At 75.5% G+C, this 56702-nt stretch carries 45 protein-coding genes and 1 pseudogene (2 of these 46 only partly in view); 20 read left to right on the top strand and 26 right to left on the bottom strand.

Translation table 11 applies throughout. The annotated features are described in order from the left end of the window. The 5 genes in view from ACFU9E_RS19030 to ACFU9E_RS19010 are tightly spaced (at most 32 nt apart) and all read right to left on the bottom strand, a layout consistent with a single transcriptional unit that may run on beyond the window. A protein-coding gene (locus tag ACFU9E_RS19030) for an MbtH family protein (RefSeq protein ID WP_380686190.1) crosses the window boundary here: on the bottom strand, positions 1-83 show its 5' portion. Its footprint begins 136 nt before the window's first position; 83 of the gene's 219 nt are visible here — the first part of the coding sequence; the start codon lies at positions 81-83; its stop codon lies off the left edge, out of view. Positions 84-115: 32 nt separating this feature from the next. Continuing rightward, the gene (locus ACFU9E_RS19025; RefSeq protein ID WP_380686188.1) at positions 116-3199 is read right to left on the bottom strand and encodes an amino acid adenylation domain-containing protein; all 3084 of its coding nucleotides are present in this window, start codon (positions 3197-3199) and stop codon (positions 116-118) included. Further along, positions 3196-4725 (bottom strand): class I adenylate-forming enzyme family protein, encoded by a 1530-nt coding sequence (locus ACFU9E_RS19020; RefSeq protein WP_380715171.1) that lies wholly within the window; start codon positions 4723-4725, stop codon positions 3196-3198. Before ACFU9E_RS19020 ends, ACFU9E_RS19025 begins: the two co-directional genes overlap by 4 nt. Further along, positions 4722-10292: an amino acid adenylation domain-containing protein gene (locus tag ACFU9E_RS19015; RefSeq protein WP_380681736.1), complete on the bottom strand. Its 5571-nt coding sequence runs from the start codon at positions 10290-10292 to the stop codon at positions 4722-4724. Before ACFU9E_RS19015 ends, ACFU9E_RS19020 begins: the two co-directional genes overlap by 4 nt. After that, a complete protein-coding gene (locus ACFU9E_RS19010) occupies positions 10289-13591 on the bottom strand; it encodes an amino acid adenylation domain-containing protein (RefSeq protein WP_380715169.1) in 3303 nt (1100 codons plus the stop codon). Before ACFU9E_RS19010 ends, ACFU9E_RS19015 begins: the two co-directional genes overlap by 4 nt. A 434-nt stretch (positions 13592-14025) precedes the next feature. Here ACFU9E_RS19010 and ACFU9E_RS19005 point away from each other — a divergent pair, with 434 nt between their 5' ends. Continuing rightward, complete coding sequence (locus ACFU9E_RS19005) at positions 14026-16611, top strand: ABC transporter permease (protein WP_380681740.1); 2586 nt, start codon at positions 14026-14028, stop codon at positions 16609-16611. A gap of 79 nt (positions 16612-16690) precedes the next feature. Here ACFU9E_RS19005 and ACFU9E_RS19000 read toward each other — a convergent pair whose 3' ends face one another. Further along, the gene (locus tag ACFU9E_RS19000; RefSeq protein ID WP_380681742.1) at positions 16691-16906 is read right to left on the bottom strand and encodes a hypothetical protein; all 216 of its coding nucleotides are present in this window, start codon (positions 16904-16906) and stop codon (positions 16691-16693) included. A 50-nt stretch (positions 16907-16956) separates the two neighbouring features. On the opposite strand from ACFU9E_RS19000, the gene ACFU9E_RS18995 reads away from it, so the two are divergent. Beyond that, positions 16957-17220 (top strand): hypothetical protein, encoded by a 264-nt coding sequence (locus tag ACFU9E_RS18995; protein WP_380681744.1) that lies wholly within the window; start codon positions 16957-16959, stop codon positions 17218-17220. Positions 17221-17282: 62 nt separating this feature from the next. Here ACFU9E_RS18995 and ACFU9E_RS18990 read toward each other — a convergent pair whose 3' ends face one another. Then, the gene (locus ACFU9E_RS18990) at positions 17283-21515 is read right to left on the bottom strand and encodes a CHAT domain-containing protein (protein WP_380681746.1); all 4233 of its coding nucleotides are present in this window, start codon (positions 21513-21515) and stop codon (positions 17283-17285) included. Positions 21516-21667: 152 nt separating this feature from the next. Between ACFU9E_RS18990 and ACFU9E_RS18985 the strand changes: the two genes are divergently transcribed. The 3 genes from ACFU9E_RS18985 (at position 21668) to ACFU9E_RS18975 (ending at position 24748) form a co-directional block, all read left to right on the top strand. After that, positions 21668-22234, top strand: a complete 567-nt coding sequence (locus ACFU9E_RS18985) for a hypothetical protein (protein WP_380681748.1) — start codon at positions 21668-21670, stop codon at positions 22232-22234. Positions 22235-22422: 188 nt separating this feature from the next. Next, positions 22423-23619 (top strand): serine hydrolase domain-containing protein, encoded by a 1197-nt coding sequence (locus ACFU9E_RS18980; RefSeq protein WP_380681750.1) that lies wholly within the window; start codon positions 22423-22425, stop codon positions 23617-23619. Between the two features lie 145 nt (positions 23620-23764). Further along, positions 23765-24748, top strand: a complete 984-nt coding sequence (locus tag ACFU9E_RS18975; RefSeq protein ID WP_380681752.1) for an alpha/beta hydrolase — start codon at positions 23765-23767, stop codon at positions 24746-24748. 18 nt (positions 24749-24766) lie between these two features. Here the strand turns inward: ACFU9E_RS18975 and ACFU9E_RS18970 are convergent, their stop codons facing one another. Next, entirely contained in the window at positions 24767-25195 is a 429-nt protein-coding gene (locus ACFU9E_RS18970; RefSeq protein WP_380681754.1) for a nuclear transport factor 2 family protein, read from the bottom strand. Positions 25196-25330: 135 nt separating this feature from the next. On the opposite strand from ACFU9E_RS18970, the gene ACFU9E_RS18965 reads away from it, so the two are divergent. Further along, complete coding sequence (locus tag ACFU9E_RS18965) at positions 25331-25903, top strand: TetR/AcrR family transcriptional regulator (protein WP_380681756.1); 573 nt, start codon at positions 25331-25333, stop codon at positions 25901-25903. A 184-nt stretch (positions 25904-26087) separates the two neighbouring features. On the opposite strand, the gene ACFU9E_RS18960 is transcribed toward ACFU9E_RS18965, so the two are convergent. Both ACFU9E_RS18960 and ACFU9E_RS18955 read right to left on the bottom strand, forming a co-directional pair. Then, positions 26088-29228, bottom strand: a complete 3141-nt coding sequence (locus tag ACFU9E_RS18960) for a hypothetical protein (RefSeq protein ID WP_380681758.1) — start codon at positions 29226-29228, stop codon at positions 26088-26090. A 29-nt stretch (positions 29229-29257) separates the two neighbouring features. Further along, a complete protein-coding gene (locus ACFU9E_RS18955) occupies positions 29258-29593 on the bottom strand; it encodes an FHA domain-containing protein (RefSeq protein WP_380681760.1) in 336 nt (111 codons plus the stop codon). 139 nt (positions 29594-29732) lie between these two features. On the opposite strand from ACFU9E_RS18955, the gene ACFU9E_RS18950 reads away from it, so the two are divergent. Further along, the gene (locus ACFU9E_RS18950) at positions 29733-29882 is read left to right on the top strand and encodes a hypothetical protein (protein WP_380681762.1); all 150 of its coding nucleotides are present in this window, start codon (positions 29733-29735) and stop codon (positions 29880-29882) included. Between the two features lies 1 nt (position 29883). Here ACFU9E_RS18950 and ACFU9E_RS18945 read toward each other — a convergent pair whose 3' ends face one another. Genes ACFU9E_RS18945 through ACFU9E_RS18935 form a run of 3 tightly spaced genes read right to left on the bottom strand, consistent with a single transcriptional unit; the run spans position 29884 to position 34239 of the window. Then, positions 29884-30591 carry a 4Fe-4S cluster-binding domain-containing protein gene (locus ACFU9E_RS18945; protein WP_380681764.1) on the bottom strand — a complete coding sequence of 236 codons (708 nt, stop codon included), beginning with the start codon at positions 30589-30591 and terminating at the stop codon, positions 29884-29886. Continuing rightward, positions 30579-32783, bottom strand: coding sequence for an AAA family ATPase (locus ACFU9E_RS18940; protein WP_380681766.1), 2205 nt, complete (start codon positions 32781-32783; stop codon positions 30579-30581). The genes ACFU9E_RS18945 and ACFU9E_RS18940 overlap by 13 nt, the downstream gene beginning before the upstream one ends. Beyond that, positions 32773-34239: a hypothetical protein gene (locus tag ACFU9E_RS18935; protein WP_380681768.1), complete on the bottom strand. Its 1467-nt coding sequence runs from the start codon at positions 34237-34239 to the stop codon at positions 32773-32775. The genes ACFU9E_RS18940 and ACFU9E_RS18935 overlap by 11 nt, the downstream gene beginning before the upstream one ends. A 281-nt stretch (positions 34240-34520) precedes the next feature. On the opposite strand from ACFU9E_RS18935, the gene ACFU9E_RS18930 reads away from it, so the two are divergent. Together ACFU9E_RS18930 and ACFU9E_RS18925 are read left to right on the top strand one after the other, a co-directional pair. Further along, positions 34521-35165 carry a hypothetical protein gene (locus ACFU9E_RS18930; protein ID WP_380681770.1) on the top strand — a complete coding sequence of 215 codons (645 nt, stop codon included), beginning with the start codon at positions 34521-34523 and terminating at the stop codon, positions 35163-35165. Between the two features lie 4 nt (positions 35166-35169). Further along, entirely contained in the window at positions 35170-35835 is a 666-nt protein-coding gene (locus tag ACFU9E_RS18925; RefSeq protein WP_380715167.1) for an RES family NAD+ phosphorylase, read from the top strand. 53 nt (positions 35836-35888) lie between these two features. On the opposite strand, the gene ACFU9E_RS18920 is transcribed toward ACFU9E_RS18925, so the two are convergent. Together ACFU9E_RS18920 and ACFU9E_RS18915 are read right to left on the bottom strand one after the other, a co-directional pair. Further along, a complete protein-coding gene (locus tag ACFU9E_RS18920; RefSeq protein WP_380689997.1) occupies positions 35889-36434 on the bottom strand; it encodes a hypothetical protein in 546 nt (181 codons plus the stop codon). 142 nt (positions 36435-36576) lie between these two features. Continuing rightward, entirely contained in the window at positions 36577-37377 is an 801-nt protein-coding gene (locus ACFU9E_RS18915) for a siderophore-interacting protein (RefSeq protein ID WP_380689995.1), read from the bottom strand. A 217-nt stretch (positions 37378-37594) separates the two neighbouring features. Between ACFU9E_RS18915 and ACFU9E_RS18910 the strand changes: the two genes are divergently transcribed. Further along, positions 37595-37963, top strand: coding sequence for an ASCH domain-containing protein (locus ACFU9E_RS18910; RefSeq protein WP_380689993.1), 369 nt, complete (start codon positions 37595-37597; stop codon positions 37961-37963). 353 nt (positions 37964-38316) lie between these two features. Here the strand turns inward: ACFU9E_RS18910 and ACFU9E_RS18905 are convergent, their stop codons facing one another. Together ACFU9E_RS18905 and ACFU9E_RS18900 are read right to left on the bottom strand one after the other, a co-directional pair. Next, positions 38317-38754, bottom strand: a complete 438-nt coding sequence (locus ACFU9E_RS18905) for a hypothetical protein (RefSeq protein ID WP_380689559.1) — start codon at positions 38752-38754, stop codon at positions 38317-38319. Between the two features lie 36 nt (positions 38755-38790). Then, positions 38791-39816 carry an erythromycin esterase family protein gene (locus tag ACFU9E_RS18900; RefSeq protein WP_380689561.1) on the bottom strand — a complete coding sequence of 342 codons (1026 nt, stop codon included), beginning with the start codon at positions 39814-39816 and terminating at the stop codon, positions 38791-38793. 79 nt (positions 39817-39895) lie between these two features. Here ACFU9E_RS18900 and ACFU9E_RS18895 point away from each other — a divergent pair, with 79 nt between their 5' ends. Both ACFU9E_RS18895 and ACFU9E_RS18890 read left to right on the top strand, forming a co-directional pair. Further along, the gene (locus ACFU9E_RS18895; protein ID WP_380689563.1) at positions 39896-40645 is read left to right on the top strand and encodes a TioE family transcriptional regulator; all 750 of its coding nucleotides are present in this window, start codon (positions 39896-39898) and stop codon (positions 40643-40645) included. A 261-nt stretch (positions 40646-40906) separates the two neighbouring features. Continuing rightward, the gene (locus ACFU9E_RS18890) at positions 40907-41680 is read left to right on the top strand and encodes an ATP-grasp domain-containing protein (RefSeq protein WP_380715165.1); all 774 of its coding nucleotides are present in this window, start codon (positions 40907-40909) and stop codon (positions 41678-41680) included. 163 nt (positions 41681-41843) lie between these two features. Here the strand turns inward: ACFU9E_RS18890 and ACFU9E_RS18885 are convergent, their stop codons facing one another. Genes ACFU9E_RS18885 through ACFU9E_RS18875 form a run of 3 tightly spaced genes read right to left on the bottom strand, consistent with a single transcriptional unit; the run spans position 41844 to position 43786 of the window. After that, entirely contained in the window at positions 41844-42659 is an 816-nt protein-coding gene (locus tag ACFU9E_RS18885) for a class I SAM-dependent methyltransferase (protein ID WP_380682404.1), read from the bottom strand. Positions 42660-42702: 43 nt separating this feature from the next. Beyond that, a complete protein-coding gene (locus ACFU9E_RS18880; RefSeq protein WP_380682403.1) occupies positions 42703-43443 on the bottom strand; it encodes a hypothetical protein in 741 nt (246 codons plus the stop codon). 4 nt (positions 43444-43447) lie between these two features. After that, positions 43448-43786 carry a putative quinol monooxygenase gene (locus ACFU9E_RS18875; protein WP_380682402.1) on the bottom strand — a complete coding sequence of 113 codons (339 nt, stop codon included), beginning with the start codon at positions 43784-43786 and terminating at the stop codon, positions 43448-43450. Between the two features lie 99 nt (positions 43787-43885). Between ACFU9E_RS18875 and ACFU9E_RS18870 the strand changes: the two genes are divergently transcribed. Beyond that, positions 43886-44212 (top strand): helix-turn-helix domain-containing protein, encoded by a 327-nt coding sequence (locus ACFU9E_RS18870; RefSeq protein ID WP_355363030.1) that lies wholly within the window; start codon positions 43886-43888, stop codon positions 44210-44212. Positions 44213-44234: 22 nt separating this feature from the next. Here the strand turns inward: ACFU9E_RS18870 and ACFU9E_RS18865 are convergent. The 3 genes and pseudogenes from ACFU9E_RS18865 to ACFU9E_RS18855 all read right to left on the bottom strand — a co-directional run. Next, positions 44235-44480, bottom strand: a pseudogene (locus ACFU9E_RS18865) (GNAT family N-acetyltransferase); the annotation flags it as partial. Between the two features lie 65 nt (positions 44481-44545). Continuing rightward, on the bottom strand, positions 44546-45121 hold the full coding sequence (locus tag ACFU9E_RS18860; protein ID WP_380682401.1) for an SDR family NAD(P)-dependent oxidoreductase: 576 nt from the start codon (positions 45119-45121) through the stop codon (positions 44546-44548). A 95-nt stretch (positions 45122-45216) separates the two neighbouring features. Further along, positions 45217-45879 (bottom strand): zinc ribbon domain-containing protein, encoded by a 663-nt coding sequence (locus tag ACFU9E_RS18855; protein ID WP_380682400.1) that lies wholly within the window; start codon positions 45877-45879, stop codon positions 45217-45219. A gap of 255 nt (positions 45880-46134) precedes the next feature. On the opposite strand from ACFU9E_RS18855, the gene ACFU9E_RS18850 reads away from it, so the two are divergent. Genes ACFU9E_RS18850 through ACFU9E_RS18840 form a run of 3 tightly spaced genes read left to right on the top strand, consistent with a single transcriptional unit; the run spans position 46135 to position 47732 of the window. Continuing rightward, a complete protein-coding gene (locus ACFU9E_RS18850; protein WP_380682399.1) occupies positions 46135-46353 on the top strand; it encodes a hypothetical protein in 219 nt (72 codons plus the stop codon). Positions 46354-46377: 24 nt separating this feature from the next. Beyond that, positions 46378-46905, top strand: coding sequence for a MarR family winged helix-turn-helix transcriptional regulator (locus ACFU9E_RS18845; protein ID WP_380682398.1), 528 nt, complete (start codon positions 46378-46380; stop codon positions 46903-46905). Then, positions 46902-47732 carry an alpha/beta fold hydrolase gene (locus tag ACFU9E_RS18840; protein ID WP_380682397.1) on the top strand — a complete coding sequence of 277 codons (831 nt, stop codon included), beginning with the start codon at positions 46902-46904 and terminating at the stop codon, positions 47730-47732. Before ACFU9E_RS18845 ends, ACFU9E_RS18840 begins: the two co-directional genes overlap by 4 nt. Before the next feature lie 6 nt (positions 47733-47738). Here the strand turns inward: ACFU9E_RS18840 and ACFU9E_RS18835 are convergent, their stop codons facing one another. Further along, positions 47739-47912 carry a hypothetical protein gene (locus ACFU9E_RS18835; protein ID WP_380682396.1) on the bottom strand — a complete coding sequence of 58 codons (174 nt, stop codon included), beginning with the start codon at positions 47910-47912 and terminating at the stop codon, positions 47739-47741. Between the two features lie 151 nt (positions 47913-48063). Next, on the bottom strand, positions 48064-49482 hold the full coding sequence (locus ACFU9E_RS18830; protein WP_380682394.1) for a helix-turn-helix domain-containing protein: 1419 nt from the start codon (positions 49480-49482) through the stop codon (positions 48064-48066). Between the two features lie 456 nt (positions 49483-49938). Between ACFU9E_RS18830 and ACFU9E_RS18825 the strand changes: the two genes are divergently transcribed. The 4 genes from ACFU9E_RS18825 to ACFU9E_RS18810 all read left to right on the top strand — a co-directional run bounded on the left by ACFU9E_RS18825 (position 49939) and on the right by ACFU9E_RS18810 (position 56082). Continuing rightward, positions 49939-53127, top strand: a complete 3189-nt coding sequence (locus ACFU9E_RS18825) for a M28 family peptidase (protein WP_380682393.1) — start codon at positions 49939-49941, stop codon at positions 53125-53127. 172 nt (positions 53128-53299) lie between these two features. Further along, positions 53300-54616 (top strand): cytochrome P450, encoded by a 1317-nt coding sequence (locus tag ACFU9E_RS18820; RefSeq protein ID WP_380682392.1) that lies wholly within the window; start codon positions 53300-53302, stop codon positions 54614-54616. 210 nt (positions 54617-54826) lie between these two features. Further along, positions 54827-55447, top strand: coding sequence for a DJ-1/PfpI family protein (locus ACFU9E_RS18815; RefSeq protein ID WP_380682391.1), 621 nt, complete (start codon positions 54827-54829; stop codon positions 55445-55447). Positions 55448-55638: 191 nt separating this feature from the next. Next, entirely contained in the window at positions 55639-56082 is a 444-nt protein-coding gene (locus ACFU9E_RS18810; protein WP_380682390.1) for a hypothetical protein, read from the top strand. Between the two features lie 119 nt (positions 56083-56201). Here the strand turns inward: ACFU9E_RS18810 and ACFU9E_RS18805 are convergent, their stop codons facing one another. Continuing rightward, positions 56202-56702, bottom strand: the 3' portion of a protein-coding gene (locus ACFU9E_RS18805; RefSeq protein WP_380682389.1) for a response regulator. Its footprint extends 174 nt past the window's final position; the window shows 501 of its 675 coding nt (coding positions 175-675); the start codon falls outside the window, past its right edge — the gene reads right to left on this strand; the stop codon is at positions 56202-56204.

Genomic DNA, 56702 nt, shown 5'->3' with positions numbered 1-56702 from the left:
GGCAGCGGGGCGGCGGCGGGCCAGAGGGCGTGCTGCTCCTCGTCGTTGACGACCACCCGGTACGGGGCTTCGGTGCTGCTCACGGGGTTCACGGGGTTCACAGGACTCATGGGGTTCACTCCTGACGCAGGTCGGTGACGGCAGCGGCGACGCCGCGCGCGGTGGGGGTGTCGAAGAAGACGTCCAACGGCACGGCCACGCCGAGCTGTTGGCGGATCCGGGCGGCGATCGCGGTGATCAGCAGCGAGTGGCCGCCGAGGTCGAAGAAGTCCTCGTCGGGACCGAGGTCGTCCAGCCGCAGCACCTCGCGCCAGATGGCGAGCACGGCGACGGTGTCCGGGCCGGCGTCCGGCTCCTCCCCCGTTCCGCCCGGGTCCGCCGGCCCGCCGCGCTCGACGGCGCGTTCGACGGCGGGCTCGGGCAGCGCGGCACGGTCCAGCTTGCCGTTGGGGGTGAGCGGGAACGCGTCGAGCACGGTGTACGTGCCCGGCAGGACGGCGGTCGGCAGGGTGGCCGCGAGGTGCGCACGCAGTTCCTCGGCGCTGGGCGCCGCGGGCCCGGCGGGGACGACGTAGGCGGCGAGGCGGCGGTCCCCGTCGGGGCCGTGCAGGGTGGCGGCGGCCTGGGCGACGGCCGGGTGGTCGGCTAACCGGGCCTCGATCTCGCCGAGTTCGATCCGGTGGCCGCGCAGCTTGACCTGGGTGTCGGCGCGGCCGACGAACTCCAGTCCGCCGCCCGGGTGGCGCCGGACGAGGTCGCCGGTGCGGTAGATCCGGGCGCCGGGCGGGCCGTAGGGGTCGGGCAGGAAACGGCGGGCGGTCAGCCCGGGGCGGCCCCGGTAGCCGTGCGCGACGCCCGCGCCGCCGAGGTACAGCTCGCCGGGCAGCCCGTACGGGACGGGTCGCAGCCGCTCGTCGAGGACGTAGGCACGGGTGTTGGCGAGCGGTGCGCCGATGCTCACCCGGCCGTCGGGGGCGGCGGGTTCGGCCAGGGTGGACCAGACGGTGGTCTCGGTGGGGCCGTAGACGTTGACCAGCCGGGCGGTGGCGGCGGCGAGGTCGGCGGCGAGCGGGGCGGGCAGGGCCTCGCCGCCGGTGAGTGCGGTCAGGCCGTCGGAGCACGCGCCCGCGAGGCCCGCCTCCAGCAGGACCCGCCAGCCGCTGGGCGTGGCCTGGACGTGGCTCACCCCCTCGCGCGCGATCAGGTCGAGGAGTGCGGGCCCGTCGCGGTGGGCGCCCTCGGGGGCCAGGACGACGCGGCCGCCGGTGACGAGCGGCAGCAGCAGTTCGACGGTGGAGATGTCGAAGGAGAGCGAGGTCAGGCCGAGCCAGCGGTCCTCGGGGCGGGCGCCGAGGTGGTCGCGCAGGCTGCCGAGCAGGTTGGCGAGCGCGCCGTGCGGCACCTCGACGCCCTTGGGGGTGCCGGTGGAGCCGGAGGTGTAGAGGACGTAGGCGGGATGCTCGGGCGGAGGGCCGGTGGGCAGGTCGACGTCGGTGTCGGCGGCCGCATCGGTGGGCGCGAGGTCGCCCGGGGCGAGGTCGCCGGGAGCCGACGGCTCGCGGGTGATACGCAGGTTGAGGCCGGAGTCGGCGCGCAGGAAGGCGAGCCGGTCGGCGGGGTACTCCGGGTCGAGCGGAAGATAGGCCGCACCGGCCGCCAGCACACCGAGCACGGCGACGAGTTGGTCCCGGCAGCGCGGCAGTGCGATGCCGACCAGGGTGCCGGGCCCGGCGCCGTGCCGGGTGAGCGCGGCGGCGGCGTGCGCCACCAGCCGGGCGAGTTCCCGGTAGCGGTACGCGGTGCCGTCGGCGACCAGGGCGACGGCCTCCGGGGCGGCGGCGGCGCGGGCGGCGAACAGCGCCGGGACGGTCGCCCGGGCGAGCCCGGGTTCCGTCGCGGGCGCGGCGAGTTGGGCGGCCAGCTCGTCGGCGCCGAGCAGCGGCAGATCGCCGACCGGGGTGGCGGGGTCGGCGAGCGCGCCGTCCAGCAGGGTGGCGAGGTGGCCCGCGATCCGCTCGGCCGCGCCGGGCCCGAAGGCCTCCGTCCGGTACTGCAGGCTGACGTCCAAGGAGCCTTCGGAGTCGACGAGTTGCAGGTGGGCGAGGTTGCGGGCGGTGCCCGCGAAGCCGATCCAGCGGACGGTGGCGGCGACGCCGGGGCCGAAGTCGGGCCGCGGCGTGCCGGCGGGGCGGCGGCGGTAGCTGACGGACAGCGGGGTGATCGCGGTGCGCGGGGCGAGTCCGCGCACCGCCCGCCCGAGCGGGACGTCCCGGTGCGGGTAGAGCTCCCGCAGCCCGGCCCGCACCGAGCGGGCGAACTCGGCGAACGACGCGTCCGCCGACGGGGCGGTGAACAGCGGCAGTTCGTTGACGGCCAGGCCCACCGCGACCGGCTCGCCGGGGCGGCGGACGGACAGCTCGACGGCGGTGGCCGGCACCGGGTTGCCGTAGCGCAGCAGCAGCGCGTGCCAGGCGGCGGTCAGGAGTTCGAAGCGGGTGACGCCCAGGCGCTCGGCGGTGGCGACGAGCGCGGTGTGCCGGGCACCGTCGAGCCGGAACCCGGTGGCGGCCCCGGGCCCGGGCAGGGTGCCGGGGGCGGTGCCCGGGTCGGTGACGGGCCGCAGCCCGGGCAGGACCGGCAGGCCGGGCTCGCGCCACCGCTCGGCCCAGTACCCGGCGGCGGCTTCGGGGGACGGCCCGGCGGCTTCGGCGGACGGCCCGCCGTCCGCCACCGCGACGACGGGCGGGGCGGCGAGCGGCTCGCCCCGGTGGGCAGCGGTGAGGTCGGCGACCAGCCGGTCCTTGGACTCGCCATCGAAGGCCAGGTGGTGGGCGGTGACCAGCAGCACGTGCCGCTCGGCGGCCGTCCGGTACAGGGTGAACCGGGCGAGCGGGCCGGCCGCCAGGTCGAAGCGGGCGGCGCCCTCGTCGGCGAGCAGCTTCTCCAGGTCCTCGGCCGGGCAGTCGACGGTCCGCAGCCCGGGCGCGGGCCCGGGCCGCACGGCGGGGCCGTCGGGGTCGATCCGCCCGGCGAGCACCGGGTGCTGCCGGACCACCCGGGCGCAGGCCCCGGCGAGGGCCGCGGTGTCGAGCGGGCCGGTCAACTCCACGGTGACGGCGAGGTGGTAGGCGGCACCGGCGTCGAGGGTCTGCTCGGTGAGCCAGATGCCGTGCTGGGCGGGACTGAGCGGGGTGGTCATCGGTTGGCCTCGCTGGTGGTCGGGGTCTGGCCGGCGGTGGGGGGCTCGACGGGGCCGTCACCGGCCACCAGTCGGCGCAGCTCGCGCTTGAGCACCTTGCCGCCCTCGTTGCGCGGCAGCGCCTCGCGGAACAGCACGGTGGCCGGCAGCTCGTGCGCGGCGAGGTGGCCGAGCAGGAAGGTCCGCAGCTCGGCGGCGGTCGGCGGCTCGGCGCCCGGTGCGGGCACCAGCACGGCGGCGACCACCGCGCCGAGCACGGGGTGCGGGACGCCGAACGCGGCGGCGTCGGCGATCTGCGGGTGGGCGTGCAGGGCGTTCTCGACCTGGAGCGTGGAGACCTTGTGGGCACCGGACTTGACGACGTCCTTCTCCCGGTCGAGCAGGTGCAGGAAGCCGTCGGCGTCGATCCGGCCGAGGTCGCCCATCCGCACCCACCGGCCCTGGAACACCGCGCCGTCGCGCTCGCCGAGGTAGCCGCGCGGCGCCGTGGGCGAGCGCAGCCACAGCTCGCCCGCCTCGCCGGGCGGCAGCGGCCGGCCGTCGGCGTCGGTGATCCGCAGGTCGGCGAGCGAGGCGGGCTGCCCGGGCGAGTCCGGGTGCTCGGGGTCGAACAGCAGGGTGATCTGGGCGGGGGCGGCCTCGGTGGAGGTGTAGTAGTTGGCGATCTGGGCGCGCGGGAAGGCCTTGCTGAGCGCCAGCGCGACCGGCTGGGGCAGCGCGGCGGCCGTGGAGCCGACCAGCCGCACGCCGCTCGGGTCGGCCTTGGCCAGGGCCGCCGAGGCGAGCAGTTCGATCGCCATGGCGGGGACCAGGAAGACGCTGCCGATGCCGTGTTCGGCGATCAGCCGGACGAACCGCAGCGGGGTGAACTGCGGGGCGGCGACGCAGGTGGCGTGCGCGTTGAGCGCGTTGACCAGCATGGTCTGCCCGGCGTTGGTGCCGACCGGGAAGGCGTGCAGGAAGGCCCGGGAGTGGCGCAGCGGGCGGCGGCGCTCGTCGAGGGTGCAGCCGTACGCCAGGTTGGCGTGGGTGGCGGTGACGCCCTTGGGGGTGCCGGTGGTGCCGGAGGTGTAGAGGATCTGGGCGGGCGCGCCCGGGTCGACGAGCGGCAGGTCCGGCTCGGTGGGGTGGCCGGCGGCGTCGGCCTCGGTCAGGGTGCGCACCCCGGCGACGTCCGGGGTGCTTCCGGTGTGCAGCAGCAGCGCCGCGCCCGAGTCGGCGAGGGCGTGCGCGGTGACGGCGGGCGCGAGCCGGTCGGAGAGCGGGACGGCGACGCCGCCGGCCCGCAGCACGGCGAGGTGGGCGACGGCGTAGGCCGCCCAGTCGGCGGTGCCGTGGCGCAGGCCGACCCGGTCGCCGGGGCGCAGTCCGGCGGCGCACAGGGCGGCGGCCAGGGCGCCGGAGCGGGCCTGCCAGGCGCCGAAGTCGAGCCGGTCGGCGCCGTTGACGACGGCGGTCCGCTCGGGGTGGGCGGCGGCCCGGTGGGCGAGCAGCTGGGGCAGGCCGGTGGGGACGGCGCGGTTCACGCGGCCTCCCGGGTGGCGTCCGAGGTCCTGCGGGCGGCGGCGCGGGCGGCGGCCACGCGGGCGCGTTCGCGCAGGCCGACCAGGTCGTCCGGCTCGGCGTCCGGCACCTCGCGGTCGAAGCGGGCGAGGGCGGGCAGCCGTAGGCCGACGGCGACCAGGACGAGCATGGCGAGCCCGAACAGCACGTACATCAGGGCGATGCCGCGCCCGGGTCCGGTGCCGATCAGCGGGCCGAAGACCGGGGCGAGCGCGCCGTCCGGCTCCATCAGCGGGCCGAACACGGCCGAACCGAGCGGGGCGATCACGCCGTGGCCGAGCGGCAGGGTGGACCAGGCGACCAGGGTGTTCAGCGCGAAGACCCGGCCGTGGAACCGCTGCGGCACCTTGACCTGGACGATCGTCGAGTAGACGCCGTTGACCAGGGAGAGCGCGAAGGACATCCCGAACGCGCCGGCGGCGATCACCCAGAGTCCGGCGTGCAGGCCGGTGACGGCGCCGGCCAGGGCGAGGACGGCGGCCAGGCCGAGCATGCCGCGCAGCCGGTGGCGGCGCGGTCCGCCCCAGAAGCCCATGGCGATGCCGCCGAGCAGGGCCCCGGCGCCGCCGGCGACGGCGACCCGGGCGGCGCCGTTCAGGTCGGAGAAGGCGAGCACCATCGGGGTGGTGAGCAGGAACAGCGGGGAGAGGAAGACGTTCAGTCCGGCGAACCAGAGCAGCATGGAGCGGAAGCCGCGCTGGCGCCAGGAGTAGCCGAAGCCCTGCTTGATCTCCTCCACCAGCGGTTCGCGCCTGGTCCACGGCAGGGTGCGCGGGAAGCGCACCGCCAGCAGGATGCCCACGGCGATGGTGTAGCTGGCCACGTCGATGATCAGGATGCCGCGCAGGCCGATCGCGGCGAGCAGCGCGACGGCGACCAGAGGAACGACGAACTGCGCTGCCCCGAAGGCGAGTTGGACGACGCCGTTGGCATGACCCAGGTACTGCTTGGGGACGATCTGGGGCACCGCGGAGGCGTAGGCGAGGCGTTGGAAGGTGAGGGCGACGGAGAGCACGCCGAGCAGGACGTAGACCTGCCAGGAGTGCAGCTGTCCCGCCAGCAGCAGGGCGAGCATGGCGGCCTGGGTGGCCCCGGCGCCGATGTCCCCGGCGAGCATGACCTTGCGCCGGTCCAGTCGGTCGACCAGGGCGCCGGCCAGCGGACCGACGACGATGCCGGGCAGCATGGCGATGACGGCGTAGAGCGCGTACCGGGCCATCGAGCCGGTCTCCAGCAGGATCCAGATCGGCAGCGCGAACTCGGTGAGCGCCGAGCCGGTGATGGAGACCAACTGGCCCGCGGCGACGGCCAGGAAGCGGCCCATGCTGGGCTGCGGCCCCTCCGCCACCGGCTCCTGCGGCTGCCGTACCTCCTCCTCGCGGACCGGTGCGCCGGTCTCGCCGTGGAACCACCAGGAGCTGTCCGGGCCGCGCGCGGGCAGAGTGTCGGTCCGCCCGTCGAGGACGGCGCGGTGCACCGTGGTGACGGCCTCGACGACCTCCGCCGCACGGTACTTGACGAAGAAGTGCCCACCCTGGTCGAGCACCGCGACGGCGGAGCGCTCGGCGAGCAGCAGCCATTCGCGGTACCGCTCCTGATAGAAGTCGGCGGCCGGGTCGTGGTCGCCGACCAGCGAGACCAGCGGGGCGCGCAGCCGGGGCGCGCCGGCGGCGACCTCCTCGATGGCGCGGGTGAAGTACGCCTCGGCGGCCTTGGAGTCGCGGCGCATGTTGCCGACGATGAACCGGACCTGTTCCTGGTCGAGTTCGGAGGTGTCGACGCCCATGCCGGTGAGCCAGTTGAGGTAGACCCGGTCGCCGAGCAGCGGCTCCAGGGCGGCGATCCCGCTGAGCGCGGTGAGCACCTTGCTGCGCGGCTTGGCGAACGGGAACTGGGCACCGGCGTAGACGGCTTCGAGTTCCCGGCCGGAGGCCTCCAGCAGCCGGGCGGTGGCGACGGCGAGCGCGGTGCCGACGCCGCAGTGGCCGTAGACGACGACCGGTCCGTCGACCCGCTCGCGCACCTCGGCGGCCAGCTGTTCGGCCAACTCGTCGAAGGGCAGGTGCTGTTCGGTGACGCCGATGTCGTGGCCAGGGATCGCGACGGCCCACAGTTCGGTGTCGGCGGGCAGCAGGTCGGCGACCGGCTGGTAGACGACGGCGCTGCCGCCGCCGTACGGGACGCAGACCAGGGTGAGCCGGCGGCGTTCGGCCGGGACGGGCCGGGTGAGCCGGTGCAGCAGGCGGCGCGGGCCGCGGTCCTGCTCGTCGAGCGTGGCGAGGGCGGCGAGGTCGCGGACGGTGCGGCAGGTGAAGAGGTCCATCACGCTGACCGGGCGGGCGCCGGCCTCGGTGAGCCGCTTGCGGGCCTTGGCGACCACCTGGGTGGCGAGCAGCGAGTGCCCGCCGAGGTCGAAGAAGTCCTCGTCGGTGCCGACCTCGGGCAGGCCGAGCACCTCGGCCCAGATCGCGGCGAGCACCCGTTCGGCCTCGGTCGCGGGCTTGGCGGCCCCGGCGTCACGGTGGATCCGCGGCGCGGGCAGGGCGCGGCGGTCGAGCTTGCCGTTGGGGGTGAGCGGCAGGGCGGGCAGGACGGCGAAGGCGGCGGGCACCTGGTGGTCGGGCAGGGTGCGCTTGAGGGTGGCGCGCAGGGCGGCCGGGTCGGGCTCGTCGGCGCCGGGGGCGGGGACGAGGTAACCGGTGAGGCGCTTGTCGCCGGGCCGGTCCTCGCGGACCACCACGGAGGCGTCGGCGATGCCGGGCTGGGCGCGCAGGGCGGCCTCGGTCTCTCCGGGTTCGATGCGCAGGCCGCGGATCTTGACCTGCTGGTCGATCCGGCCGAGGTGTTCGAGGGTGCCGTCGGGGCGGCGGCGGGCGAGGTCGCCGGTGCGGTAGAGCCGGGAGCCGGGCGGACCGTAGGGATCGGGGACGAAGCGGGCGGCGGTGAGGCCGGGGCGGCGGTGGTAGCCGAGGGCGACGGCGGTGCCGCCGATGTGGAGTTCGCCGGGGGCGCCGGGCGGCACCGGCCGCAGGGCCCGGTCCAGCACGTACAGGCGGGTGTTGTCGATCGGCAGCCCGATCGGGACGACCCGCAGCGGGCCCTCGCACTCCCAGGAGGAGACGTCGACGGCGGCCTCGGTGGGCCCGTACAGGTTGGCGAGCGCGCAGTCGGGCAGGCGGGTGGTGAACTCCCGCGCGGTGTCCGGCGGCAGGGCCTCGCCGCTGCACACCACCCGGCGCAGGGTGGTGCAGCGCTCGATGCCGTCCTCGGCCAGGAAGACGGTGAGCATGGCGGGCACGAAGTGGGCGACCGTGACGCCGGCCCGCACCATCAGGTCGCGCAGGTAGCCGGCGTCCTTCTGGCCACCGGGCTTGGCGAGGACGATCCGGGCGCCGGTGATCAGCGGCCAGAAGAACTCCCAGACGGAGACGTCGAATCCGGCCGGGGTCTTCTGCAGGACGCGGTCCGCGGGGCCGATCCGGTAGGTGTCCTGCATCCACTGGAGGCGGTTGGCGATGGCCCGGTGGGTGTTGGGCACGCCCTTGGGGCGGCCGGTCGAGCCGGAGGTGTAGATCAGGTAGGCGGTGTCGTCGGGGGCGGGCCCGGCGGGCCGCGGGGCCTTGGCGCGGACCTTGGGCCACTCGGCGGGGTCGTCGAGGAGCAGGACCCGGGCGGTGCAGCCGTCGGGGACGGGCAGCCGCCGCTGGGTGAGCAGGACGGGGGCGGCGCTGTCGGCGAGCAGGAAGGCGAGCCGTTCGGCGGGGTAGCCCGGTTCCAGCGGGGTGTAGCCGGCGCCGGTGCGCAGCACGCCGAGCAGGCCGGCGACGAGTTCGGGCGAGCGTTCGGCGCTGATCGCGACGAGGCTGCCGGGGCCGACGCCCTCGGCGGCCAGCCGGGCGGCGATCCGGTCGGCGGCGGCGTCGAGCTGACGGTAAGTCAGGCTCGCGCCGTCCTCGAAGGAGACGGCGACGGCCTCGGGGGTGCGGGCGATCTGCTCGGCGACCAGGGCGGTCAGGGTGGTGGCCGGCCGGTCGGCCGCGGTGTCGTTGAACCGCTCGATCTCGAAGGCGCGTTCGGCCTCGGGGAGGTCGTCGAGGGCGGACAGCGGGGTGTCCGGGCGGTCGGCGACGGCGCTCAGCAGCCGGCCCAGGTGCTCGGCGAGGCGGGCGATGTCGGCCTCGGCGAAGAGGTCGGTGTTGTAGTTGAACGAGCCGAGCAGGCCCTGCGGCCACTCCTGGAGGAACAGCTCCAGGTCGAACCGGGTGCCGCTGGCGCGCACGCCGAACGGCTCTACCTCGACGGGGAGTTCGCCGGAGGCGGCGGCCTCGCGCTGGACCGCGTAGTTCTGCACGGCGAGCACGGCCTGGAAGACCGGCGGGCGGCTGACGTCGCGGGGGACCTTGAGCTCGGTGACCAGCTGGGCGAACGGCAGCTCCTGGTGGGCGTAGGCCTCCAGGCAGGTGTCCCGGGTGCGGCGGAGCAGCTCGGTGAAGGTCGGGTCGCCGTCCAGCCGGGCGGGCAGCGCCAGCACATTGACGAACATGCCGACCAGCGCTTCGAGTTCGGGCTCGGGTCGGCCGGCGATGGGCGAGCCGACGGCGAAGTCGCGCTGGCCGCTGAACCGGGCGAGCAGGGTCTGGAAGGCGGCGAGCAGCACCATGTAGACGGTGGCGTCGTACCGCTTGCCGAGGGCGGTCAGCCGGTCGAGCAGCGCGCGGTCGACCTCGAAGCCGTAGCCGGCGCCGTCGAAGGTCTGGCGCGGCGGCCGGGGGGCGGCGCAGGCGAGTTCGAGGGGTTCGACGCCCGCCAGCTCGCGGGCCCAGTGGGCGACCTCGGCGGCCAGTCGGTCACCGCTCAGCCGCTCGCGCTGCCAGATCGCGAAGTCACCGTACTGGACGGCTAGTTCGGGCAGCGGGTCGGGCTTTCCGGCGGCGCGGGCGGCGTAGCCGCGCAGGACCTCGCCGAGCAGCACCTCGCTGGACCAGCCGTCGCTGACGCTGTGGTGGACGACGAGCAGCAGCACGTGGTCGTCGGCGGCGAGCCGGACGAGGTGGGCGCGCAGCAGCGGGCCGTGCTCCAGGTCGAAGGGAACGGCGGCGGCCTCGTCGACCAGCCGTTCGGCGTGCGCGGCGTCGTCGGCCTCGGCGAGGGTGAGGTCGGCGGGGCCGGGCGGGTCGATGACCAGCAGCGGGCGGCCGTCGTCGGTGGCCGGGTAGCGCGAGCGCAGGGTCTCGTGCCGGGCGAGGGAGGCGTCCAGGGCGCGGCGCAGGGCGGGGACGTCGAGCGGGCCGCGCAGCCGGCGCACGACCGGGATGTTGTAGGCGGCGGTGCCGGGGGCGAACTGCTCCATGAACCAGAGCCGCTCCTGGGCGTAGGAGAGCGGCACCGGCGCGTCGGCGGCGCGGCGGGCGATCGTCTGCCGGGCTGCGGTGCGGCCGCGCAGGCGGCGGCTGAGCAGTTCGCGCTTGGCTGCGGTGAGCCCGGCGGAGGACCCGGAAGGGGTGGGGGTGGGGGCGGTGTCGGTGCTCATGACGGCGTAGCGGTCCCTTCCAGGGCGTCCTGCGCGGCGAGCAGTTCCTCGGCGGCGTCGTCGGACAGCGCGTCGAGTTCGGCGACCAGGGCGGCTTCGACGGCGTCGGCGAAGGCGGCCACCGTGCGGTGGGTGAAGAGGGTGCGCAGCGGCACGCCGAGGTCGGCCGCGGCGCGGATGCGGGCGACGACCCGGGTGGCGAGCAGGGAGTGGCCGCCGAGGTCGAAGAAGTCGTCGTGGACGCCGACCCGGTCGAGGCCCAGGACCTCCTGCCAGACCTCGGCGACCAGCTCCTCCGCCTCGGTGCGCGGGGCGAGGTAGGCGGCGCGCAGCTCGGGGCGGGTGTCGGGGTCGGGCAGCGCGCGGTGGTCGAGCTTGCCGTTGGGGGTGAGCGGCAGGGCATCGAGGACGAGGACGGCGTTGGGGACGAGGTGGGCGGGCAGGGTGGCGGCGAGCGCGGCGCGCAGCGCGGCGGGGTCGGTGGCGGGGGCGGGGGCGGGGGTGTTCGGCTCGGCGTCCGGCAGGGCTTCCGGCACGACGTAGCCGAGCAGGCGGTCCGCGCGGGCCAGTACGGCGGCCTGGCCGACGCCGGGCTGCGCGAGCAGCGCGGACTCCACCTCGCCGGGCTCGACCCGGTAGCCGCGCACCTTGACCTGGGCGTCGATCCGGCCGAGGAACTCCAGCGCGCCGTCGCCGCGCCGGCGCACCAGGTCGCCGGTGCGGTAGCGGCGGGCGCCGGGCGGACCGTCCGGGTCGGGCACGAACGCGCGGGCGGTGGCGCCCGGGCGGCCGAGGTAGCCGCCGGTGACGCCGGCCCCGCCGACGACGAGTTCGCCGGGGGTGCCGGGCGGCACGGGGCGGCCGTGTCGGTCGAGCACGGCGACGGTGGTGCCCCCGATCGGCCGCCCGATCGGGGGGCGCCGGGCGGTGTCGGCCGCGCCGAGGTCGGCGGTGGTGGCGATGACGGTGGTCTCGGTGGGCCCGTAGGAGTTGACCAGCCGGACGGTGTCGCCGAACCGGGCCCGCCAGGCGGCGACGGCCTCCGGGCGGACCTGGTCGGCGCCGAGGATCAGCAGCCGCAGGCCCGCCGGCCAGGGCGTGGCGTCGAGGTCGGCGACCAGCTGGTGCCAGTAGGGGGTGGGCAGGTCCAGGACGGTGAGGCCGGCGGCGGCGGGCTCGGCGAGCTGGTCGGGCAGCGCGGCGCCGGCCTGCGCGACGACCAGGGTGGCGCCGGCGGCGAGGGCCGGGAAGACCTCCTCGGCGCAGGTGTCGAAGGAGAGCGAGGCGTACTGGAGGACGCGGTCGGCGGCGGTGAGGCGGTAGCCCTCGCGCATCCAGGCGACCCGGGCGGCGAGCGCGCGGTGCGGGACGAGCACGCCCTTGGGGGTGCCGGTGGAGCCGGAGGTGTAGACGAGGTAGGCGGGGTCGTCGGGGCCGGCGGCCGCTTCGCCGGCGGCGGACGGGGCGGCGGGCGGGGTGTCCGCTCCCCCGGTCGCGGCGAGCACCGGAACGGCGGCCGGCAGTCCCTCGACGGGCGCGCCGTCCGTCGTGACCAGGGCGGTGGCGCCGCTGTCGGTCAGCATGAAGGCGAGCCGGGAGGCCGGGTACTCCGGGTCCAGCGGCAGGTAGCCAGCGCCGGCCCGCCAGGCGGCGAGCATGGCGACCACGGCGTGCGGTCCGCGCGGCAGGCAGAACGCCACCAGGTCGCCGCGCCGCACCCCGGCCGCCGTCAGTCGCGCGGCCAGGGCGCGCGAGGCGTCGGCGAGTCCGGCACGGGTGAGGCGGGTGTCGCGCCCGTCGGCGTCCCGCCCCTCGACGGCGGGGGCATCCGGCTGCTCGGACGCCGCCCGGTCGATCGCGTCGAGCACGGTCGCCGGGTGCCCGGGCAGCGCGGGCCCGGCCGAGCCGGCCGCCGCGTCGGCGCGTTCCTCGGCGTCCAGCAGCGGCAGCAGGTGCACCGGGGTGTCCGGGGCGGCGAGGGCGGCGCGCAGCAGGGTGTCGAAGCGGCGGCCGAGCCGCACGGCCCACGGCTCGTCCAGCAGGTCGGCGCGGTAGCCGAGGACGGCCTGCAGGTCGTCGCCGTCCGGGCGGACGTCCAGGGCGAGTTCGAACTTGGCGGCGGTGTGGCCGCCGTCGATCTCGACGCAGCGCAGGTCGGCGAAGGCGTGCTCGCCGAGGGCGCCGCCGTCCTGGGTGTGCACGGTGAGCAGGGTCTGGAAGAGCGGGGTGCGCCCCGGGTCGCGGTCCGGGCGCAGCTCCTCGGCGAGCTGCTCGAACGGCACCCGGCCGTGGCCGAGGGCGCCGAGCCAGTCGGTGCGCACCCGGCGCAGCAGGGTGTCGAAGGTGGGGGCGCCGGTGAGGTCGGCGCGCAGGACGAGAGCGGAGGAGAAGTAGCCGACGGTCCGTTCGCTGTCGACGGTGGTGCGGGCGGCGGTGGGCACGCCCACGCAGAAGTCGTCCTGGCCGGTGCAGCGGTGCAGCAGGGCCTGGTAGGCGGCGGCCAGCACCATGAACGGGGTGAGGCGGCGGGCGCGGGCGAAGGCGTCGAGTTCGGGGCCGAGGCCGCGCAGGATCCGGGTGTGGAAGGCGCCCGCGCTGCTCGGTTCGGCGGGCCGGGGCCGGTCCAGCGGCAGGTCCAGGGCGGGCGCGTCGGCGAGCCGCTCGCGCCAGTAGGTGAGCGCCGCGGCGGCCTCGGGCCCGGCCAGCCAGGCGCGTTCGGCGGCGGCGTGGGCGGCGTAGGAGGGCGGGGCCGGCAGCTCGGGCGCGGGGCCGCCGGCGCGGTGGGCGGCGTAGCGCTCGGCGAGTTCGGTGCGCAGCAGGCCGAGGCTCCAGCCGTCGGCGACGATGTGGTGCAGGACGAGGCAGAGCACGTGCTCCTGCTCGCCGGTGCGCAGCAGTGCGGCGCGCAGCAGCGGTCCGGCGGCGAGGTCGAAGCCGCGGTTGACCCGCTCGGCGAGGGCGGCGGCCACCTCGTCCTGCGGGCGTCCGCGCAGGTCGGCGAGGTCGAGCGGGACGGGTACGGCCGCGTCGACGACGGCGGCGGGCCGGCCGTCCTCGGCGGGGAAGCGGGTGCGCAGCGCCTCGTGCCGGGCCACCACGCCGTCGAGGGCGGCGCGCAGCGACGCGGTCGACGGCTCGCCGGTCAGGCGCAGCACCAGCGGGATGTTGTAGGAGGGGTCGCCCGGGTCCAGCTGGTCGAGGAACCAGAGGCGTTCCTGGCCGACGGTCAGGGCGGATTCCCGTGCGGGTCCGGCGCTCCGGCCGGGTTCGTGGACGGACTCCTGGACGGTCGTGGACATGACACTCCTCGGCACTCGCCTCACGGCGGAACGGCAGTCTCGGACAACGCCCGGCCACATGCCCGCGGGGTGGGAGGGAGTAGCGCGCTCGGCGGATCGGCGGCGGGCCCCCGTATGGCCGCCGCAACGTCGATCATGCTAGGAAGCCCCCCCTCGGAGCGTCAATGGTCTGGACCAGTTTGGCCGGTGGGGCCGGGGTGACCAATGGGACGAGCGGGGACGCCCCGGGACAACCGGCCCCTCGGGGGCGGCGTACCTCCCGAGGAGGAGACGGACGGGCCCGCCTTCCGACGCCGGTGTGAACCTGAACACGACCTCATGGCTACCGAACGGGCCCCACCCGCCTCCTACGCTCGAAGTCGATCATCGGGAACACCCCCGGTGACCAGCGACGACGAGCCGCACACCGGCCGCGCACGGACAGACCGGGAACGATGACCACCTACCGCCACACCCTCGCCGAACTCCGCGGGCAGCTGCGCCAACTCCTCCTCAGCGGCGCCGCCGTCGCCCTCGGCGTGGCCTTCCTCATCGCCTCGGTCAGCGGCAGCGGCGCCCTCGTCGACTCGTTCGGCCAGAGCGCCGCGGCCGAGGTCGGGCCCGGGGACGTGCAGATCACCCTCCCGACCGCCGGCGGCGCGCCGGACACCGCTGCCGCCACGGCCACCGCCACGGCCGACCGGGCGCGGCAGGTGCCCGGCGTCGCCGCGCTCGCCCCGCGCCTCACCGGCCGCGGCGGACTGCTGACCGCCGACGGACGCCCGCTGGACGCGGCCGCCGTCGTCAGCTCCGTCGCCGCCGACCCCGGCCTGCGCTGGCAACTGCTCAAGTCCGGGCAGTGGCCCGCCGGAGCGGGCGAGGTGATGCTCGACGCCGACACCGCGCAGCGTCTGGGCCTCGGCCCCGGCGCGGACGTGCGGCTCACCCGGGCCGACGGCACGCCCGCCACCGCCCGGCTCACCGGCATCCTCGACGGCCGCGGCGCGCCCAGCCTCTCCGGACAGCCCGTCATCGCCGTCCCGGAGAACGCCGTCGACCGGTACGCCGTCGGCGCCGTCGCGACCCGGCTCGACCTCCGGCTCTCCCCCGGCACCTCGCCGACCCGTACCGTCGAGGCGCTGCGCGAGGCACTGCGCGGGGCGCCCGGCAGCACCGCCCCCGCGCCCGAGGTGCACACCCGGGAGGTCTCCGTTCGGGACGCCACCCGGTCGAGCGGCACCCTGTACGGCGTGGTGCTGGTCGCCGCGCTCTCCTTCGTGCTGATCGCGCTCGCGGTCGCCCGGATGGTCGTCGGCAACACCTTCACCGTCGTGCTCGCCCAGCGCACCCGCCAGCTGGCGCTGCTGCGCTGCATCGGCGCCGACCGCGTCCAGGTCCGCCGGCTGATCCGCCGCCAGGGCCTGCTGCTCGGCACGGGCGCCTCCGCCGCCGGCGTGCTGCTCGGCCTCGGGATCTGCGCCGTCGGCCAGGCCGTCGCGGCCGGTGCGGACCTCGGCCCGGTCCGCCTCTCGCTCGCCCCCTCGCCGCTGGTCTGCGTCCTCGCCGCGCTGTTCGGCATCCTGCTCACCCTGCTCGCCGTCCGCGGCCCCGCCAAGGCCGCCTCCGCCGTCCCGCCGATCGCCGCGCTCGGCGGCACCGGACACGGCGCCGGGCCGGGCGGGGCGGGCGGCACCGGCGCGCGGCTCCGGGCCACCGTGTGGGCGGTGTTCCTGCTGGTGGCGGGCACCGCCCTGGTCGTGCTCGGGACGCTCACCGCGCCGCCGCTCTCGCTGCTCGCCGTCACCGTGGGCGCCATCGCGAGCTTCTTCGGCGTCCTGCGGCTCGCCCACCGGCTGCTGCCCGCCGCGGTCGCCCTGCTCGGCGGCCCGGCCCGCCGTCTCGGCGGGACCGCCGGCCGGCTCGCCACCCGGCAACTGCGCCGCAACCCGCTGCGCACCGGCGCCACCGGCTCCGCGCTGCTGCTCGGGGTGACCGTGATGGTCGGCGCGGTCACCGCCCTGTCGATCACCTCCCACTCGCTGGTGCCCGCGCTCTCCGCCCGCCAGCCCGGCGTGTTCTCGGCGACGGCCGCCGGTGGTGATGGTGCCGGTGCCGGTGATGATCGTGCCGGTGCCGGTGGTGGCGCCCTGCCCGACGGGGCGCTCGCGGCGCTCACCGGGGAGCGCGAACTCTCCGTCACGCCGGTCCGCTCGGCCACCGTGCGCGTCGACGGCCGCGACACCGTGGTCGCCGCCGTCGACCCCGCCGGGCTCATCCCCACCGCCGACGACGTCGACCGCGCCCGCGCGCTGACCGACGGCGCCGCCCTCGGCGGCATCGAAAGCGGCCGCACCCTCACCGTGACCGGCACCGGAGGCCGCCCCGACAGCACCCTGCGGGTCGAACCCGGCCGCAGCCCCCTCCCGTTCACCCTCCAGACCGACGCCACCCTGCTGGTCACCCCCGCCACCCTCGACCGGATCGCCCCCGGGGCCCCCGCCACCACCGTCTGGATCACCCCCGCCGCCGGCACCGACCGCCCCACCGCCCGCCGCGCCATGGACCGCGCCCTCGCCGCCCACCCGCGACTCACCGTCACCGACACCGCCGCCCAGGCCGAGAGCCTGCGCTCGCTGCTCGACCGGATGATGCTGATCTCGATGGCCCTGCTCGGTTTCTCCGTCGTCATCGCCGGCCTCGGCGTCGCCGCCGCGCTCGTCCTCAGCATCAACGAACGCTCCCGCGAGATCGGCATGCTGCGCGCGGTCGGGATGTCCCGCAGCCAGTTGCGCCGCATGCTCACCCTGGAGGCACTGCTGCTCTCCCTCGCCACCGCCCTGCTCGGCACCGCCCTCGGGATCGGCTACGGCTGGGCCGGCGCACGCTCCGTCACCGCCACCCTCGGGACCCTCGGCGGCCCGCCCGTGCTCCCCGTCCTCGCCGCGCTCGCCCTCACCGTCCTCACCGGACTCGCCGCCGCCGTCCTTCCGGCCCGCCGCGTCGCCCGGATGACCGCCATCGCCGCCATGCGCACGTCGTAGCGGTCACCGTCCTCCTGCGCCGAGCTCCGAACTCGGCGTTCGACGTCGCGCACCCGGCGGGGCACCCGGCGCACAAGCCTCACCCGGATCCCGGCGGATGCGCCAGACCGACCAGCACCGCAACGGTCTTCTGCAGATCGGCCACTTCGTTCTCCAACTGGATGAGGCGCTGATCCACCTGTGGATTGACGAAGGTGCCGGTGACGACGACGTCTCCTTCGAACCTTCCTGCGTATCCGGTCGGATTCTTCGCCAGCAGAGCCGGCTGGTCCGCGTTCTTCGTTTCCGCCCACACACCGATGAAATTCCGGCTGGACCCCCACAAGCCCTGGCCAGGATCGGCGCATGACCAGGGACCTACGGATCGAGCAGGCGGAACTCCACTACGAGAACGCCGTGTTCGGTGGTGACGGGAGCGTGCTGGCGGCGGAGCAGGGGCTGCCCGGCGTGGCCGCCGACCTGGTCGGCCTCGGCTACCTCGCCGCCCAGCAGGACCGGCGCGAGGACGCCGCCGCCCTCGCCGAGGCGACCGAACTGGCCACGACCGCCGAGGCCCACGGCATCCTGCGCCGGATCGCCGAAGCCCGCAAGGATCTCGACCTTCCGTAGCCCCGTCCGCCCTCCCCCGAGCCGCCGAAGCCGCCAGGCCCGCCCACCGCGGTGTGCCCCCGTCAACCGCCCTGGTAGGCGAAGGCCGCCCAGACGTCGAGGGCGTCGGGGTCGCGGCGGGCGAGGGAGACGAGTTCGGGTGGCGCGTCCGGGGGCAGGCGACGGTCGGGGTCGAGCGCCCACAGCTGGGTGCGGCGCAGCGCCTCGACGGGCGGGTCGCCGGCGGCGAGGCGGCCGTGGAAGACGTACATCAGCACGCACACCATCTCGTCCACCACCTCCCAGCGCGAGCCGACCACTCCCGTCGCCCCGGCGGCGAGGAAGGCGCTGGAGAGGGTGAGCGCCTCGTCCACGTCGCCGCCGGTGTGGTCGCTGACGCAGGCGTCGAGGACGACCAGGCCGCCCGGCGAGTCCGGCGGACGGCCCTGGGCCTGGCGCAGGATGTCGCCCACCGGCAGCCGGCCCGACCGCTCCCCGGCCCGCGGGCCGGGCGCGAGCCCGAGATAGGCGTCCAGCGGCGACTCCCCGGACGGCACCGCGTGGCAGGCCAGGTGCAGGACGGACGCCCCGGCCCGCCCGGGCGCGGGCAACGCGGCCAGTACCTCCGCCGGGGTGCCCTCCCCCTCGGCGTCCTCGACGTAGCCGAGCAGCGTGCCGTGCGGGTAGTAGCCGGCGTGCAGGTACTCGGCCTCGGCCTCGGCGAACATCAGCTCCCGGGTCGGGTCACCGACGACCACCGGCCGTTCGGCGAGCGGCAGCCGGGGCCGCCGGACCACCTCGCAGAACTGCCGCGCGGAGGCCGCGTACGAGATCACCGCCCGTTCCACGGCCCGCACCGGCCGGCCACCGTCCCGCAGCCCGCTGCTGAGCAGCGCCGCGTGCCAGGGGACGCCGCCGAGTTCACCGAACGGCACCAGGACCAGCCGCGGCGGTGCGCCCGGGCCGCGGCGGACGGCCGCCCGCAGGGCGGGGTGACGCAGCAGCGGGCGCAGCACGGTGGTGCCGGCCCAGTCGCAGAGTTCGGCGAGGGTGGCCCGCCAGCGGCGCCGGGCGGCGATCCGCTGCGGGTGCCGGGGCGGCAGGCCGTCCAGGGTGGCCTGCCGGTCCAGGTGCGCCTGCCGGTAGGCGGCGAGCGGACCGCGCCCGGCGGAGCGCACCGCGTCGGCGCGGACCAGGGTGAGCGCCAGCAGGTGCAGGGCGCCCGCGCCGTCCTCGCCGGGCGTGACCAGCACCGCCTCGCCGCTGCGCCCGCCGCCGGGCGGCAGCAGGTAGACGAGGGCGTCGGCGCCGGCCGCGCGCAGGCCGCGGGCGATCTCGTCGAGCGGCGGCGGGGCCATCAGCGCCTCCCCGGCCGGGGAGGCGGCGAGCGCGGTGAGCGCGCGGCGGCGCAGGTCGTCCGGCATGGGGATGCCGGCACCGTCGGGCAGGGAGTCGAGCAGGGTGCCGGGCAGGCCGAGCAGCGCGTCGAAGTCGAAGGGGTCGGCGGCCGGGCCGTCCTGGGGGGCACCACCGGCCAGCCAGGAGTCGGCGAGCTCGGCGTGGCCGGAGGTGCGCAGCAGGTCCGGGACGTCGGTGGTGGCGGTGGAGGCGTGCAGCACCAGGCCCCGGCCCAGCTCCAGCGCCTCCACGGCGGCGCGCAGGTACGGCTCGCCGCCGGGCGCCGCCCCGTCCGGCGGCTCCTGCGACGCCTCCTCCGGCGCCTCCTCCCGGTCGGCGAGGTACCACCGGGCGATGGTCAGCGCCCGTGCGGCGCTCTCCCGGGCCACCACGAGCGCCGGGGCGGCCGCCGCCTGCAGCAGCGTGGCCGCGGCCGCCTCGCGCAGTCCGGCCAGCCCGGCTTCACGGCCCGCCCGCCGGTCGCCCGGCCCGAGCCGCGCGCGGTGGGCGTCGGCGATGAGGCGGCTCACCGCCGCCAGCACCTGGGTGGGCGTCCCGTGCCGCAGCCGTTCGCGCAGGGCCCCGGCGGTGGCCAGCAGGTCGACGGCGTCGGCGGGCCGGCGCACGGTACGGTAACGCAGCATCAGCAGGACGGCCCGCAGCAGTTGGGCACGGATGCCCTCCCTGCTGGCGGGGTCGGGGTCCTCGTCGGCGAGGAAGGTGTCGAGGTACCGCAGCGCGGTCTCGACCTGGCGCTCCGAGAAGGCGGCGGACACGGAGAACATCGCGAGCCCGCCGAGCGCGCTGGCCGCCCGCATGGTGAGCATGCCCTTGTGCAGGTGCCCGGCCGGGGTCCGATCCGCCGCCTCCACCATCAGCGCGACGGCGCGTGGCAGCAGTTCCGTCGGCCCGTGCAGCGCGAGGACGAACATGGCCGAGCCGAAGTCGCCGAGGGCCAGCAGCCGCAGGGGGTCGTCCTCGGGGATCGCCGCGACCAGCGGTTCCAGCGCGGCCACCGTCCGGGCCATCGACGGGACGTCGCCGGTCGTCACGGCCACCTGGAGGTCCAGCATCAGCCTGGTCCGCTCCAGGGCCGGCCGCTGGGTGGCCAGGAGCCGCTCCACGCCCGGGTATTCGGAGACCGAGAGGTGCGCGACCACCTCGTCGATGTAGCGGCGGCAGGCCTCCAGGTCCTGGTGGTCACCGCCGACGAGGTAGCGCTGGTAGAGGCTGCCCGCGAGGTTCTCCAGGTAGACGACCCGGTTGACGTCGTCCGGGGCCGCCCGGCGGAACGCGGCGCGCTGGTGGCGGATCGCCGCGTCCAGGTCACTGACGGCGTTGGTGAGCGCGAACCGCTTGGCCATCGCCGCCGCCAATGAACCGTGCAGCTGCTCGTCCGACCACAGGGCGTCCGGGGGCCGGTCGCGGGCGGAGCCGGCGGATTCGAGCAGGTCGATCGCCCGGTCCAGCTCGGCCCGGTCGGTGGAGAACTCCGTCCTCGACAGGGATGCGTCGGCGAGGTGCTGGAGGATCTCGCCGCGCAGGACGCCGTGGTCCCCCTCCTCCAGGGTGTCCGCCGCCCGGGTGAGGTGGTGGACGGCGTCCTCGATGCGGTACGTCTGCGGTTCGTGCTGGCCCAGCGCGTGGACGAGCGAGCCGAGCACCGCGTGCGACGGCGGCCGCACCGGGTCGTCCTCGGCCATGCCGGCCACGCCCTCGCGCAGCACCCCGACCGCCTCGCGGGCCTCGGCACTAACGGTGTGGCCCTGCCGGCGGGCCAGCGCGGAGAGGGTGTTGCCGAGCAGCCAGCGCACCGTCCCGCCCTGCGGGTGCTCGGGCGGAAGCAGCCGGCGCAGCTCGCGCAGCCGGGCGAGCCGGTGCGCGGCGTCCTCGGGGCGGATGCCCCCGCCGTCGCCCCGGGCGGCGTACAGGTCGACCAGCCGGAGGGCGGCGAACAGCCGGAAGGGGGAGTCCAGGGCGGCGGTGGCCGCGATCGCCTCCAGATGGGTGAGGGCACGCTCGGTGCACCGCTCGTCCAGGTCGTCCGGCCCGTCCAGCAGCAGCCGGACGAGGCGTTCCCGGGCCAGCAGCTCGATCGGGTCGGCGACCTCGTCCGGTCCCGGCTCGGCGTCGGCGTCGGGGCGGTACGGCGGCTCCCCGGGTTCGCTCCACGGCTCCGGGTACACCCGTTCGAGCAGGCCCTCCAACACGGCTTCGGCGGCGGTTCGTTCGGCGGCGCCGCGGTCGCTGTCGTTGCCGTCGCTGTCGTTGTCGTCGCGCTCGACGCCGTCGCGCTCGGCCCGGTCGGCAAGGGCGCGGCCGAGGGTGACGAGCGCCAAGTGGTGCTGCGCGTCGTACGCGGCCTCCGCCTCCTCCGCCGCGACGTCCCCGGCCTCGGCCCGCCGGGGATCGGGTGGCACCGGGACGGGACAGACGATCCGCAGCAGGTCGATCGCCCGGTCCAGGTCCTCCGGGCGGGCCGCCGGGTCGGCGACGCCGACGACCGCGTCGTCCTCGAAGCGCGCGTGCAGCAGCAGCCCGAGCCGGAACGCCGCCTCCGCCCACTCCGGCGCCTCCCGGTCGAACGCGGCCATCGTGAGAGCCAACAGCTCCGCCGCTTCGGCCCGTTCGGCGAGCACGGCGGGCCGCAGCTCCTCGTCCTCGACGAACTCCGGCTGTCCGGCGGCCCACCAGTAGCGCACGGACAGCGTCAGCCCGACCAGGTAGCGCGCCTCGGCGAGCGCCCCCGGCGGCACCTCCGGACCCGCCTCCTCCAGCTGGGTGCGCGCCGTCGAGAACGCCGTCAGTGCCCCGGACAGCGCCAGGCCGGCCCGCCGCGGATCGGGCGCCGCGTCGTACTCCTCCAGCAGCCGCCGACCGCGCCCGACCAGCACCTGCGCCTCGTCCACCACCGCCACCGGTCCTCCCCTCCCCGCACCACACTCTCGCACGGCGGGCGACCGCACCGCCGACACCTTGTCAATCCCCGCCGCCAACCACCGGAACCACCCCGTCCGATCCTTCGTTCGAGTGGTTTGAACACCACGGCACCGACCGGGAGAGGAGACCGATGCGGCCGCTGCTGCTGATCGACGTCGACGGCCCCCTGAACCCCTACGCGGCCAAGCCGCACCGCCGCCCCGAGGGCTACACCACGCACCGCCTCCTCACCCCGCGCTGGGAGGCCGCCGAACGCCGCCGCCTGACCGCGTACGGACTGCCCGACAGACCCGCCAAACCCCTACGCGTCTGGCTCAACCCGGAACACGGCCCGTCCCTCACCGCGCTGCCCTTCGATCTGGTCTGGGCAACGACCTGGGAACACGAAGCCGACGACTTCCTCGCACCCCTGCTCGGGCTGCCCGCACTCCCCGTCATCACCTGGTCCGAGCCCCGGCAGCAACCCGCGGACGGCGTGTTCTGGAAGACCCCCGACATCGTCAGCTGGGCGCGCGGCCGCCCGTTCGCCTGGATCGACGACCAGATCACCGCCGCCGACCACGCCTGGGTCCGCACCCACCACGCCGGCCCCGCCCTCCTCCACCACGTGGACCCGCGCACCGGCCTGACCACCGCCGACTTCACCACCCTGGCCGCCTGGGCCGCCGGCCTGCCGCCCCAGCCTCCGGAGCGGTGAGGACGGCCGGCGGTCAGGGCCGAGGACCGGCGGGGCGGGGGGGGACACCGCCACCTGACCGTAGGACCGATCGGATGGATCATCAGGCCTGATACCCGGCCCGCGCATCGGAGGGACGGTCCGGCGGCTCCTCGTCGCCGACGATCGGCTCAGCAGATCCGCTCCGAACCGCAGGAAGGCCCCGCACCATGAGAAGACGTTCCCCGGCCCGTACGCTCGGCGCGGCGGCGCTCGCCGTCGCCGGGCTGCTCCCGCTGACGCTGGGTGCCGCGCCGGCGGCCCCCGGGCCCGCTGCGGCACCGGTGGCCGTGACCACCGCCGAGGACCACGAGCTGAGCCCGGAGCTCCAGGCGAGGCTGGACGAAACGATCCAGCAGGTGATGCGGGAGGCGGGCATCCCCGGTGTGCAGGTCGACCTGCGGATCCCCGGTCAGGGCGACTACCTGCGGGCGTTCGGCGTCGCCGACAAGGAGACCGGCGCTCCCATGACCGACCGCCTGAACATGCGGATCGGCAGCGAGACCAAGACCTTCACCGCCACCGCCGTCCTGCAGCTGGTGGACGAGGGCCCGGTCGGCCTCGACGACCCGATCGCGAAGTATGTCGACGGCGTCCCGTCCGGCGAGGACATCCGGGTGCGCGACCTGCTCGACATGCGCAGCGGCCTCTTCCCGTACAGCTCGGACGAGGACTTCATCAACGCCTTCCTCGCCAACCCGAACCGCGTCTTCACCCCCGAGGAACTGCTCGCGTACGGCTACAAGCACGAGAACGAGTTCGCGCCGGGCGCGCAGTTCCAGTATTCGAACAGCAACTACATCCTGCTCGGCCTGCTGGTCGAGCGGGTGAGCGGCCGGAGCCTGGAGGCCTTCGTCCACGACCGCATCACCGAGCCCAGCGGGCTGCGCCGCACCCTCTTCCCCCGGGGCACCGAACTCCCCGAGCCGTACGCCCACGGCTACACCGACCAGACCCCCAGCGGCGCGGTCGCCGACTCCACGCACTGGGACCCCTCGTGGGCCTGGTCGGCGGGCGCGCTGGTCTCCGACCTGCACGACCTCAGCCACTGGGCGAAGGACGTCGCCACCGGCACCCTGCTGTCGCCCGGCACCCAGGCCCAGCGCCTGGCCGTCCTGCCGACCGGCGTCCCCGGTGCGGGCTACGGCCTCGGGATCTTCGACATCAACGGGTGGATCGGTCACAACGGCTCGCTGCCCGGCTACGAGAGCCTCACCATCTACCTGCCGGAGGAGTGCGCGACTCTGGTCGTGCTGCTCAACACCGACATCTCGTCCCAGGGTTCCGAACCCAGCACCCTGCTCGGCCGGGCCATCACCAGCGTGATCACCCCCGACCACGTCTACGACATCCCGCCGGGCAAGTAGCCCCGAGGCCGGAAACCGGGCGCCGGAGTGGGAAGTCGGACCGGCCGACTTTCCACTCCGGCGGGGTGCCGGGCGGTCCGGCCTGGCAGGCTGGGCGGGTCGGGGCCTCCGGCAGGGACGACGGGACGAGGGGCGGGCGGGGTTCATGAGGGGCGGCAGCGAGGGCGGCGGGGCTGCGACTCCCCCGCCGTTCGATCCGGAGTTGAGTGCCGCGCTGACGTCCGCGGGGGCGGTGGCGCGGGGGCCGGTCACCCCGGAGAACCTCGCCGCGTGGCAGGAGCGGGACGCCGCCGTCCGCCCCCGCCCGACCGTGGAGGTGCTGCGGGACGGCGGGCGGTTCGAGGTGGCGGAGCTGGACGCGTCGGGCGTACGGCTGGTGAGTGCCCGGCCCACCGGGGCGGGCGGGCCGCTGCCGCTGCTCTACTACCTGCACGGCGGCGGTCTGATCACCGGCAACGCCTGGTCGGTACTCCCCCGGCTGCTGCGGGAGTTGGCCGAGCCGCTCGGGATCGCCGTCATCTCCGTCGAGTACCCGCTGGCGCCGGCGGCGCCGTACCCGGCCGCGGTCGAGGCCTGCTTCGCCGGGCTGCGCTGGACGACCGACCGCGCGCGGCGGCTGGGCGTCGACGCCGGGCGTGTCGTGGTCGGCGGCAAGAGCGCCGGGGGCGGCCTCGCCGCGGCGCTCGCCCTGCTGACCCGCGACCGCGGCGGGCCGGCCCCGGTCGGACAGCTGCTGCTGAGCCCGATGCTCGACGACCGCAACAACAGCTTCTCCGCCCGCCAGTTGGCCGGCCACGACACCTGGGACCGGACCTCCAACGCGACGGCCTGGCGGGCCGCGCTCGGCGAGCTCCACGGCGCCCCCGAGCTGCCGCCGTCCGCGGCCCCGGCGCGGGCCGCGGACCTGTCGGGGCTGCCCCCGGCCTACGTCGAGGTCGGGTCGGCCGAGACCTTCCGCGACGAGGCCGTGGCGTACGCCGACGGGATCTGGCGGGCCGGCGGCGAGGCCGAACTGCACGTCTGGCCGGGCGCGTTCCACGGCTTCGACACCTTCGCGCCGGAGGCGGCGCTCAGCCGGGACGCCCGCGACGCCCGGATCCGTTGGCTCCGCCGGCTCCTCGCGCGCTGAGCACCCGGACGGCAGCGGCTACCGCGCGGCCGGCTGCGGCGGGGAGCCGAGGAGGTCAGCGAGGGCGAGGTGGTCGTGGAAGTCGCGGCTGTGCACGATGAGGCCGTCACGCACGCGCAGTACCTGGAGGTTGGCGACGGTCGACTCCCGCCCGGTGGTGCGGTGGCGGACGTCGTAGTCCCACTCGCCGACGACCACCTCGGGGTCGTCGGTCGCGCGGACGACGACGTTACGGGCGCCCAGGTCCAGCGGCGAGTGCTCACCGACGGCGAGGAAACGCTCCCGCAGGGCCTCGCGCCCCTCCAACCTGCGCGGGCCGACCGGCTCGAACACCATCTCCACCACGGCGTCCTCGGCGTAGAGCCCGGCCAGTTCGGCGAACCGACCGGCCGTGATGCCGTCGAGCAGCGCGTGGAAGACCTCGCGCGGCGAGCGCGTTTCGGACATGATCAACCCCCGGAACGATATGTGCGCCACCGGAATCGGACCGGCGACTCCGCTTAGACCATACGGACTGACCACTCCGGTTGTCCAGGGCCGGGCGTCCGTCGTTCCCGCCAACGAGAAAAGGGAGTTGGAGAGTTGACCGGCACTCAGGACCGTCCGCTCCGGGCGGACGCGGCCCGCAACCGGGCCAGACTGCTGAACGCCGCCACCGAGGTGTTCACCACTCGGGGCGTCGGCGTCCCGACCGAGGAGATCGCCCGCGCCGCCGGGGTCGGGGTCGGCACGCTGTTCCGCCACTTCCCCACCAAGGAGGCGCTGCTGGAGGCCGTGATGGTGCGCCGACTGGAGACGGTCGCCGCCGGGGCGGCCCGGGTGGCCGCCGAATCCGCGCCCGCCGACGCCCTGTTCGCCTGCTTCCGGCTGATCGCCGAACAGTCGGTGGGCAAGAACGCGTTCGCCCAGGCGCTCACGGCGGCGGGGGTCGACGTCCACACCTCCCTGCGCGCCCCCTCGGCCGCGATCCGCGAACTGCTGGCCGACCTCCTGCGGCGCGCCCAGCTCGCCGGCACCGCCCGCCCCGAACTGACCCTGCCCGAACTCCTCGCCCTCCTCGTCGGCACCAACGCCGCCCTGGAGCAACTGGGCCCCGACCCAGCCGCCCGCGAGCACATCCTGACAATCCTCCTCGACGGCCTGCGCCCACACTGACCCCGAGCGGGAGTAGGAAGTCGGCCGGCCCGACTTCCCGCTCTCGCACGCGCATGGATCGACGGGAGCGGAGCAGAAAGTCGACGGACCCGACTTCCGAAGCCCACCAGCCACCCGACTCCAAGTTGCCTACGCGCATGGATTGCGCGGGCGGGTGGAGTGGGAAGTCGGCTGGGCCGACTTTCTACTCCGCCGCGGGGGTGGGGAGGCGGCGGGTGGTCCAGAGGGCGAGGTAGCAGGCGAGGGGGAGCATGAGGAGGAGGGCGGCCCAGAAGGCGGCGTGGCCCCAGAGGGTGGCGAGGGAACGGAACCAGGGGCCCAGGACGGGGATGCGGAGGGCTTCGAAGGGGCCCAGGGGCGGGGGCCAGGCGCCGAGCACGGCCGTGCCGACCGCGGAGCCGGCGAGGAGACGGCGGGCCGCGCCGGGGGTGGCGCAGGCGGCGAGGAAGGCCAGGAAGGCCAGGAGCAGCAGGTAGTCGGCCTGGTAGGCGGCGCCGACCTGGCCGGTGCCCCAGGACTCCGGCGTGAGGTGGCGGTCCCGGTCGACGACGGCGATCCGGACCTCGACCGCCGACCACAGCAGCAGGGTCAGCACGAGGGTCCCGCCCAGCCAGAACAGCAGCCGGTCGCGGAAGCCGACGACCCCGCCCCCGCGGGCGGCGCGGCGGCGGGCGGCGGCGCGCCGACGGTCACCGGCCGCCCGTTCCGAGGCCGTGTGGGCGGAGCTGAGCAGCCAGGTCACCGGGCGGTTGTTGAGGTACAGCGCGAGCACGATCGCCACCAGCGCGCCGACACCCGTCCAGTTCTCCATTCCGCCACCGAACCTGACCACCCGGTCGACCACCGGCTGCGGCGCTTCGAGCACCGTCATCGGCGGGCCGAGGTGCAGATAGCCGATGGTGAGCGAGGCGGCGATCACGAGGAACAGCATCCGCCGCCCGACCCGGGCCGGGAACGCGACCACCGCCACCGCCGCGACCAGCACCGCACCGAGCTGGCCGGCCGTCGCCAGCGCCGCGGCCTCGCCGACCGTCCGCAGCGGGCCGTCGAAGGGACCGCCCGGCAGCAGCCGCCCGCCCGCGCCGAAGTCGACGGCGAACCGCAGCACCGCCCCCGACCAGAGCGTGAGGCCGAGCGCGAAGAACAGCAGCACGGCCGCCACCGCGCGCCGGGGCAGCGCGGTGCGTGCGCCGCCCCACCAGGCGCGCACATCCACCTTCCGCTCCCCGCGGGCGCGCCCGCGATCCGCGCCGCCCGCCCGGACGCTGCGCACCTGCAGCACGGCCGCCGCCGCGAGCACGCCCCGTCCGTCGGCCGTCGTCGGATCGGCGGCGAGCGCGCGGCGGCTGAGGTCCGACCACCGACGGAAACCGTCACGATCACCGATACGCACCCGCGCCGCCACGGCCTCGACGGCGGCGGCCGCCCGCTGGACCCCCGTGGGCAGCGCCGCCAGCGGGCCCGGCAGCAGGGAGAGCCGCCGGACGACGGCGCGCCGCTGCTGCTGCGGCTGGATGGCGAGCAGCAGCACCCAACGCCGCGCGGCCGCCCGTTCGTTCGCGGTCAGCCCACCGCCGCCGGTGCGCCCGCCGAGGGTGCGGGCCTCGCGCTCGACCGCGTCCAGTACGGCCGCCGTCCCGCTGAGCGCGAGCAGCCGGGCGCAGGCCCCCTCCCGGCAGTCGGCGTGCCCGCAGTGGAAGCGGGCGGCGAGCCCGACCAGCCCGGCGGTGACCAGCTCCTCGACGAATCCCGGCCCGTCGGCCTCCCCCGCCAGCTGGGCGAGCCCGGCCGCGTCCACCCGGCGGTCCCGCACGTACGGGACGGCCTCCGGCGTGAACGCCACGCCGAGCGCCAGCACCGCCCGGGAGGCCGCCGCCGACTTGTCGGCCGGGGTGCCGCGCTCGACGTCCTTGAGGTAGTGCAGGTCCAGGACGGTGTCCTTCACCTCGTCCCGAAGCCAGTCGCGCAGCCGCCGCGCACCACCGCTGACCAGCCACGCCGCCGCGTCCGCCGACCGTCCGAGCAGCGCCTCGGCGAGCGCGGCCGGATCGCGGAAGTCCTGGCCGCGGAAGGCGATCGGACGGTGCGCGGGCGGAGTCGGGACGGGCTCGGGCTGCGGCGGGTCGACCCGGCTGCGGACCACCTCCGGGCTGGCGCCGGTCAGCCACGCGCGCACCTGGTCCGCCGTCCAGCGGTCGGCGGGGTCCTTGGTGAACAGGCCCTGGAGCAGCAGTCGGCGGCGCTCGTCGGGGATCGCCGAGACGTCCACCTCGGCGTCCATCACCAGCCGGATCTGCAGCGCCTCGTCGCTGATCAGCCCGCCGTCCGCGCGCCGGTAGCGGCCGGCGCCGGTGAACACCTCGTAGAGGATGGTGCCGAGCGCCCACCACGGGCCCGCCGGATGGTTGTGGCCGGCGAGCTGTTCGGGCGCCATGTAGGCGACGGTGACCTGCATGTCGGCGGAGAAGCGGCGGCTGGCGGTCAGCTTGGCCACGCCGCCGAAGTCGGCCACCACGAACTGGGCGGCGGAGCGGCCGTCCGTCCCGGCGGGGCGGACCAGGATGTTGGCGGGCTTGAAGTCGACCGGGTTGCGCGCGATGGTGCTCTGCCAGAAGGCCAGCAGGTCCACCAGTTCGCGGATGATCCGCTCGCTCTCGCCGCGCCGGTCCAGGCGGCGCCGGGTGCGCAGCTCGTCGACGTGGTCGGCGAGGGTGACCGGGAGGTACTCCATCGCCATCCAGTCGCACAGCGCGCCCGCGTGCTCGACCTGGCCGTGGCCGAGGATCTCGGGGACGTGCCGGCGGAAGGCGGGGTCCCCGGCGAGGTGGGCGAGGAGTTCGGTGTCGGCCCGCACACCGGGGTTGCCGACCTTCACGGCCGCCTCGCCGGCGCCGTCGGCGCGGCGGACGTGCCAGACGGTGCCCTCGCTGCCGGAGCCGACGGGGCCCAGGGGGTGGTAGCGGTCGGTGAGGGCGGCGGGGAAGGCGCCGGACGGGTCGGAGGCCGACGCGGCGGGGGTGGCGGGTTCGGCCGACTCGCCGGGCTCGGCGGGTCCGGCGGGGCCGCCCGGCCGCTGGACGCGGGTGGGGGCGCCGCGCTGCACGCGGGTGCGCGGGCCCGGGACGGCGCCACTGGGGCCGGGGCCGGGAGCGGGGGTCGGGCGCGCGCGCTGGACGCGGGTGCGCGGGCTCTCGGCAGCGGCGGTGGTGCCGCCGTCCCCGGGGTCCGGCTGCGGGGGCCGGCCGCCAGCGCGGCCCCGGCCGTTCGCCCGCCCGCGGCCCTGCTTGCGGGTGGCCGGGCTCGGCTCCGGCGGTGTGTCGGCCATCGCGCCGTTCTCCTCCTCGCGTCCCCCGCTCACCGGGGTGCGCCGAACTCGTCGATCTCGATCACCTGGGCGTCCACGTCCAGCGCGAACCGCAGCCGCGCGCCCGGCCCGACGCGGGTCGGGGTGGTGATCCGGCGGCCGTCGACGAACGTGCCGTTGGTCGAGTCCAGGTCCTCGACGTGCAGCGCGCCGTCGATCCAGCGCAGCCGGGCGTGGTGGCGGGAGAGCTGGTCGAGGGCGGCCAGGCCGGGGACGGCGGCGCAGTCGGGCTCGTCGCGGCCGACGGCCAGTCCGCCGCCCCCGCGCCGGCCCTCGGCGCGGACGGGCAGCAGGGCCCCGGCGATCACCAGGGCGAGCCGGACCACCGGCTGCCGGGTCGGTCCGGCCGGACGGGCAGGGCGCGCCGGCCGGGCAGGGCGCGCCGGACGGGTAACCGGCCCGGGCCCGGGCCCGGGCTCACGGTCCGCGGCGTCGACGGGCGGCGCGGCCTGCGGTGCCGGCGATGTGGGTGGCACAGGCGGTGTCGGCGGCGAGGGCGGCGGCGTGTCCTCGGCCGGGTCGTACCGCTCCAGTTGCTGGAACATGTGCACCTGGCAGTACCCCCGGGTGGCCGAGGTCGGACACTCCCCCGGCGCGCCCACCGGGCAGCGGTAGATCACGGTCGCCAAGAGTTCTCCCGAAGTGTCACGCCGCGCCGGACCAGGTCGCGTTCGATCCGGCTCAGGTCCCCGGGGCGCGGCACCCCGATCACCCGGACCTCGCCCTCGCTCACGTGCACCTGGAGTTCGGGCCGCTCCGGCCGGTGCTCCAGGAAGGGCGCGTACCGCTCGCGGCCGAGCGCCGTTCGGGTGACGAGCCGCTGGTTGGCCGAGCCGCGCCAGGCCAGCCGGGTGGGCTGCCCGGCCCGGTAGCGGCCGGTGATCACCGCGTCCGCCCCGTCCAGGGCGGCTGCGGTGGCCGGGTCGGCGGCCAGTTCCTCCGGCTCCCAGCCGGTGTACACCAGCAGGTCGGCGACGGCCCCGGCCCGGCGGCGTTCCGCGTCGGCGGCGGCGAGCAGTGCGGCGAGGGCCGCGGGCTGCTCCAGGGGTTCGCCGCCGCTGACGGTGAGGCCGTCGAGACCGTCGGCGAGCGCGGCCCGCCACAGGGCGGCGAACCGGTCGACCGTCAACTCCCGCCCGGTGGAAGGGTCCCAGGTGTGCCGGGACATGCAGCCGGGGCAGGCCAGCGTGCATCCCTGGAACCAGACGCCGAGCCGTCGGCCGGGGCCGAGCGCGGTCACCGGCCGGGAGACCTGGGCGACCAGGGCGGCCGGGACGACCGGGCCGGCCACGCCGTCCGTCCCGTCCGCGCTCAGGCCGGCCACCGTTCGACCTCCAGGCGGTAGCCCTCGCCGTCCTCGTCACCCTCGACGGCGACCACCTCGATCCGGTCGCCGCGCCGCGGCGGGGTCCGGAAGATCTCCCTGGCCAGCGGGTTGACCAGCGCCGACTCGACGGCGGTCAGCACACCGCGACCGCCGTGGTCCAGCCGCCGGGTGGCCTCGACCCGCAGCACCTCCCAGGCGTCGTCGGAGAGGGTGAGTGCGGCGCCGTGGACCTCCTGGACGCGGGACGCCACCGAGGCGATGGCCTTGTCGAGGATCTGCGGCACCCACTTCTCCTGCATGAAGTCCATCGGGATGAAGTTGTCGCCGAAGCGGTTGCGCAGCTCGGGCCGCTTGATCTGGTCGTTGAAGAAGACGTCGAAGGCGTCGCGCAGAGCCTGACGCACCATCACCGGATCGTCGTGACGGCTGAGTTCCCGCCGGACCGTGCGAGGCCCGGCGCTCCCGTACGCCCCGGCGCTCCCGCCGTTCCCGCCACTCCCACCGCTCCCGGCGCTCCCGGCGCTCCCGTCCGCGACCGCCGCCCCGCTGCCGGGCTCCTCGCCGTCCGCCTTGGCCCCGCCGTTCGGCGGATCGCCCACCACCATCGCGGTGATGCCGAGATTGGAGGTGAAGATCAGTACGCACTCGGTGAAGTAGACGGTGGCACCGTGCCCGTCGGTGAGCCGCCCGTCCTCCAGGATCTGCAGGAAGAGGTCGAACAGTCGCGGGTTCGCCTTGTCGATCTCGTCGAAGAGCAGCACGCTCATCGGGTTGGCCCTGACGGCGTTGGTGAGTTCACCGCCCGCGTCGTGGCCGACGAAACCCGGCGGGGCGCCGATCAGACGGTCGCGGGCGTGCTCCTCGGCGAACTCGCTCATGTCGAAGCGGATCGGCCGGGCGTCCTTGCCGAGGATCATCTCGGCTACGCCCTTGGCGAGTTCGGTCTTTCCGACTCCGGTCGGGCCGGACAGGAAGAGCGTTCCGCGCGGCCGGCTGGGCGAGCTGGAGGCCTGGGCGCCGTTGAGCCCGGCCGCCGAGCGCATGAAGATCTCCAGGGTGCGGCGGACGGCGTGCGGCTGGCCGATCACCTTGCTGTTGAGGAACTCCTCACCGTCGACGATGCGTTCGCGCAGTTCGGCGGTCGCCCACGGGTTGTCGAGCACGCCGATCCGGTAGAGGCGGGCGGCCTCGTCGAGCCGCTGGACCGGAAGGCCGCGGTCCAGGGCCATCCGGCCTATCGCCATCACCTCGGAACTGCCCATCCCGTGAGAGGAGTTGGCGAGCGCCTTGGCCGCCGCCGCGGTCTCCTCCGCGGTGAGGGACGGTCCGCCGGTCGCCGCCTGGTAGCGGGCGAGTCCGCCGACCACGTGCCGCGCCGCCGCGAGCCGCTGGTCGTGCGGCGGCTCCGGCACGTTGATCACCCGCAGGGCGCGGCTGCCGACCGCGAACTCCCTGGGCAGCTCCTCCTGCCGCTCCACCACCCAGACCACCGTGTTGTACGGCGTGACCGCGGTCGCGCCCTGCACCGGCCGCGCGGTGTGACCCAACTCCTCGGCTGCGGCGAAGAGTCGGGCGGCTTCACCGGCGACGGGCGCCTGCGGCGATCCCAGCCGGCCGGCATACGGGACGACCAGGGCGATCGGCGGGCCGGGGTGCTGGACGACGGCGACCATCGCGTCGCGCAGACGGTCCAGCATGTCGGGCTCACCGTCGTCGTCCTCGCCGGAACCACCCTCGCCGGAGCCGTTCGCCGCCGGACCGTTCGCCGCCGAGCCGTCCGACCGCTGACCGCCGCCGCCACGCCGCCACCGCTCGTCGCGCTCGACGAACTCCCGGATCGCCCGGGGGATCTGCTCCACCGTGGCACTCAGCCGCAGCAGGGCGATGCGGTCGTTGACCTGGTCGACGAACGCGATCGCCCCGTACTCGCGGGCCGCGCAGAGCGATTCGATCACTCCCCCGAGGCTGTACGGCGCGAGCGTCTCGCTGCTGCCGGCGGCGTGGTCGTCGGGCAGCAGGTACTGGTCGCGGACGTTGCCGGTGAGCAGCACCTGCGGGTAGACGGTGAGCGCCATGTCCAGCTCGCGGATCCAACTGGGCGTGCCGGTGGCCGGGGTGTCCTCGTCCGGCGCCGCCGGGGCGTCCTTGCGCAGGTCCGCGCGGTCCTCGGGAGGGGGCTCAGCGGTCACGGTGGCGCTCCTGCGGCTTGGTGCGGAAGCCGGTCGACTCGGTCCTGGCGTCGCGCTTCTTCGGCTTCGGACGGCGGCGCGGCGGCGCGGCCTCGGACGGCGGCTGCGGCCACCAGCCGCCCGGGACGAGTCCGGCCGCCAGCGCGCCCGGCGGCATCGCGGACGTCCGCTGCAACTGGACACCGCGCTGCCGGATGCCGTCCTCGATGGCGGGCAACTGCTCGTCGCAGAACCACTCCTGGACGGCCTCGTCCCGTTCCTCTTCCTCCTCCGCGCCCTGTTCCCCGTCGGCGGTGCCGGCGTCGTCGCGGCGGACGACCGCCGTCGACAGGGTCGCCCGGTCCGGTGCGAGCACCAGCCGCAGCCCGTAGCCGGAGGCGGGCGGCTCGTCGTCCGTCTCCCCCTCGCCGGATGCCGCCGTACGCCCGGGGTCCGGATCGCCGAACGGCACCACCACCTCGCCCTCCTCGGCGAGCAGGTCCGCGAAGTCCGCGCCCACCTGGTAGTCCCGCTCGCGCAGCACCTCGGCGAGCGCCGCCGCGACCGGCGCCCGGTGGCGGCGCGCGTCCGCCCGGGCCACCGCCGCCTCCACGGCGGGCCGCAGGTACGCCGGGTCCTCGGCGGCGGCGAGGTCGGCGACCAGCCGGTCCCGGTCGGCCGGCTCCGCGTCCTGGGCCAGCTCCACCAGGGCGGCGCGTTGTTCGGCGCGCTCCTCCTCGCGGGTGCGGCGCTGCACCGAGTGCTGGACGAGCGCGGCGAGGTCGGTGAGGGTCGTCCGGGCGTCGGAGACGGTACCGGCCGCCTTCAGGGTGCGCACCAGGCCGGCGACCCGTTCGAGGTCGACCGGGTCGCAGCGGGGCACGTCGCGGTCCAGGATCGCCTGCGCCTCGACGAGGGCGCCGGACCGGACCCGCTCGATCCGCTCGACCCGTTCACGCTCGGCGGCCTCGGCGGCGGAAGCGGCGGCCTCGGCGGCGGCCACGGGATCGGCTGCACCACCCCGGCCGGAACGGGCCGGACGCGGGCGTTCCGGTTCGACCACCGCCTCCGGCAGCACCGCTGACCAGACGTCCTGGACCGCCTCCTCCAACTCCCGCGCCGCACGGGCGTTGGCCGCCCACGCCCGCTCGACCGCCCGCGTCAGCTCGGCCTCGTCCGCCCCCGCCCGGACGGTGACCGTCTCCACGGTCACTCGGTCCGTCCGGTACGCGCGCCGCAGCCGCTGGGCCTCGCCGCGCAGCCCCTGCGCCTCCTCGCCCAGCTCATTGAGCTTGGCCCGCAGCCCGGCCCGGCGCTCCTCGGCGGCCAGCCTGGCCCGCAGCGCCACCCGGGCCTCCTCGGCCTGCCGGAGGTTCGCGGCGCGCTGGGCCTCAGCGGCCAACCGGGCGCGCAACTGCCGCCGGCGCTCGGCCTCCTGATCGACGTAGGACCACCCGTATCCCGCAGAAATGCTCACCGGCCGCCTTCCGAGCGCGAGTCGTGACCTGCGGCACGAACCGGGAACGCGCCACATGTCGAACGACCGCTCGCACACCGGCACCGCCCCCGAGGTGCTGCTGAGCAACCATCATGCCGCAGAACCGGCCTGATCCGTCCTGCCTTTGCGAATCCGAGATCACCGCCCGCGGAGCCCCGCGACGCGCTACCCTGGCGGACGGCCGACAGGCGCGCAGCAGAGCTGCAGAACAGCAGATCGGACCGGGAGCGGGACCGGGAGCGGGCGGGGGGTGAGGGACGATGGTGCCGGAGGACGTACTGGCAGCCCTGCGTGAGCACTGGGGCGAGATCTGGGAGCTCCTCGACGAGCCGTCCCGGGCCGGGCTCCGGGCGCTCGCCGCGGACACGACCGGCGATCCGGAGCGCATCGCGCGCAAGGTCCAGCGACTGGTCCGCGCCGCCCTTCCCGACGGGCACCCGGTGCGCCGGCTCCTCGACGACAACGTGCGCTACGCCCGGGGCGGCGGCGACGTGACTGCGTCCGGTACCAGGGTGGTCAGCGTGGGCAACCTCGGGGCGGTGCTCCTGGGGCCGCCCACGCCGCCCGACGACGCCGACGACTGGCTGCTCGCCGCGGACTCCGTCACCGCCGCCGACTACCGGGCGGGCGGGCACGACCCCGCCGACCCCGACCTCATCCGGCTGACCGACCGCCAGGGCACCATCCGCCTCCCGTCCTTCCAGTTCGACGACGACTCCGGCCGCCCGCTGCCCGTCGTCGTGGCCGTCAACCGCCTGCTCGACGCCGACGACGACCCGTGGGGCGTGGCGGACTGGTGGCTGGGCGCCAACGCCTGGCTGGACGCCGTGCCCGCCCGCCTGCTGGGAACCGCCGGTGAGCACACGCTGCTCGCCGCCGCCCGCGCCGAGATCGCGGAGTGGTGAGGGCATGCCCGACGTGAAGGTCCCCGCCCCGACCGTGCGCGCCACTCCGCACCGCGACATCCTGCCCGCCGGCACCGTCCTGCACCGCGTGCACCTGGCGGCGTACCCGGCCACCGCGTTCAACCCGAACCCCTCCGACACCCACTACGAGGGCGGCCGGTTCTGCTCCTACCAGGGCGACGGCGCCCACCTGCCGTACCTGTACGCCGGGTTCTCCGAGCGGACGGCGGTGATGGAGACGCTGGTGCGCGGCGTCCCGTTCGACGAGCGCGGCTGGCGGCGGATCCGGCGCGCCGCGGTGCGGGGCAGGGTGCTGTCGCGGATCGAGACCACCTGTGACATCCCGTTGGTCGGCCTGATGACGCTCGACCAGCTCGCGGCCGTCCACCAGGACGAGTGGCTGATCCACTCCACCCCCGAGGCCTACCCGCACACCCGCCGCTGGGCGGCCTGGATCCGCGGCCAGGCGCCGTGGGCGCACGGCCTGCGGTGGCCGTCCAAGCGGGACCTGGGGAGCAGCGCCTGCATCCTCTACGAGCGCGGCGACGCGCCCGCCATGGTCAAGCCGGCGGGCCCGGCGCCGGTCGCGCTGGACACCGCCGAGGGCGCCGAACTGCTCAACCGCCTCCTCGCCCCGGCCCGCACCCGGATCGACCCGCCGCGCCGGTAGGGCGCGGCGGGACTCCGGCGTTCCGGCGTCACCCCTTCACGGCGCTCACCGGGTCACGGGCAGAGGCGGCCCGGGCGGCACTCGGGGTCGGTCGGGTCGGAGCCGCCGGGTCGGTAGTTGGACCACCAGAGCGGGGTGCTGCCCGAGTAGACGACCAGGTTGCCGCTGTTCTGGACGGCGAGGTAGGCGCCCGGGTGGTACGGCGTCCGGCTGTTCCAGACGGCGCGCATGCCGGCGTCGTACGCGACGAGGTTGCCGTCCGCCTGCATGTAGAGGTAGGTGCCGACGCCGTACGTGCCGACGGCCGTCCAGATGGCGACGTTGTTCTTGTATAGCACCACATGCCCGTCCCACTGCTGGTACAGCACGGTGCTGCCGTCGGGCGAGGACCAGCTCTCGCCGCGGTTCAGGCCTGCGGTGCCGTGGATGACGGTCTGGTCGGCGTCGGACACCGCGGCGGCAGCCGGGGCGGCGGGGGCGCTCGCGGCCGGGGCGCCGTCGGCGGCCTGGGCGGCCGTACCGCCCAGCAGTCCGGCCGCCATCAGCACGGCACCGAGGGCGACACCGGTACGGGGGACGAGGGAACGCGCGATCCTCATGACGGACACTCTCCTCAGGTCACTTCTCCTGGTGGCGGGTTGCCTCGAAGAGTCTCACCGCGCGCGGGGCGGCCGGGCAAAGGTCTTCGACGCTCCTCGAATCCGGACTCGACCCCGTCGGGCCGTTCGGGCCGTCCCCGCCTCACTCCGGGTCCGCCTCCACCGGCTCGTCGGCGCGCTGGTCCGCGGTGCGGCCGAGCCGCCAGTAGCCCATGAAGCAGACGGCGTGCCGGTCGTAGCCGCGTTCGCGCACCAGGTGGCGGCGCAGTTCGCGGACGGCCGCCGCCTCGCCCGCGATCCACGCGTACGGCGTGCCGCCGGGCAGTTCCGCGGCACGGACGGCGTCGGGGAGGGCGGGGGTCCCCGGGGTGCCCCGGTGCAGCCAGGTGATGTCGGTGTCCGGGCGGCCGGCGGGCAGATAGGCGTGTTCCTGCGGCCCTTCGACCTCGGCGAAGACCTTCACCGGCAGGCCCACGGGCAGTTCGCCGAGGATCGCGGCGACGGCGGGCAGCGTGGACTCGTCCCCCGCGAGCAGTACCCAGTCCGCCCCGTCGGGCAGCCGGAACTCGACGCCGCCGGCCTCCTCGACCGCCGGCCCGTAGACGATCACCCGGTCGCCGGGCGCCGCCGTCACGGCCCAGCGCGAGCCCGGTCCGTGGTCGCCGTGGACGGCGATGTCGATGTCGACCTCGTCGGGGTCGCGGCGCCGCGCGCCGACGGTGTAGGTGCGCAGCACCGGGCGGACAGCGGGGTCCATCGCCCGCCAGCTCCGGTACCAGCCGAACTCCTCCTCGCCTTCGGGCACCAGGGGTTCGGTCTGCCCGGGGCGGGGCAGCAGGAGCTTCACCCGCTGGTCGAGCCCGCCGTTGACGAATCCGGCGAGGGCGGGGCCGCCGAGGGTGATGCGGGCCATGTGCGGGGTGATCCGGGCGGCCCGGACCACCTGGAGCGGGAAGAGCAGGAAGCGCGCGGGGGCGGTGGTGCTGGTCAGGACCGTCTCCTCTCACCTGAATTTAGGTAAGGCTAACCTGTCTAACGAGGTGTTCGCCTCCGCCCGGCCACCCCGGACCCCTTATCGTCGGATGGAGACGATCAACCGGTCGGCGGCGCTCGGAAGGGACGATGGCGGAATGTGGCCACGGGTCAATGGCATGCGGTCGATGGAACTCGGCACTCCCGGAGGACTCCGGGCCAAGCTGAACTCCCTGGCCCTGGCCGGTCGGAAGACCGCCACCACCGGCCTGCTGGCGGAGTACGCCGAGGAGGTGGAGGGCCTGGAGTACCCCGGTGAGCGGCTGGTGCTGCTGGACGACGACGGACGGTCGGTCGGGGTCATCGAGATCACCGGCGTGGAGGTGAAGCCGTTCGCCGAGGTCACCTGGGAGCACGCCCGGGCGGAGGGCGAGGGCGATGCCTCGCTGGAGGAGTGGCGCGCCGGGCACCGCGGTTACTGGGAGCGGGCAGGCAGCCGCGTGGAGGACGACACGCCCCTGGTCTGCCTGGCCTTCCGCCTGGTCGAGGCCGCGTGACCGGCGTCAGTCGGCCAGGAAGCCGGTGACCAGGTCGCGGAAGGCCGTCGGCTCGTCGACCCACGGCCAGTGCCCGCTCCCGGCGAGCACCTCCAGTCGACCGGCCGGGTAGCAGGCCGCGTGGGGGCGGGGCTTGTCGCCCCCCCCCCCCCGGCCCTCGCCCCCGCCGCCCACCCGCCCGGGGGGGGGGGCGGCTGCCCGGCGGCCGTTGCGGCCGCCGCGGCGGCCTCATCGGCCGGCCGGACGTAGAGGGCCTCACGCAGCCACGACGGCGGCTGCGTCCCGCGCCGGGACCGCCACACCCGCGCAGGCGGCGGCGAGTTGGCCATGCGCGGGGAGGTCGACCGTCTCCGTCAGTAACGCGCGACCCAGGCCGCGGTGCTGTTCATCACCTCGGTGGCCTCCTGGGTCGGGGATCCGGTGAGGAGGTTGCCGGTCTGCGGGTCGTAGGCGCTCAGGCCGGTTTCCTCCTCCACGATCACGGCCAGGGCGCGCACCAGCGCCATCACCCGCTCCGCCTGCTCGCCCTGGTGCCAGTAGGGCACGTTCATCATCACGTCCGCGCCGCGCACCCCCAGCTGGAGGCCGGACGGGCCGTGGTCGAGGCTGAGCCACCGCTCGTTCCCGCCGACCTCCGCGTCACCCAGCAGTTCGAGCGCCCTCGGGGTGATCCGCTGCCATGCGTCGGCCAGGTCCTGCGGAACGGTCGTCCGCTGGTCGCTGCCGTCGGCCGCGATCGCCTCCCACAGGGGGTACCGGCGCAGGTCGAGGAAAGACACGTCGTAGCTCATGGGTGTTCACCGTAGAGGCAGCCTCCGACAACCGGCTCAGCCCGTCTCGGAATCACCGCCCTCGACCTCCAGCAGGAGATCGGCGTCGGCGGGCGGAGACTCCTCCCCCACCGGCTCCAGCCGCCACGGCCCCGGTCGGCCGAGGCCTCCCGCCACGAAGAAGTACTCCTCCCCGCCCACCAACGCGGCCACGATCCGGCCGGCTCCGTTCCAGGTCACGTCCTTCTCTCCCATCCGCCACACGCTCGGGTTCTGCCGGAGGTGGGCGTCGTGGGCGAACACGAACGTCCCACCCCGCCCGGCCTCCAGGCTCCGGATGTCGAGCAGGTTTCGGGCCATGATCTCGTCCCTGGCCCCCAGCAGCCCCGCGAGCCGATCGCTCGGCTCCATCGGCCGCGCCGCCTGCCGGTGGTACCTCAACAGCCCCGCCCCCGCCGTCAGGTACGTCCTCGCCACCTCCCACTCCGCCCTCGACGTGGCCGCGATCAGCTCCGCCGCGCGGGCGTGCAGCAGGCCGAGCAGATCGTCGGCGACCGCCCGCAGCCGGTCCGCCTCCGGCGAGGCGCCCGGCGACATCGCCGCGTCCATCACCGCCTCCGTCCGGCTCCACCGCTCGTCGTCGCCGACCAGGGCCGCCACGTCCAGGTCGATCCCCAGGTAGGCACGGGCGTGTTCGAGGTACGGGCGGGGGCTCGGGGCCGACGCGTTCTCGGTGGGGGCGTCGAAGCCGTGGAACGCCAGCCGCTCCTCCGCCGGCCGGGTGCGGTTGTACTCGCGCATCCACGCCACCAGCCGACGGTTCGGCTCCTGCTCGCCGAAGCCGTGGGTGAAGCCGTCCCGCATCACGCCCTCCAGTGACCCCACCCCCTCCCGGACGAAGGCGTCGACCGTCAGCGCCGCCACCCGGTCGGTCTCCAGCACGATCGACCGGAAGCCGTGCCCGACCAGCTGGGCGAACAGTTCGTTGCGGGCCCGCCCGAAGGCCGGCTCCCGGTGCGTCGGCTCCCCGTACGCCACCAGGCCGCACGACGAGGGCAGGAAGTCTCGGATGTCCTGTGTCATGAGCCTCAAGCGTATCTCTGAAAGACCGGTTGAGACTTTTGCGGTTCTCGGCCCGAGGAATCTCTTATAAAGTCTCAAAGTGGTCAGCAACCCTGGTAACCCCGGCAACCCCGGCGGCAAGCGGACGGCCCTGCGCCCCGCCGACCTCGCACGCGAGCACGGCCTCTCCCCCCAGGCCGTCCGCAACTACGAGCAGGACGGCTTCCTCCCGCCCGCCGAGCGGACGGCCACCGGGTACCGGATCTACACCGAGCTGCACGCGACGGCGCTGCGCACCTTCCTCGCGCTCGTGCGGGCCTACGGGCACCGGACCGCCGGCGCGATCATGAACGCCGTGCACGACGGCCGGACCGACGACGCCCTGACCGCCGTCCACGGCGGGCACACCCAGCTGCTCCGCGACCGCGAGACCCTCACCGCCGTCCGCGCGGCCGTCGACCACCTCGCCACCGCGGCCGTCCCCGGGGACACCGGGGAACCCACCGGCCCCCTCCCCCGCAGCATCGGCGAACTCGCCCACCGCCTCCGACTGACCCCCGCCACCCTGCGCACCTGGGAGGCGGCGGGCATCCTCCGACCCGCCCGCGACCCCGCGACCGGCTACCGCGTCTTCCACCCGAGCGACGTCCGCGACGCCGACCTCGCCCACCTGCTGCGCCGCGGCGGCCACCGGCTCCAGGACATCGCGGCGGTCGTCGAGCAGATCCGCACGGCCGGCGGCACCAGCGCCCTCGGCGCCACCCTCGCCGGCTGGCAGCAGCGGCTCACGGACCGCGGCCTGGCGATGCTGAACGCCGCCTCGCACCTCCACAACTACCTCGTGAGGTAACGGGTTTCCTCATTCGCACACCGAAGTCGACAACTCCTTCCCCCTGGCGCCGACCGGCTCGGCGTACTCGCACAACGGTCAGTAGGCCGGCGTTCGGCATCGCCGGCGACACCCGCCAGGCCCGGCCACCAGGAGTCGCGGCCCGACCGTCGGGCCGCGTCGCGGGCGTCTCGACCGGCTTCCGCAGCACGCCCACCGACGTGCCCGGCCGGCGGAAATCCGCTGGCCGGGGCCACCGGACGCAGGCCACCATGGGGCGCCATGACGCTCCTGATGCTCGCGCCCCGGATCAATGAGACCGGACTCCAGCTGCTGACCCGTGCCCGGCACCGTGGGCTGCGGGCGCACACCGCCGTGCGGTGGGAGGTCCCGGCCGGGCTCGCCGGGTTGCGGCCCGCGCACCTGTACGGCGGGCCGCTGTTCGCGGACGTGGCCGCCGGGGTGTTGGACATCCTGCCGCTGGAGCCGCCCGCCGACTGGCTCACCGTGCTGCCCGCCGAGCTGCTCGCCCGCCGGGTGGAGTGCACCTCGCTGGCCGAGGCGCGCCGGCTGCGCCGCCCGGCCTTCCTCAAGCCGCCGGTCGACAAGCTGTTCCCGGCCCGGGTGTACCCCGACGGCAGCGGCCTGCCCGGGCCGGACGCGCTCGACGACGACACCCTCGTGCTGGTCAGCGACGTGGTCGCGTTCGCGAGCGAGTACCGCCTGTTCGTACTGGACGGCGAGGTGCGCGCGGCGAGCCGCTACGCGGTCGCGGGTTCGCTCGCCGTCTCACCCGAGGTCGGGCCGGACGTGCTCGCCTTCGCGGCGGACGTCCTGGCGACGGGCGGCCTGCCGAGCGCCGTCGTGGTCGACGTCGGCCGGCTGGACGACGGCGGCTGGGCGGTGGTCGAGGCCAACCCGGCCTGGGCGAGCGGCGGTTACGCCTGCGACCCGGACCGGGTCCTGGACGTCGTCCTGCGCGCGGCCGGTCCCGCCGGCGCGCTCGCCCCGGCGGACCTCGGCTACGCGCGCCCGGTTCCCGAGGTCGTCCGATAGGTCCTGCCTCAGACGCATTCGAGCGGGCGGTGCGGTCCCTCCGGCGGCTCGATCACGATCGTGTCGCCGGGGCGGACCGTACCGCCCTCCCCGACCACTCCCATGAGATGTGGGACGTGGTGCAGACCCGCGTCGTCAACGGGCCGCCCCCATCGGCGCGGGGTCAGTCGCTCGCGGCGGCCGGGGGCTCCGGGACCTCGACGACGAAGAAGAGGAAGCTCATCTTGGTCGAGAGGTGGTGGAAGTCCTTGGGGAACAACTCGCGCGCGGCCGGGTCGGGTTGGGGTTCGCTGAGGGTGGTGAGGCGGAAGCCGGCGGCGGTGAAGGCGTCGGTCATCGCGTGCAGCGGGCGGCGCCAGAAGGTCACCGGGTAGGTGCGGCCGTCGAACGTCCACTCGTCGGTGTAGCTGGTGGTGGCGAAGTAGTCGGGCCGGGGGTTCTGGATCGCGTAGTCGACGAACGGGTGCTGGACGGAGGCGATCAGGCGGCCGCCGGGCCTGAGCACCCTGCGCATCTCGGCGAGCGTCGGCCCCCAGTCCTCCAGGTAGTGCAGCACCAGCGAGGCGACCACGTCGTCGAACGCCCCGTCCTCGAAGGGCAGTCGGTCGCCCAGATCGCCCACGTGCAGGTCGGCGTCCTCACCGAGGCGGCGGCGGGCCAGCTCCAGCATGCCGGCGCTGGAGTCGATGCCGCTGACGACGGCACCGCGCTCGCGCAGCTCGGCGGAGAGGGCCCCCGAGCCGCAGCCGGCGTCCAGGATCCGGCGGCCGGTCACGTCCCCGGCGAGGGCGAGGATCGCCGGCCGGGCGTGGTAGGCGTTGAGGAGGTTGTTCTCGGTCTCCGCCGAAAACGCCTCGGCGAAGCCGTCGTAGTCGTTCACCCGGGCCGGGGCGGGCGGCTCGGGCTCGACGGAGAGCTCGGCGGGCGGCTCCTCGGAGAGCTCGGCGGGGGTCTCGGGCGCGTCGGTCAAGCGGTCCATCGTCGCAGCCTAGCCTGCCGCGGCGGGCCGGGGCGGGCGGTCGTCAAGGCCGGGGCGCGGGGCCGTCCGTGACCGTGGCCGCGACCTGACGCAGCACCGCCGTCGAGGACGGCATGACCGCGTACCAGGTGTTCGCGGTGTCGTCCTCGACCGGCGCCCAGGCGGCCACCACCGGGAGTTCGCAGTGGTCGCCGGGCTCCAGGGGCGGCAGGGTCCACGTCATGTCGGGGCGGCCGCTCGCGTCGACGCCCCAGGTGGTGAACGAACGCGCGTACACCTCGTCCAGCAGCGCCGTCCAGCGCCGGGGGGCCTCGCGCGCCTCGGCCGCCCCGCAGATCGCCTCCTCGTCGTGGCCGCCGACGGTGAGGCGGGTCCGCTCGTCCTCGACCGTGAACGCGGCGAGCGCCTGGCCGCCGTTCCAGTCCGAGTCGGCACCGGCGGGGAGCGGCGTGGGCAGCGACGCCGAGAACCGCACCCGCCGCAGCGGCTCCCGGGCGTCGATCCGCCAGACGGCCGCCCGGCAGTCGGTCAGCGGCCCCCAGGTCCCGGGGTCCAGCTCCGGGTCGTACCCGGTGAGCAGCAGTTCGACGCGGGCCGAGGGGCGGGTCCAGCGGGCGATCAGGCGGCCGTCCGGGCCGGGCAGCGTGAAGAGCTCGTCGGGCCGTGCCGGGAGGAGGGCGGTGTCCCCGAGCTTCGTCTCGAAGGCGAGCGGGCCGAACGGCGTGTCGACGGTCGGCCGGAACGGCGGCCGCAGGCGGATGCGCGGGACGGCGGGGAGCAGCATCGCGTCAGCGTACCGGGGCGATGCGCTGCTCGGGCGACTCGTAGGGGCTGTGCATGGTGAGCCAGCGGATCTCCAGGTCCCGCTCCAGGTAGTCCATCCGGTGCTCCCAGAAGTCGCGCATGTGGGGCAGGGCGAGGTGGGCGTCCAGGTCCTCCTCGCTGCGCCAGGCCTCGTAGAAGACGAAGACGCCGGGGGCGTCGCGGTCCTCGTGGAAGTGGTACTCCAGGCAGCCGGGCTCCTGGCGGGTCGGCTCGACGAAGGAGAGCAGGAGCCGACGCAGGTCGTCGACGCGTTCGGGCTTGGGGCGGGCGGTGCCGACGAGGGTGAAGGGCTGCTGGGTCACGGCGGGTCCTTTCGGGAGGTACGAGTGATCTCGTACCTCGGGACCGTAGGCGACCGGAGAGGTACGATGCAAGTCATACCTGAGCGGAGGTGGACGACGATGCCCGACGACGAGGGGCACCCGGACACGGCGGAGATCGAGCTCGGCCGCGTCCTGGCGGCACTGGCCGACCCGCTGCGGCGGCGTGTCGTGCGGGAGCTGGCCGCCGGACCCGAGGACGGCGCGCGCACGTGCAGTTCCTTCGCCCTGCCGGTCGGCAAGGCGACGGTCACCTACCACTTCCGCACGCTGCGCGAGGCCGGGCTGGTCCGCCAGGTCGACCGGGGCAACAGTCGGATGGCCACCCTCCGTCGCGCCGACATCGAGCAGCGCTTCCCCGGCCTGCTGGCGATCCTCACGGCCGAGGAGCCACCGGCGGCGGAGTGACCGGAGTGACGTGAGTGACCCGTCAGGGCCGGGGCGGCGCGATGCGGAACAGGACGTTGCGGCGCAGCGGGCCCTCGGGCGCGCCGGGGTCGTCGAAGTCCTCGGACGGATCCGTGGTCATGCCGAGCCGGCGCACCACCGCCTGGGAGTGGAGGTTGCCGGCCGTGGTGACGGCGAGGATCTCGGGCAGGGCGAGGGCCTCGAAGCCGAAGGCGAGGACCGCTCGCGCCGCTTCGGTGGCGTAGCCGTGCCCCCAGGCGGTCGGTGCGGAGGTCGGTCATGCCGCCCGGCCGAGGTGGTCGCACGCTCGGGGGCAAGCGGGTTTCGCCGGTGTCACGTCGACGTCGGCTCAGCCGTGCTCGGCGGCACGCTCGCGGTCGCGGAGCCACCGGGGGAAGTCGGTGGCGACGACGCGTTGGTCGTGGACGCCGGCGGCCTCCGGGGAGGCGAGCCAGACGACGGGCGGGCCCATGACGGCGGGGTCGAGGAGCTCCCGGCCGGCGGGGCGGTCATCCTCGGGCAGCATGCCGGTGGCGGTCGGGCCACCAGGAAGTAGCCGGTGAGGTTGGTGTCGACCACGGCGCGGAAGGCGTCGGGCGGCACCTCCCAGAAGCCCCGGGGCCGGGTCATGAAGCGCGGGTTGACGGTCCTCACGCCGAGGCCGGCGTTGCTGACCAGCAGGTCGATGCCGCCGAGCCGCGACCACGCCGGATCGACGGCCCGCGCCACCGACGCCTCGTCGCGCACGTCCGGTTCGAGGCCGATCGCCCCCGGCAGGCCGGCCGCCGTCCCCTCCGCCCGTCGCCCGGTGCGGCCGGTCAGCGCGACCGCCGCCCCCGCCGCGGCCAGGGCGGAGGCCATCGCCGGCCCCAGCCCGCTCGTTCCGCCGGTGACCAGTGCCTTCGTCACGACGGGGAGGCCAGGATGTGGAGTGCGCTCGAAGTCAAGCGAGCCGGGCCGGCGGGCCGGCGATGGATCGACGGTCGGCGTCGGCCCGGCGGCCGTCAGCGGCGCGTCCCACAGGTCGGACAGAACGCGGCCCCGTCCGGCAGCTGGGCCTGGCAGCCGGTACAGGCGGACGGCTGGGCCAGTCGGAACCCGCAGCCCGCGCAGAACGCCGTCCCGTGGGTCTCGGCCCGGCACTGCGGGCAGACGAGTTGGCGCGGAGTGGTGACGTCGTACGCCTGCCCCGCCTGCTGGCCGACCTGGTACGCCTGCTGCGACACCATGTCGTTCAGACCGCGCTGCTGGGCGGCGACGGCCTCCGCCGCGGTGTCGGGGGAACAGCCCAGGCACAGGCCCTGGGCGCTGTTCCAGCACCGGCCGCACACGTAGTGGGTGCAGCGCGCGCAGCGGTTGAAGTGCGACTCGGCGTTGCCGATCGCCCGCTGGAAGGCGGCGTCCCGGGAGGTGCCCCAGTTGGCGCCGGCCAGGCCGTCCGCGGCGTTGGAGATGCTGTTGCTCGCGGTGCCGCCTATCAGGTTCCAGGCCGCGCTCACGCCCTTGCTCAGCCAGCCGGCCATCTGGCCGGTGGTGAACGCCTCGAACGGCGAGCGCCAGGTGTCGTAGCACCGGGCGCAGGAGAACTCGAACTGGAACCCGGCTCCCGTCCCGTGCTGCTCGCTCAGGTCCCGGTAGTTGTTGCTGAAGTAGATCTCGCCGCTCATCGTCCGTTCCACCCAGTTCGCCTGTTGACGCGTCCAGCCGTTGGACGCGCGCCGCCGTCCCGCCGGTTCTGCCCGATGGTGCGGATGGGCCTGGTGGGACTGCCGCACAGGCTATAGCGGGCCGCGCCGCGTCCGGGCGGGCGGACTGCGTGGCGAGACGAGACGGGGCGATCCCGGTCACGCCGGGAGGCGGGTGCGCGCCCGGCGGCGGAAATGCGGTGGCCCCACCGCCCACCGGGGCGGTTCACTGCCCGGATGAACACCACACTGCGGGAACGGCTGCCCGCCGAGGGGCGCACCGAGGTCGACCGACTGCTCACCGGCGGCCACAACCGTGTCCTGGCGATCGTCGCGATTCGGGAGTGCGCCGACGCGCCGGCACCCGGCATCCACGCGTGCATGGACCTGCTCACGTGGCGCCTCGACGCACTGGGTCTTCTTCCGGCACCCGAGCCGCGCGAGGTTCACAGATGACACCTCCAGTGTCATGATGACAACATGAGTGTCAGTCAGGGGAACGGCGGCGGCGGTCCGCCCGTGGAGAGGCTGCTGCACGAGGTGATCCGGCGGCTGTGGCCGGTGCACCGGGTGGTCGTGCGGGCGGTCGAACGCGGGCTGGCCGGGACCGGCATGACCGCCGGGCAGCACGCGGTGCTGGACGCGCTGCGGCGCGGCGGGCCGCGGACCGTGCCGCAGCTGGCGCGGGCGCTGGACCTGGACCGGCAGCCCGTGCAGCGGCTGGTGAACGACGCCAAGGCGCTGGGGCTGGCCGAGACCGTCGCCAATCCGGAGCACCGGCGCTCCTCGCTGGTGCGGCTCACCGCGCGGGGCGAGAGCGTGCTCGCCCGGGTCCGGACCGCCGAGCACGAGGCGCTGCGGCGCCACCTCGGCGATCTGGACCCGGAGGAGGTCGCCACCGCCCTGCGGGTGCTCGACCGGCTCGGCGAGGTGTTCCAGGAGCTGGAGCGAACGGCCGAGAAGCGCCATCGAAACGACCGGAACGATCAAGGAGCGGACGGAACATGACCGAAGCGCGCACCGGAACCGCACCCGTCACGGACGGCGAGCTGTCCTACGAGGTCGCGGAGGGCGCCGGACCGGCCGTCGTGCTGCTGCACGGCGGCCTGCTGGACCGGCACAGCTGGGACGAGCAGTTCGCCCGGCTCGCCGCCGCCGGCCGGCACGTCGTGCGCTACGACGCCCGCGGACACGGCCGCTCCTCCACCGTCGGCGGCGACTACGCCCACCCCGACGACCTGCGGGCCCTGCTCGCGCACCTGGACGTGCCGCGCGCCGTGCTGGTCGGGCTCTCGCTCGGCTCCCGGATCGCGCTGGACACCGCGCTCACCCACCCCGCGTCCGTGGCGGGCCTGGTGCTCACCGCGCCGGGTGTCAGCGGACGGCCGTTCACCGACCCCTTCGTGGCCCACCACACGGAGCAGCAGATCGCCGCACTGGGCGCCGGCGGCGAGCAGGGCGTGGGCCGGTTCGTGGAGCACTTCCTGCGGATGTGGGCGGACGGCCCGCACCGCTCCCCCGCCCAGGTGGACGGCACGCTGCGGGAACGCCTGCGCGCCTCGGTGACCGCCAACGTGCTGCGCCACGCGGCCGGCTTCGGCGCCGGGCGGGCGCGGGAGGCCGGCGCGGCCGGGCGCCTGGGCGAGCTGACGGTGCCGACGCTGGTGCTGACCGGCGAGCTGGACGGCGCGGACATCCTGGCCAACGCCCGCGCCGTAGCCGACGGTGCCCCGCACGCCCGCGAACTGGCCCTGCCCGGCGCCGGGCACATGGTCCCGCTGGAGCGCCCGGACCTCTTCGAACGCGAGCTGGACGCCTTCCTCGCCGCCCTCTGACAGCCCCTACCGTCCGTCGGCCGTCGCCGTGACGGACCTCGCCGGCACGCCGACGGTCAGGACGGCGCCGCCGAGCAGCAGGCCGATCGAGCCGAGGACGGTGAGGGCGCCGACGCCGAACGCTCCCCCGACCAGGGCGACGCCGGAGCGGCTCGGCCGGGCGGTCCCGGACGGGTTCACGGTGCTCTCCTTCTGCGGTGCCGAGCGGTGCACCGCGAAGGGTGTCCGGGAAACGCGTCGGTCGCCGCGGCGGGCGCGTACCGGTCCGCGCACCGCTTGGCGGCGATCGGGCAACAGCCCCGCAACGGCCGGGGCGGTGCCCCCGGCCCGCTCAGCCCGCGAGGCCGTGGCCGACCAGGCGGCCGCGCAGGCCCGCCAGCTCGCGCCGGACCAGCGGCGGCAGCCCGGCCTCGCCGTCGCCCGCCGCCAGGACCGACCGGACCAGTTCGGCGGCGGCCCGCGGATCGTGCGCGATCAGGTGACAGTCGGCCACCCGGACGGTGAACAGCAGGCGCAACGAGGGAAGTTGGTCCGGCGCCAGCAGGGCGAGCGCGGTCTCGGCGGCGTGCACGGCGCGCCGGGCGAGCCGGGGGTCGTCGACCGCCGCGGCGGCGTCGCGCAGGGCGGCGGCGGCGCCCGCCTCGACCCGCAGCCGCATCGAGGCGATGGAGAGCCAGGCGGCGTCGGCCTCGTCGTGGACCCCGATGTGGTCGAGGTGGTGGCGGGCGCGGGCGATGTGGCGGACGGTGGACCGCACGTCGCCGGTCATCGCGTGGGCGCGGGCCAGGCCGATCTGGCCCATCGCGCCGGCCCAGTGCCGGGCGGGGGCGACCCGGACGATCTCGTGGGCGTAGCCGAGGGCCGCGCCGGGGTCGCCGTCGAGGCGGGCGAGGAAGCTCATGTCGCTGAGCGCGGCGACCTGGGTGGCGGCGTCCTCGGCGAGTTCGGCCCAGCCGAGGGCGCGGTCGAAGCAGGCCATCGCGGTGGCGTTGCGGCCGTCCTGCATGCGCAGCGCGCCGGCGGCGTGGGCGTACTCGCCGGCGAGCCGGGCGAGCGGGCGGCGGGCGGGGCCGGCCGGGTGGGCGGCCAGGCGGCGCAGGACGACGCGCAGGGTGTCCTCGACGGCCTCGGTGCCGGGGCCGTCGGCGCTGTCGCCGGCCCGCAGGTGGGCGGCGAGCAGGCCGGCGAGGGCGTGCACGGTGTCCGGGTCCAGCGGTGGCGCGGCGGCCGGGTCGGCGGCGCGGAAGGCCGCGTGCAGGACGGCGAGGTCGGCCGGCGGGGGGACGTCGCAGCCCGCGGCGTCGTGGAGCGGACAGAGCAGCCCGTAGTCGGGTAGGCGGACCGGCAGTTGGGGGGCCAGGCCGGGCGGCAGGGCGGGGACCAGGGCGGCGACGGGCGGGCCGGGCAGCGGGGCACGGGTCCAGTCGCCGGGGGCGGTCGGCGGCGCGGCGGGGGCGGGGCCGGCCGGCGGCCCGGCCGGGACGGGTAGCGCGCCCTCCTCGGCGAGCCGGCAGGCGTCGCGCAGTTCGCCGCCGGCGAGCAGCAGGTCGTCGAGGCGGTCGGCGATCCGGGGGCTGGTACGGCGGGTGCCGTGTTCGAGCTTGCTGACCGCGGTGTGGTCGTAGCCGATCTCGGCGCCGAGCTGGGCCTGGGTGAGGCCGGCGCGACGGCGCCACTGGCGCAGGCGAAGCCCGAAGGCCCGCCAGGCCTCGTCCTCGGCGGGCTTGGTCGACGCCCGGTTCCGGTGCACGGGGCTGCCCTCCCGAGTGCGTTCCGGGCCCTCCCGGTAGGGAGGTCCGCTGAGGAGGACGGTACTGGACGAGGACCTCCGGCGTACATGAGATGGTCTCAACCACTTTCGGTTACTGGTCTCTACCTCTTCTCCCTTTGGTCTCAACCTCTTCACGCACCGGCCCCGGCCTCCCCCGCCGCCCCGGGCCGGGCCCGGCCGCCGCCCCCGACCTGCCCGGACGCCGCGTCAGACCTCAATTCCCGTTCTTGAAAAGGTTCCTGACGCCACTTGACGGAACTTGCCAACCGCCCTCCCCGCACGTCCGGACCGTTGACCGGGCCATGACGGCGTGTGAGGGTTCCGGCACCCGAGCGCGGACGCCCGCACACAGCCGCCCCCCAAACGGCCCCGCGGTGAGCGCCCTGACGGCACACCGTCCGCGATCGAGCACCCCCACGTTCGAGGAGCCTCGGAATGAAACGCAGATTGCTGACGGCGGGCACCACCCTGGCCGTCGTGGCCGGCATGCTGACCGCCACCGCGGTCGGCCAGGCCGCCGCCGACCCCGGTCCGGCCGTCTCGGCGCCGCCCAGCGCCCTGGCCGCCGCCGTCAACGCCGCCGACCAGGCGGCCGCGGCGGGCCTGGACGCCCTGGCCAAGGGCCCGGACGAGACCTATGAGCGCCAGTCCGTGACCCCCTGGCTGGGCGGTCTCTACTCGGTCGCCTACCAGCGCAGCTACAAGGGCCTGCCGGTGGTCGGCGGCGACGCCGTCGTGCTCGCCGACGGCCAGGGCAAGGTCCGCGGGCTGCAGGCCGCCTCCTCCGGCCCGGTGGGCGTGCCCACCACCGCGCTGGTCAGCGCCGCCAACGCGGAGAAGACCGCACGCACCAAGCTGGCCGAGGTCGACGGCGTGCAGTCCCGCCGCCTGGTCGTCCGGGTCCAGGACGGCGCCGGCCGGCTCGCCTGGGAGACCGTGCTCACCGGAAGCAACGGCAGCGCCCCGAGCACCCTGCACGTCTTCGTCGACGCCCGCAGCGGCGAGGTCATCGACAGCTACGACGACGCGCGCGCCGGCACGCTCAACTCCAAGTGGAACGGCCCGAACCCCACCATCAACACCACGGGTTCCGGCAGCTCCTACTCGCTGCGCGACCCCAGCCGCCCGGGCCTGAGCTGCGCCGACAACGCCACCGGCCAGGTCTTCACCAAGTCCTCCGACTCCTGGGGCACCGGCAGCCCCACCAGCAAGGAGACCGGCTGCGGCGACGCCATGTTCGCGGCCCAGAAGGAATGGGACATGCTCCGCGACTGGCTCGGTCGCAACGGGCACGACGGCAACGGCGGCAGCTGGCCCGTCAAGGTCGGCCTGGCCGACGTCAACGCCTACTGGGACGGCTCCTCGGTCTCCATCGGCCACAGCAACGCCAATGAGTGGATCTCCTCGATCGACGTCGTCGGCCACGAGTTCGGCCACGGCATCGACCAGTTCACCCCCGGCGGCGCCAACAACGAGAACGGCCTGGGCGAGGGCACCGGCGACATCTTCGGCGCGCTCACCGAGGCCTACGCCAACCAGCCCGCCCCGTACGACAGCCCGGACTACCTCGTCGGCGAGATGATCAACCTCGTCGGCAGCGGCCCGATCCGCAACATGTACAACCCCTCACTGGTCAGCAACAACCCCAACTGCTACTCGGCCTCGATCCCGAGCACCGAGGTGCACGCGGCCGCCGGCCCGCTCAACCACTGGTTCTACCTGCTCGCCGAGGGCTCCAACCCCGGCGGCGGCAAGCCCACCAGCCCCACCTGCAACAGCTCCTCGGTCACCGGCGTCGGCATCAAGGACGCCGGCCGGATCTTCTACGGCGGCATGCTGCTCAAGACCAGCGGCATGACCTACAAGCGCTACCGCACCACCACCCTGACCGCCGCCAAGAACCTCGACCCGAGCTGCAACCTGTTCAACCGCACCAAGGCCGCCTGGGACGCCGTCAGCGTCCCCGCCCAGAGCGGCGACCCGACCTGCACCGGCCAGGTCAGCGACTTCTCGATCTCGCTGAACCCGGGCTCCGGCCAGGTCCAGGCCGGCTCCTCGGCCACCGCGACGGTCGGCACCCAGGTGACCCAGGGCAGCGCCCAGAGCGTCAACCTGACCGCCTCCGGCGCCCCGAGCGGCGCGAGCGTCAGCTTCAGCCCGTCCTCGGTGCAGACCGGCGCCTCCGCCACGATGACCGTCTCCACCAGCGCGACCACCGCGCCGGGCAGCTACGTCATCACGGTCACCGCCACCGGCCAGGCCACCCACACCGCGCAGTACACGCTGACGGTCGGCGGCGGCAACCCCGGCGGCAGCGCGCCCGACATTAGCGTCACCAACGTCCAGGCGCACCTGGCCCAGCTCAACAGCATCGCCTCGCAGAACGGCGGCAACCGGCGCACCGGCACCAGCGGGTACAGCCAGTCGCTGGCCTACGTGAAGGCCAAGCTCCAGGCGGCCGGCTACCAGGTCAGCGAGCAGACCTGCGGCAGCTGCAGCTACACCGCCAACAACCTGATCGCCGACTGGCCCGGCGGCCCGTCCGACCAGGTCACCATGTTCGGCGCGCACCTGGACGGCGTCAGCGCCGGCCCGGGCATCAACGACAACGGCTCCGGTTCGGCCGTCCTGCTGGAGAACGCGCTCGTCCTCGCCCAGCAGAACCCGACCCTGACCCGCCACGTGCGGTTCGCCTGGTGGACCGGCGAGGAGCAGGGCCTGCAGGGCTCGCAGTACTACGTGAGCCAGCTCAGCTCCGCCCAGCGCAGCGCCATCAAGGGCTACTACAACTTCGACATGGTCGGCTCGCCCAACGCCGGCTACTTCATCAACAACGTCAACTCCACCACCTCGGCGCCGATGAAGGCGTACTGGGACTCGCTGAACCTCCAGCCGGAGGAGAACGTCGAGGGCCAGGGCCGCTCGGACGACGCCTCGTTCCAGTCGGCCGGCATCCCGACCTCGGGCTACGCCGCGGGCGCCAGCGCCACCAAGACCTCGGCCCAGGCCGCGAAGTGGGGCGGCACGGCGGGCCGCGCGTACGACTCCTGCTACCACTCGTCGTGCGACACCACCAGCAACATCAACGCCACCGTGCTGGACCGCAGCGCCGACGGCGTCGCCTACACCCTGTGGAAGACCTCGGTCGGCAGCGGCCCGATCCCGACCAACGACTTCTCGGTCTCGGTCGACCCGGCCACCGGCAACGTCAAGCCGGGCGCTTCCACCACCGCCACGGTGAGCACCCAGACCACCTCCGGCTCCGCCCAGACGGTGAACCTCGCCGTCTCCGGCGCGCCGGCCGGGGTGACCGCCTCGGTCAGCCCGTCCTCGGTGCAGTCCGGCGGCTCCGCGACGCTGAGCATCGCGGTCGGCTCGTCGGTCCCGAACGGGACGTACAACCTGACCGTGACCGGCACCGGTTCGGTCTCCCACACCAGCAGCTACTCGCTGGTGGTCACCTCCGACCCGGGCCCCGGTGGCGGCACCTGGACCCCGGGCACCACGTACCAGGCGGGTGACGTCGTCACCTGGAACGGCGTGAGCTACCGGTGCCTCCAGGGCCACACGGCCCAGGTGGGCTGGGAGCCCAACATCGTCCCGGCCCTCTGGCAGGCGATCTGAGCGGACCGGATCGTCTCCGGGACGGGATAAGGGCGGTGCCGCGGTTCGTCGAGGGGGACGGACCGCGGCACCGCCGCACGTTCGGGCGGCGGTCCGGCGCGAGCGCGGCGCGAGCACGGCGGCTGACGTAGAGTCGGCGCGGTCCGTCCGTCGCCGACCGAGGAGAGCTGCTGTGACCACGACCGCGAACCCCGGCTCATCGCCCGCAGCGCCCGTGCCCGAGCTCGCGCCGGCCGAGGTCGCCGAGTGGCGCGCCGAGGAGGCCGAGCTGATCGAGCTGCTGGCCCGCACCCGGCAGCGGCTCGGCGGCGTCGCCGCCTTCCGGATCGGCCCGCGGCCCACCGTCCTGGTCACCGACCCCGAGGCCGTCCAGCACGTCCTCGGCCGGCACCCCGAGCGCTACGTCAAGCGCTCGCACCGCGCCCGGATGCTCGCCGGGGACGGCGTGCTCTCCGCGACCGGCGATGCCTGGAAGCGCCAACGGCGCATGCTGCAGGCCCAGTTCACCGGCCCCGGGATGCGCCGCTACGAGCAGCGGATCGCCGCCGCGGCCCGCCGCACCGCCGACCGATGGGCCGGGTACGCGCACACCGGCGAGCGCGTCGACATCGGCGAGGAGATGCGCCACTTCGCCCTCGACACCATCTGGCGCGCGCTCACCGGCCACCCGCTGGACGCCGCCACCGAGCGCGAACTCGACCGCGTCCCCGCCGTCGTCGCGGCCCTCCCCCAACTGCCCGACGGCGCAAGGGCCCACGACGCCGTCGCCGGTGACCTGGCCCGGATCGACGCCGTCGCCCACGCCGCCATCGAGGCCGCCCGCCGCCGCGAGGACGGCCCCGACGGCCCCGGGGTGCTGCGCGACCTGCTCGACGCCGCCGAGCACCACCCCGAGTACACCGACCGGCTGATCCGCGACGAGCTCGTCACCCTGCTCGTCGCCGGCCACGAGACCACCGCCACCACCCTCACCTGGCTCTACCTGCTGCTCGACGCCCGCCCCGACGCCCGGGCGTGGGCCCTCGCCGCCGGCCCGGAGGGCTCACCCGAGCGGCGCGAGGCGGTGCAGGCGCTGGTCGGCGAGACACTGCGGCTCTACCCGTCCGCGTGGATCCTCCCCCGGCACGCGCTCACCGACGACACCCTCGCCGGCCACCACGTCGAGGCCGGCACCGACCTGCTGGTCTGCCCCTACCTCACCCACCGCGACCCGGCCCTGTGGCCCGACCCCGAGCGCTTCGACCCCACCCGCTTCACCGCGGACGGCACCCGCCCCGCCCAGCTCGGCGCCTACTTCCCCTTCGGCCTGGGCGCCCGCGCCTGCCTGGGCACCCAGTTCGCCCTGCGCGAGTCCACCGCCCTGCTCGAACTCCTGCTGCCCGCCCACACAGTGGACTTCCTGAGCATCCCGGCGGGCGCCGTCTGGGGCATCACCGTCCGCCCCGACGGCCCGACCCCGGCGGTCCTGACGGCAGCCACCGGCGGCTGAGTTCCGCAGCAGCGGCGCGGCTGGGCGGCCGGGGACACCGGCGGGCCCTCGACGGCGTCGCGTGCGGGGCGGCGCCCCGGCTCGCCGGCGGGCCGGGGGCCGAGCGTGCGAAGGACCGCCCGGGCCGTCGTCGGACGGACCGAGCGCGCCGGGTCGGCTCCGGTGCCTCCGGTGATTCCGCCCGACCGGTCGGTCGCTATGCTGCGGAGCATGGACATCGTGATCCCGCTCTTCGAGGGCTTCGAACCGCTCGACGCGATCGGACCCTACGAGATCCTCGCGCTCGTACCCGGTGCCACCGTCCGTTTTGTCACCGCCGAACCGGGGCTGGTGCGGGACACGTTCGGCGCGCTGCCGGTGCGGGTCCCGACCGCGTACTCCGAAGTGGAGCGCTGCGACGTCCTGCTGATCCCGGGCGGGGGCGGCATCCGGCCCATGCTCGCCGATCCCGCCTTCCTCGACTGGGTGCGCCGGATCCACGCCGGCACCCGGTTCACCACCTCGGTCTGCACCGGTTCCGTGGTGCTGGGCGCGGCCGGTCTGCTGAAGGGCCTGACCGCGACCACGCACTGGGCGGCGACCGCCGAACTGGAGTCCCACGGCGCGGTCTACACCGCCGACCGGGTGGTCCGCCACGACCGGCTGATCACCGCGGCCGGGGTCTCCTCCGGCATCGACATGGCCGTCCGGCTGGCCGCCCTGCTCACGGACGAGGTCACCGCCCAGGCGATCCAGCTCTGCACCGAGTACGACCCGCAGCCCCCCTTCGACACCGGCTCGGTGGAGAAGGCCCCGGCCGAGGTGCTCGCCCGCGCGCAGGAACTCGGCTAGGAGCGTGTTGCGCCCCTACGGCGCGCAGCAGGAGCGCGCGCCCCGGGCGCACGCCCACACCTCTCCCGTCGCGGAGGCGTAACGCGGGCGGCGGGTGGAACAGTTGGAGACCGGGAGCGGCGGCCGCGTCAGGCACGCCGCTCCCCCGACCGCTGTCCCGCAAGCCCCACCGTTCGCACAAGGACGTGCCCATGAGCGACGACCCCGCCGGCCTCGCCGTCACCGACCAGATCAGGGCCGCGGGCGACCACGCCGAACGCCTGCTCATCGCCGCGGGACGCCCCGCCCCGGTCCGGACCACGCCCGACCGCGCCGCGCCGTGGTTCCGCGAGACCCGGGCGGTGATGCTCCGGGCCGAGGCGGACGGCACCCTGCGCCACTGCGACCACCTCACCGCCCCGCAGCCGACCGTCGTGCTGGCGGAGGCGGCGGACCGGCTGGTCTGCTGGGACTGCTACACCAAGGCGCAGGCCCTGCGTTGCTGCCACATCTGCGGCGGCCCGGCGGGGACGAGGTCGCTGTACGGCGGCGTCGAGGCGGTGATCCGCGGCCCGGCGGCCGTCTACTCGCGCGTCGTCTGCCGGTCCTGCGCCGAACCGGCCGGCCCCCGCGGCACCTTCGGCAACGGCGGCTGACCCGCGGGGACGAGCGCGCCCGGGCGGCGCCGGGAAGCCTCCTCCGAGCGCCCCCGCTGTCCGCCGGAGCTCCCGCGCAACGGCCCCGACGTGCCGCCCGGGGGTGCGGCGGAGACCGGTCAGACCCGGTGGCGCGGGGTGAGCAGGCCGCTCTCGTAGCCGATGATCACCAGCTGGACCCGGTCCCGGGCGTCGAGCTTGTCCAGCAGATGACCCAGGTGCGTCTTCACCGTCGCCGCGGAGACGTGCAGTTCCTGCGCGATCTCCGCGTTGGACCGCCCGGCGCCCACCAGTTGGAGCACCTGCCGCTCCCGGCCGGTCAGACCGTCCAGCGCGGGCGGCGGACCGGCCGGTTCGGTGGCCGGATGCCGGCAGAACTCCGAGATCAGCCGGCGGGTGACACTCGGCGAGAGCAGGCTCTCCCCCGCGGCCACCACCCGGATCGCGTGCAGGAGGTCGGCCGGCGGGATGTCCTTGAGCAGGAAGCCGACGGCTCCGGCCCGCAACGCCGCGAAGACGTGCGCGTCCAGGTCGAACATGGTGAGCATCAGGACGCGCACGCCCGGGTGCCGCGCACAGATCGTCCGGGTGGCCTCGATGCCGTCCGTCCCGGGCATCCG

It is taken from the genome of Kitasatospora sp. NPDC057595 (assembly GCF_042800875.1).
In the GTDB taxonomy this organism is placed as follows: domain Bacteria; phylum Actinomycetota; class Actinomycetes; order Streptomycetales; family Streptomycetaceae; genus Kitasatospora.
The sequence above is the reverse complement of the archived record's forward strand: the minus strand, read 5'-3'. Positions and strand labels throughout refer to the sequence as shown.

Excerpts from the sequence above, each read along its gene's own strand:
- ACFU9E_RS18880 (WP_380682403.1), bottom strand. The coding sequence starts at position 43,443 with ATGCTGCTCCCCGCCGTCCCGCGCATCCGCCTGCGGCCGCCGTTCCGG.
- ACFU9E_RS18995 (WP_380681744.1), top strand. The coding sequence starts at position 16,957 with ATGACCAGGGACCTACGGATCGAGCAGGCGGAACTCCACTACGAGAAC.
- ACFU9E_RS18905 (WP_380689559.1), bottom strand. The coding sequence starts at position 38,754 with ATGAGCTACGACGTGTCTTTCCTCGACCTGCGCCGGTACCCCCTGTGG.
- ACFU9E_RS18840 (WP_380682397.1), top strand. The coding sequence starts at position 46,902 with ATGACCGAAGCGCGCACCGGAACCGCACCCGTCACGGACGGCGAGCTG.
- ACFU9E_RS18855 (WP_380682400.1), bottom strand. The coding sequence starts at position 45,879 with ATGAGCGGCGAGATCTACTTCAGCAACAACTACCGGGACCTGAGCGAG.
- ACFU9E_RS18980 (WP_380681750.1), top strand. The coding sequence starts at position 22,423 with ATGAGAAGACGTTCCCCGGCCCGTACGCTCGGCGCGGCGGCGCTCGCC.
- ACFU9E_RS18985 (WP_380681748.1), top strand. The coding sequence starts at position 21,668 with ATGCGGCCGCTGCTGCTGATCGACGTCGACGGCCCCCTGAACCCCTAC.
- ACFU9E_RS19015 (WP_380681736.1), bottom strand. The coding sequence starts at position 10,292 with ATGAGCACCGACACCGCCCCCACCCCCACCCCTTCCGGGTCCTCCGCC.
- ACFU9E_RS18885 (WP_380682404.1), bottom strand. The coding sequence starts at position 42,659 with ATGGACCGCTTGACCGACGCGCCCGAGACCCCCGCCGAGCTCTCCGAG.
- ACFU9E_RS18825 (WP_380682393.1), top strand. The coding sequence starts at position 49,939 with ATGAAACGCAGATTGCTGACGGCGGGCACCACCCTGGCCGTCGTGGCC.
- ACFU9E_RS18925 (WP_380715167.1), top strand. The coding sequence starts at position 35,170 with ATGCCCGACGTGAAGGTCCCCGCCCCGACCGTGCGCGCCACTCCGCAC.
- ACFU9E_RS18890 (WP_380715165.1), top strand. The coding sequence starts at position 40,907 with ATGACGCTCCTGATGCTCGCGCCCCGGATCAATGAGACCGGACTCCAG.
- ACFU9E_RS18975 (WP_380681752.1), top strand. The coding sequence starts at position 23,765 with ATGAGGGGCGGCAGCGAGGGCGGCGGGGCTGCGACTCCCCCGCCGTTC.
- ACFU9E_RS18870 (WP_355363030.1), top strand. The coding sequence starts at position 43,886 with ATGCCCGACGACGAGGGGCACCCGGACACGGCGGAGATCGAGCTCGGC.
- ACFU9E_RS18910 (WP_380689993.1), top strand. The coding sequence starts at position 37,595 with ATGGAACTCGGCACTCCCGGAGGACTCCGGGCCAAGCTGAACTCCCTG.
- ACFU9E_RS19025 (WP_380686188.1), bottom strand. The coding sequence starts at position 3,199 with ATGACCACCCCGCTCAGTCCCGCCCAGCACGGCATCTGGCTCACCGAG.
- ACFU9E_RS18930 (WP_380681770.1), top strand. The coding sequence starts at position 34,521 with ATGGTGCCGGAGGACGTACTGGCAGCCCTGCGTGAGCACTGGGGCGAG.
- ACFU9E_RS18850 (WP_380682399.1), top strand. The coding sequence starts at position 46,135 with ATGAACACCACACTGCGGGAACGGCTGCCCGCCGAGGGGCGCACCGAG.
- ACFU9E_RS19005 (WP_380681740.1), top strand. The coding sequence starts at position 14,026 with ATGACCACCTACCGCCACACCCTCGCCGAACTCCGCGGGCAGCTGCGC.
- ACFU9E_RS18810 (WP_380682390.1), top strand. The coding sequence starts at position 55,639 with ATGAGCGACGACCCCGCCGGCCTCGCCGTCACCGACCAGATCAGGGCC.
- ACFU9E_RS18815 (WP_380682391.1), top strand. The coding sequence starts at position 54,827 with ATGGACATCGTGATCCCGCTCTTCGAGGGCTTCGAACCGCTCGACGCG.
- ACFU9E_RS18920 (WP_380689997.1), bottom strand. The coding sequence starts at position 36,434 with ATGAGGATCGCGCGTTCCCTCGTCCCCCGTACCGGTGTCGCCCTCGGT.
- ACFU9E_RS18900 (WP_380689561.1), bottom strand. The coding sequence starts at position 39,816 with ATGACACAGGACATCCGAGACTTCCTGCCCTCGTCGTGCGGCCTGGTG.
- ACFU9E_RS18960 (WP_380681758.1), bottom strand. The coding sequence starts at position 29,228 with ATGGCCGACACACCGCCGGAGCCGAGCCCGGCCACCCGCAAGCAGGGC.
- ACFU9E_RS18970 (WP_380681754.1), bottom strand. The coding sequence starts at position 25,195 with ATGTCCGAAACGCGCTCGCCGCGCGAGGTCTTCCACGCGCTGCTCGAC.
- ACFU9E_RS18845 (WP_380682398.1), top strand. The coding sequence starts at position 46,378 with ATGAGTGTCAGTCAGGGGAACGGCGGCGGCGGTCCGCCCGTGGAGAGG.
- ACFU9E_RS19010 (WP_380715169.1), bottom strand. The coding sequence starts at position 13,591 with ATGTCCACGACCGTCCAGGAGTCCGTCCACGAACCCGGCCGGAGCGCC.